Source organism: Psychrobacter pygoscelis (assembly GCF_004335015.1).
Lineage (GTDB): Bacteria > Pseudomonadota > Gammaproteobacteria > Pseudomonadales > Moraxellaceae > Psychrobacter > Psychrobacter pygoscelis.
The window spans coordinates 346,029-398,084 of the sequence record NZ_RQRU01000003.1; the positions used below are offsets into that span (position 1 = coordinate 346,029).

At 43.6% G+C, this 52,056-nt stretch carries 33 protein-coding genes (1 of these 33 cut by a window edge); 14 read left to right on the forward strand and 19 right to left on the reverse strand.

The features are described from left to right. Positions 1-326, forward strand: the 3' portion of a protein-coding gene (gene ilvD, locus EGV92_RS09675) for a dihydroxy-acid dehydratase (protein ID WP_131669045.1). 1,597 nt of this gene lie to the left of the window's left edge; only the last 326 of its 1,923 coding nucleotides appear in the window; its start codon lies beyond the left edge, outside the window; it ends in the stop codon at positions 324-326. 321 nt (positions 327-647) lie between these two features. Then, on the forward strand, positions 648-1,889 hold the full coding sequence (locus EGV92_RS09680; protein ID WP_131669046.1) for a cation:proton antiporter: 1,242 nt from the start codon (positions 648-650) through the stop codon (positions 1,887-1,889). A gap of 198 nt (positions 1,890-2,087) precedes the next feature. Here EGV92_RS09680 and EGV92_RS09685 read toward each other — a convergent pair whose 3' ends face one another. The 4 genes from EGV92_RS09685 to EGV92_RS09700 all read right to left on the reverse strand — a co-directional run bounded on the left by EGV92_RS09685 (position 2,088) and on the right by EGV92_RS09700 (position 7,826). Further along, complete coding sequence (locus tag EGV92_RS09685; RefSeq protein ID WP_131669047.1) at positions 2,088-3,551, reverse strand: serine hydrolase domain-containing protein; 1,464 nt, start codon at positions 3,549-3,551, stop codon at positions 2,088-2,090. Between the two features lie 236 nt (positions 3,552-3,787). Next, a complete protein-coding gene (locus EGV92_RS09690; RefSeq protein WP_131669048.1) occupies positions 3,788-4,297 on the reverse strand; it encodes a protein tyrosine phosphatase family protein in 510 nt (169 codons plus the stop codon). Positions 4,298-4,604: 307 nt separating this feature from the next. Next, entirely contained in the window at positions 4,605-5,540 is a 936-nt protein-coding gene (locus tag EGV92_RS09695; RefSeq protein WP_131669049.1) for a MaoC/PaaZ C-terminal domain-containing protein, read from the reverse strand. Positions 5,541-6,425: 885 nt separating this feature from the next. Then, the gene (locus EGV92_RS09700; protein WP_131669050.1) at positions 6,426-7,826 is read right to left on the reverse strand and encodes a 3-oxoacyl-ACP reductase; all 1,401 of its coding nucleotides are present in this window, start codon (positions 7,824-7,826) and stop codon (positions 6,426-6,428) included. Positions 7,827-8,105: 279 nt separating this feature from the next. Here EGV92_RS09700 and EGV92_RS13935 point away from each other — a divergent pair, with 279 nt between their 5' ends. The 3 genes from EGV92_RS13935 (at position 8,106) to ppk2 (ending at position 11,889) form a co-directional block, all read left to right on the forward strand. Continuing rightward, positions 8,106-8,243, forward strand: a complete 138-nt coding sequence (locus EGV92_RS13935; RefSeq protein ID WP_165525604.1) for a hypothetical protein — start codon at positions 8,106-8,108, stop codon at positions 8,241-8,243. 509 nt (positions 8,244-8,752) lie between these two features. After that, positions 8,753-10,603, forward strand: a complete 1,851-nt coding sequence (locus tag EGV92_RS09705; protein WP_278248254.1) for an acetyl-CoA C-acetyltransferase — start codon at positions 8,753-8,755, stop codon at positions 10,601-10,603. Positions 10,604-10,875: 272 nt separating this feature from the next. Beyond that, positions 10,876-11,889, forward strand: coding sequence for a polyphosphate kinase 2 (gene ppk2, locus EGV92_RS09710; RefSeq protein ID WP_207401778.1), 1,014 nt, complete (start codon positions 10,876-10,878; stop codon positions 11,887-11,889). Between the two features lie 223 nt (positions 11,890-12,112). Here ppk2 and EGV92_RS09715 read toward each other — a convergent pair whose 3' ends face one another. The 10 genes from EGV92_RS09715 to rsmG all read right to left on the reverse strand — a co-directional run bounded on the left by EGV92_RS09715 (position 12,113) and on the right by rsmG (position 22,577). Next, positions 12,113-12,454: a PilZ domain-containing protein gene (locus EGV92_RS09715; RefSeq protein WP_242678687.1), complete on the reverse strand. Its 342-nt coding sequence runs from the start codon at positions 12,452-12,454 to the stop codon at positions 12,113-12,115. A gap of 108 nt (positions 12,455-12,562) precedes the next feature. Further along, positions 12,563-13,795, reverse strand: a complete 1,233-nt coding sequence (locus EGV92_RS09720; protein ID WP_131669052.1) for a DNA polymerase III subunit delta' — start codon at positions 13,793-13,795, stop codon at positions 12,563-12,565. Positions 13,796-14,089: 294 nt separating this feature from the next. Beyond that, positions 14,090-14,908 (reverse strand): 3-deoxy-manno-octulosonate cytidylyltransferase, encoded by an 819-nt coding sequence (gene kdsB, locus EGV92_RS09725; protein WP_131669053.1) that lies wholly within the window; start codon positions 14,906-14,908, stop codon positions 14,090-14,092. A gap of 31 nt (positions 14,909-14,939) precedes the next feature. Continuing rightward, entirely contained in the window at positions 14,940-16,148 is a 1,209-nt protein-coding gene (lpxK, locus tag EGV92_RS09730; RefSeq protein WP_131669054.1) for a tetraacyldisaccharide 4'-kinase, read from the reverse strand. Beyond that, positions 16,145-17,920 carry a lipid A export permease/ATP-binding protein MsbA gene (gene msbA, locus EGV92_RS09735; RefSeq protein WP_131669097.1) on the reverse strand — a complete coding sequence of 592 codons (1,776 nt, stop codon included), beginning with the start codon at positions 17,918-17,920 and terminating at the stop codon, positions 16,145-16,147. The genes lpxK and msbA overlap by 4 nt, the downstream gene beginning before the upstream one ends. Positions 17,921-18,147: 227 nt before the next feature. Beyond that, entirely contained in the window at positions 18,148-18,597 is a 450-nt protein-coding gene (locus EGV92_RS09740; protein ID WP_131669055.1) for an ExbD/TolR family protein, read from the reverse strand. A gap of 90 nt (positions 18,598-18,687) precedes the next feature. Then, complete coding sequence (locus EGV92_RS09745; RefSeq protein WP_131669056.1) at positions 18,688-19,461, reverse strand: MotA/TolQ/ExbB proton channel family protein; 774 nt, start codon at positions 19,459-19,461, stop codon at positions 18,688-18,690. Positions 19,462-19,636: 175 nt separating this feature from the next. Continuing rightward, a complete protein-coding gene (locus tag EGV92_RS09750) occupies positions 19,637-20,767 on the reverse strand; it encodes a ParB/RepB/Spo0J family partition protein (protein WP_131669057.1) in 1,131 nt (376 codons plus the stop codon). A gap of 102 nt (positions 20,768-20,869) precedes the next feature. Continuing rightward, complete coding sequence (locus EGV92_RS09755; protein ID WP_131669058.1) at positions 20,870-21,658, reverse strand: ParA family protein; 789 nt, start codon at positions 21,656-21,658, stop codon at positions 20,870-20,872. Positions 21,659-21,887: 229 nt separating this feature from the next. After that, complete coding sequence (gene rsmG, locus EGV92_RS09760; RefSeq protein WP_131669059.1) at positions 21,888-22,577, reverse strand: 16S rRNA (guanine(527)-N(7))-methyltransferase RsmG; 690 nt, start codon at positions 22,575-22,577, stop codon at positions 21,888-21,890. A gap of 634 nt (positions 22,578-23,211) precedes the next feature. Here rsmG and EGV92_RS09765 point away from each other — a divergent pair. The 3 genes from EGV92_RS09765 (at position 23,212) to EGV92_RS09775 (ending at position 28,497) form a co-directional block, all read left to right on the forward strand. Further along, a complete protein-coding gene (locus EGV92_RS09765; RefSeq protein ID WP_131669060.1) occupies positions 23,212-25,962 on the forward strand; it encodes an ATP-binding protein in 2,751 nt (916 codons plus the stop codon). Positions 25,963-26,616: 654 nt separating this feature from the next. Next, positions 26,617-27,633: a helix-turn-helix transcriptional regulator gene (locus EGV92_RS09770; protein WP_131669061.1), complete on the forward strand. Its 1,017-nt coding sequence runs from the start codon at positions 26,617-26,619 to the stop codon at positions 27,631-27,633. 180 nt (positions 27,634-27,813) lie between these two features. Then, positions 27,814-28,497, forward strand: coding sequence for a TerD family protein (locus EGV92_RS09775; protein ID WP_242678681.1), 684 nt, complete (start codon positions 27,814-27,816; stop codon positions 28,495-28,497). A gap of 188 nt (positions 28,498-28,685) precedes the next feature. On the opposite strand, the gene EGV92_RS09780 is transcribed toward EGV92_RS09775, so the two are convergent. The 3 genes from EGV92_RS09780 to aceE form a co-directional block, all read right to left on the reverse strand. After that, a complete protein-coding gene (locus tag EGV92_RS09780) occupies positions 28,686-29,666 on the reverse strand; it encodes an ion transporter (protein ID WP_131669062.1) in 981 nt (326 codons plus the stop codon). A gap of 821 nt (positions 29,667-30,487) precedes the next feature. After that, a complete protein-coding gene (locus EGV92_RS09785; RefSeq protein ID WP_131669063.1) occupies positions 30,488-32,203 on the reverse strand; it encodes a 2-oxo acid dehydrogenase subunit E2 in 1,716 nt (571 codons plus the stop codon). 39 nt (positions 32,204-32,242) lie between these two features. Beyond that, positions 32,243-35,068 (reverse strand): pyruvate dehydrogenase (acetyl-transferring), homodimeric type, encoded by a 2,826-nt coding sequence (gene aceE, locus EGV92_RS09790; protein WP_131669064.1) that lies wholly within the window; start codon positions 35,066-35,068, stop codon positions 32,243-32,245. An 878-nt stretch (positions 35,069-35,946) separates the two neighbouring features. Between aceE and EGV92_RS09795 the strand changes: the two genes are divergently transcribed. The 5 genes from EGV92_RS09795 to EGV92_RS09815 all read left to right on the forward strand — a co-directional run bounded on the left by EGV92_RS09795 (position 35,947) and on the right by EGV92_RS09815 (position 48,258). Further along, a complete protein-coding gene (locus EGV92_RS09795) occupies positions 35,947-39,147 on the forward strand; it encodes a prealbumin-like fold domain-containing protein (protein WP_131669065.1) in 3,201 nt (1,066 codons plus the stop codon). A gap of 345 nt (positions 39,148-39,492) precedes the next feature. Beyond that, positions 39,493-39,975, forward strand: a complete 483-nt coding sequence (locus EGV92_RS09800) for a hypothetical protein (RefSeq protein WP_131669066.1) — start codon at positions 39,493-39,495, stop codon at positions 39,973-39,975. A 78-nt stretch (positions 39,976-40,053) separates the two neighbouring features. Beyond that, complete coding sequence (locus EGV92_RS09805; RefSeq protein WP_131669067.1) at positions 40,054-41,889, forward strand: autotransporter outer membrane beta-barrel domain-containing protein; 1,836 nt, start codon at positions 40,054-40,056, stop codon at positions 41,887-41,889. 207 nt (positions 41,890-42,096) lie between these two features. Next, positions 42,097-47,442, forward strand: coding sequence for an SdrD B-like domain-containing protein (locus EGV92_RS09810; protein WP_242678682.1), 5,346 nt, complete (start codon positions 42,097-42,099; stop codon positions 47,440-47,442). Positions 47,443-47,454: 12 nt separating this feature from the next. After that, positions 47,455-48,258 (forward strand): hypothetical protein, encoded by an 804-nt coding sequence (locus tag EGV92_RS09815; protein WP_131669069.1) that lies wholly within the window; start codon positions 47,455-47,457, stop codon positions 48,256-48,258. Between the two features lie 120 nt (positions 48,259-48,378). Here EGV92_RS09815 and EGV92_RS09820 read toward each other — a convergent pair whose 3' ends face one another. Both EGV92_RS09820 and EGV92_RS09830 read right to left on the reverse strand, forming a co-directional pair. Continuing rightward, positions 48,379-49,074: a TetR/AcrR family transcriptional regulator gene (locus tag EGV92_RS09820; RefSeq protein ID WP_131669070.1), complete on the reverse strand. Its 696-nt coding sequence runs from the start codon at positions 49,072-49,074 to the stop codon at positions 48,379-48,381. A 317-nt stretch (positions 49,075-49,391) separates the two neighbouring features. Continuing rightward, entirely contained in the window at positions 49,392-50,396 is a 1,005-nt protein-coding gene (locus tag EGV92_RS09830; RefSeq protein ID WP_131669072.1) for an endonuclease/exonuclease/phosphatase family protein, read from the reverse strand. Positions 50,397-51,573: 1,177 nt separating this feature from the next. Here EGV92_RS09830 and EGV92_RS09835 point away from each other — a divergent pair. Further along, positions 51,574-52,050, forward strand: coding sequence for a histone H1-like repetitive region-containing protein (locus EGV92_RS09835; protein WP_165525605.1), 477 nt, complete (start codon positions 51,574-51,576; stop codon positions 52,048-52,050). The last annotated feature ends 6 nt before the right edge of the window (positions 52,051-52,056 follow it).

Genomic DNA, 52,056 nt, shown 5'->3' on the forward strand with positions numbered 1-52,056 from the left:
CCCTATTGACTGACGGTCGCTTCTCTGGGGGCACTTCTGGCCTATCGATAGGTCATGCCAGTCCAGAAGCTGCTGAAGGCGGGGCGATTGGTCTGGTCTGTGAAGGCGATACTATCCATATTGATATCCCTAATCGCAGTATCAATTTAGAGGTCAGTGACGAGGAGCTCGCCCGTCGCCATACCGAAATGCTAGCTCGTGGCTCAAAAGCATGGAAACCAGTCAATCGTCAGCGTCATGTCTCACAAGCATTACGCGCTTATGCGGCCATGACCACCAGCGCTGATACGGGTGCAGTTCGAGATGTCAGCCAAGTTGAGCGCTAGTAGCTCATGTGAATGATTAATGGGAATAGCTCAGCCACTTAGTGCTTAGCTATCACTTAATTTAACAAAGTCAGCCTTGTGCTGGCTTTTTTGTAAATTAAGATAATGATTTATATAGATAGTTTATTGTTAACATTTCACTATATCAAATTTTTCTAACTTTTTGTAGACTACAGAGTATATTATCAATCCCGCAATTGTCCTCAGTACATTATAAATCATCCTCGGTAGAGCGTTGTGACTATCAACACAGGTAGGCTCAATGCATAGTATTACGCGATTCCCATAACATTCATACTGTAAGGTGGCAGCTAACGACCTATGATTGACAACTATAATTTATTTTTATTGGTTTGCGGTGTTGCGTTCTTATTCGGCACTTTTTTCCCGTTGGTGTTTAAGCGCACTCCCATATCCTTACCTATGCTACAAGTTGGCTTCGGTATTGCTATGGGCTATTGGTGGTTATCATTGCCTTTTTTGGACCCAATCGAAAACGGCATAATCATCGAAAAGCTTACTGAGTTTGTGGTTCTGGTCTCTTTAGTTGGTGCTGGTATAAAGCTCGATACACCGCTCAACTGGAAGCTCTGGCGGCCTACGGTACGGCTGCTACTTATCACTATGCCGATTGGTATATTTTTGATGGGTACGCTCGGCTACTACGCATTTGGCCTCAGTTTAGGTGCTGCTATCTTACTAGGGGCAGTATTAGCACCAACCGATCCCGTGTTGGCTTCGAGTATCCAAGTGGGGCCGCCCAATACTGGTAACGAGGACAATACTCGCTTTTCTTTAACCTCAGAGGCTGGTCTCAATGACGGCTTGGCATTTCCCTTTGTCTACTTGGCAATCAAGATAGCTGAAGCTGCCAGCCATGGTGAAGGGATTACCTCATCCTTACTGCTCGAATGGTTTACAGTTGACGTGCTTTGGAAGATTATCGCTGGTTTACTAGCAGGTATCTTTGTCGGAAAAATCGTCGCTAAGATAGTGTTCTCGGATAAAGCAAGGGATACGACATTATCTCAAGGTTATACTGTCATAGCGTTGACCTTATTATCGTACGGTTTGGCTGAAATCATTCACAGCTATGGCTTTATCGCCGTATTTATCGCTGCCGTTACCTTTCGCCGCTCTGAGCATAATCATGATTATCATCATAAGTTACATGACTTTGCTGAGCAGTCTGAAGGACTATTTATGTCCTTAGTACTGGTAAGTTTTGGAATTTTGGTGGGTCAGGCCTTAATGTCGGGGATGGAGCTGACATGGCGCGTATATATAGTTAGCTTTATCTTTTTATTCTTAATCCGCCCCCTCGGTGGTATGGTGGCGATGACTGGATTGGATCTGCATCGTAACGAAAAATACGTCATCTCAGCGCTTGGTATTCGCGGCATAGGGACATTATATTATCTGTCTTACGCGTTAAATCAAGGCTACTTTGATGAAGGAGATGCGCTGAAGCTTTGGATTGTATGCATTATCGTAATTCTAACTTCAATCATCATCCATGGTATGAGTGCGCCCAGATTGCTCAAATTAACCCCTGAAAAATAATTTCGCACTGACTATTTTAAGTTAGGCATGGACTATATATTACAGTCACTCCAGTTTAGACTTGTCACAAAGTCGCTAGAATAAATTTAAGCTCGCCTCAGTCAGCCTATGACTTCTAGCCAGTAAGTTTATTCCAGCGACGCTTTTACGTATCAGTTTTAGATAGAATTAACGATACGCTGACGGTATCATGCCCGTTTAAAGTGCAAGTACGGTCTCACTAATAATAAACTGGCGAATATCCGTAAACATCGTGGTATCAAAGTTGTGCACATAGGCCACTGCAAGATTGCGCGAAGGGTCACACCATGCCACTGACCCATTGTAGCCCATATGCCCAAATACATTGGCAGCTTTATGACATGCGCTAGGAATTCGGTGGTAGCCAAGCCGCCAGTTCATACTCGCTAGCTTGTTAGCCGCCGCGCCGTTATTTTTACTTTGTGCAGACGCTAGAGCAGGTATAACAGCATCCATCCCCGTGACATGGATTTTAGACAATTCAGCAAAAGTCGCTGCATCAATCAGTGTTCTACCTTGCCATTTGCCGCCATTTGCCAGCATGGCATAAATAGTGGCTAGCGCTTTTGCCGAAGCCACACCATTGGCTGCAGGGATACAAGCTTGCAGTGTCTCCACACTGTGATAGTCGATTGGGTCCTTACCGGGTGAGCTTAGGGCTGACTTATAAGCGTTTAACTCCATAAGCCGCGTATCAAAATATAAGCGATTAATCTTGTCAGAGTTCAGCTTATCCTTATACTTTATCCCTAAGGTATCTGCCCTCTGTAGCCAGCAGTCATAAATCGCTAACTGCTGATAGAAGGCTTGGTTATTTTGACTGGTATCTTGATTGGTATTCTGACCAGAGCCAGCTTCAGAATACTTATCCTCACTGACGCCTTTATCCTTTGCTTCGGTTTGGTTATTACTTTGCCCTTCAAAGTCTTTGGCCAAGCGCGCTACTTGACTCAGCTGCGCCTCTGGCACTCCGAAGTAACAGGCGTTCTCAATTCCCAGTGGTTCGGTCAAGTACTGGCGTAAAACCTGCGCTAGACTAACCTTGGTCACTGTCTCTATCAAGCCGCCTATAATCCAGCCGTAGACTAGCGCGCTATAGACGCTTTGATAACTTGTTGGCTTGCCCGACGCTTGATCACTACCCTGCTCTTGAGCCGGTTGCTGGATCTGATTGTATTGACGTCTAGCGGCAGAGCTAAGCGGTACTGGCGGGGCAATAGGCATTGCTGCTACTTGAGCCAACATCGCTTGCCAGTCGAGCATAGATAAGCCTTGGGCAGTGAGAGATCTACAATCGTATAGTCCAGCTTGATGACTCATAACGGCGCGTAGGGTAACCTCTTGCTTACCATTGGCAGCAAACTCTGGCCAATAATGAGCAATGGGCTTGTCATATTCTAAGAGCCCTGCAGACACTAGTACATGCACTAACGTCGCTAGCACACCTTTGCCCGTGGAGAAGTTAAGCGACAAAGTATCTGCAGTCCATGGCGTAGCAGATTGCGCCAATCCCGTACTCAACTCAGCAACACACTCACCCTCTTTAAAGACGACTACAGCGCCGCCAGCTGGTGCACCTTCTAGCTGCATGTGATTGAGCAATGATTGTAAAGATTCACTAAGATTATTAGAGTTATTCATTATCGGCTTCTTAATTTATGGGATAAATGACCAGTGGACATAGATAGCGTTGGCTAGTGTTAGGGTAGGACCAACATGACCAAAAAATATTTTGCAGACTGTATTTTGTAGACCGTGTTTTGTAGACATTAGTTACTTTGGTCATCCAATGAGCTAGAGCAATCCTAGCAGCTGCACCATCAGATCGGCAGTCGATACTATTTTTAGCTAACTAAGCTATAGCTACTATTGACTACCTAGCGCGGAACCAATAGGCGATTGTGCACCTCTTCTTCTAGCGTCGTAAGACCATGCGCGCGACCTCGCTCTAGTGCGGTCTCCATTTTACGACCTCGCAGCCACCCAGCTCGCAGCGCCACTGCCGCACCGACTCGATTTCCTGACTGGCAGTGCATGGCTATCTTTTTGCCATGATGCTCGCGTAGGATGCGATCAAAAGCAAGAAGGTTGACTTGTTTTAAATCGTCAGCACCGCTGATGGGTAAGTGGCTATAGGTCATCCCAAAGCGTTCAGCCGCTGCCGCTTCATCGAAATCTAACTCGTCATCAGGTTGCAGATTAATAATATGCTGCACCCCAGCTTCGGCTAGTGCTTTAACTTTTTCTTCATCAAGAGCGCCGCAGACGATAGTATTGTCATTAGGCTGCAACAACGTATCAAAATTCGCACTTAACCCCTCTGTACTCTCTTGTTGGCTAGTCTCAGTCGACACTTGATCCACTAGCTGTTGTTCAAGGTTACTCATAGTCTCTCTTCTTAAGCTCTCTATACTTAATCTATTTACTAACGATATCTACTGTAATTGTACCGATTTTTATCATAAAAAAGGTTAGCGAAGCTCTGTTTTCGCTAACCCTTGCCTTGATAAGTCATTATCTTCTAATACATCCAAGCTCTAATAGTGACTCATCAATAATTAAATTAACATTATCAAATGCTCTAACTTGTAGAGCTTGACCTAATAGCAATAGCGACTACTAAAGTGTTGCTATGTTGGCTAAGTCATACTATGTCCTGTTGAGCTATTAATTTATAATTTACCCAGTATTTTCTCAGTCTTCGTCGTCGCTATCCTGTTGGGCATTATAAATATAACCTGCTAGATGTGGTTTATCATTTTTGGCATTGTACAACGCAAAATGACAGCTGCTATCGCTATCTTCTTCATCTAAGACACTCACTGGCTCAGCAAGCAACTCGACTTCAGCAGGTAGTAAGATCGGCAGCTTAAAGGCCACCTCGACTCGGCAAGCATCTGGGAGGTCTGAAATCAAGGCCAGACATTTGGCTTTTGACCACATACCATGGGCAATGGCTTTAGGGAAGCCAAAGGCTCGGGCAGATAGAGGGTGCAGATGAATTAGATTAAAGTCTCCAGAGACAAAGGCGTAGCGACGACCGATATCTTCAGGCACTTCGAATACAGAGTGAGTTCCCCCATCTTTGTACAATGGTTTGACATTGGTAGGTTTTTCTCTCTTAACACCTTTAACTCTTTTCTCTGACTTACGGCTACGGGCAAGATAGGTAGAGCTGCCTTCCCAAACGACTTCTTCTCCTGACTTCACAGTCGTCACAAAGTCAAACTGCTGTCCTTTATCATGGTCACGTAGATTATCAAATTTAACGGCCATCTGAACCGTCTCTCGCTCACCTATAGGTCGATATTGGGTGACGCTATTTTCCACATGAACCAGCCCCAACAGAGCAAATGGAAAAGGCTCTTTGACCATCATGTTCATCTGCAGTGCTTGTGACAGTACTGAAAAATAGGTAATGGGCACTTTACCATTATCAATAAAACCACATATCTCGCGGTAGTCGTCTAAGTTCTCTTGGTCAATATGTAGATTATCGACGTAATATGTGGCGTTAGGCAGTTCATCTCGGCTGGCTTTGGGATTGTCCCCAATTGGTAGCAGGCTTTTAATGATATTGGCATAAGTCTTATGCACTTTTGGCAGTGAGTCATAATGTTTGTCTGACATAGTGTCGTCCTGATAGTCTATTCTAAATTAATAAGTTTTGTCGTTAAGTCCTTCATTTGTTAGCATCTAAACGAGCTCAGTTTTGCTTATCTTACCTGATTGCTTTGCTGTGTCAAAGCCTGTAAAGTCAGTGAACTAGAATAGTTTACAGCAATAAGCTAGAGCGAGGTCTCCTGTACGATTATAGAAAGACTGTGATTTAATTTGTACAATTGCAGTTAAGCGTAGACTTTTATCTAGATTATGGCTGCGACTCTCAACTTACATTGATAATTATCATAGCCAATCTTGCAAACTGCAGCCTTATCTCTAACTCTTTTTTACACCTTTTTTTATTTCACTCATTCTTAATCTTATAAGCTAAGCCTTATCAAGTTAGCAAAGCATCACATTGAGCAATAGTGACTCGTTAGTATAAACGTCTTAAGATGACACTTGTAAACTGATTTTATACGAATTTTGCCATTTTAAATAGTTTTAAGTTGATTGCTGATTGTTAAATATATAGTGTTAAGTTTAAACACAATAGAGTCATCATAATATATTGCGCAGCTGGTATAAATTTTTCTGGCTTGCTGTGGGCATGCCGCTAGAGACTGTGAAAAATTCATCCCAGTACCGCTGTATCATTTTTATGATGAACTTACTACAGTGCTTACTACTTTATGTAACCTATTGATTAAACATAGATTAATTTGATTTATAAACTCCTATTACGTTTAGATTCTTTACTAGAGTTACTAGTCAGTTAGTATCTATAAATAAAAGGAAGATAAAAGATAGCTAACAAAAAGCCGCCCAAAGGCGGCTCTTTTATTGATAGCAGAATATGTTATTTTCGCGGCTTAGTTACCACTTTGCCCATTCGTGTCATGGTAGTGCAGGCTATGCGCCTAACAGGCTCTGACCACAGACGCGAACGATATTGCCATTGAGACCACCTGAAGCAGGTGATGCTAACCAAGCGATGGTCTCAGCCACATCGATAGGTAGACCACCTTGACTCATAGAGTTCATTCGGCGTCCTGCTTCACGAATTGCAAATGGAATGGCCTCTGTCATTTGTGTCTCGATGAAGCCCGGCGCTACAGCATTGATCGTCATACCACGATTGGTGTCTTGGAACTGCTTGGCAGTTGCGTGTACTAAGCCAATAACCCCAGCTTTTGAAGTGGCGTAGTTGGTCTGACCTAGGTTGCCTGCGATACCAGAGATTGAAGATACACAGACCACTCGAGCATCATCGTTAAGGGCTTTATGCTCAATCAAGTAACGGTTGAGCTTAGCGATGCTGGCAAGGTTAATATTGATGACCATATCCCACTTTTTCTCATCCATATTCGCTAAGGTCTTATCGCGCGTTACCCCAGCGTTATGAATGATAGCGTCAAGACCGCCACGCTTCTCAGCGGCCTCAGCTATCTGCTGACCTGCATCATCTGCTGTGATATCGACAGTCAACGTGGAGCCGCTGATCTCGCCTGCGACTCGCTGTAGATCCGCTTGCTGCTGCGGGACATCCAAACAGATGACATGCGCGCCATCACGAGCAAGGACGCGTGAGATTGCCTCACCGATACCGCGGCTAGCGCCAGTGACTAGCATTGTTTTGCCTGCTAGTGGCTGAGTCCAATCGACATCAAGTGCTTCGCCAGCTGAGACACGGATCACTTGACCTGAAACATAAGCTGAGCGCGCTGAAGTAAAGAAACGCAGTGTGGAGTCAAGATTTTTCTCATCACCCTCGCTCACATAGATAAGCTGAGCAGTAATACCGCGCTTGAACTCTTTACCGACAGATTTTACAAAGCCCTCTAATGAGCGCTGAGCTAATGCGGTATCAATGTCAGAGATATCCTCTGGAGGACGACCAATGATAATGACTCGACCTGACTTCTCAACGCGGCGCGCCACCGGATGAAAGAAGTCATACATCTGCTTTAGCTCATCCGCATTACTGATATTGCTGGCGTCAAATACTAAAACTTTGAACTTCTGCTGCTCATCGGTGATAACTTTTGCATCGACACCGACCTCATTGAGGGCTTCAGTATCTGCCGCATCATCACTAACGAATACCTCAGCATGAAGGTCTGCTAACACATGAGCGACTGCTTCACGGACTCGCTTATCATCACCTTTAGCACTACCTGTCAGTACACTACCACGAACCAATCGTTGACCACTCTCAAAACGATCTAACGCCACAGGCATAGGTAGCCCTAAGTTTTTAGCGACCTTCTTACCTATGGGTGATTGAATAAAATTGCCATAACGATCTGACATAAAAACTCCTTAAAGATTATTATTAAACAGTAAAAATGACTATTAAATTGATTAAAATCAAGACTGAATAGAGTGTAAGACGAGTATAGCGCATCTTATCGAATAGTGGAGAGCCTACGCAACACCGTCATTGGCACCTTTATCTATCCTCTACTCTTAGCGCTATTATACGGGCTTGAGAATAGCCAACCAACCGTACAACAGCACATTAAAAGAGCAGCTTACATCATCTATAAGCCCTGACACGCCAAAGCTTAGCACTTCAATGGATATTAACTGATGATAGAGTCACATACCCTTAACGCCGCCCACTCAAAGGTAATGTTGAGTAATACAGCGAAGAGTAAGGCCCACGGTATCAAGAACTCTGTATTAGGTGACGCCTATCTTAAGCCCAAACCTTATCAAATCGCCTAAAAAGCCTGTAGATATAGTTACCAAGCGATAATTGTCATTTACAAAACTTGTGCTAGAATCAAACTCCTAGTTTTTTAGAATTTTATCATTAATAACTTTATATTATTTGACTTAAAAGTTACCGTTTGTTTTAGGTACTAGTGATAAGCTGCTTTTTAGTTGATTTTTGACTACTTTGCAGTGATTGTCATTCCTCTGTAGATATAGAGCCTATTTAGTGCCTGTACTCTAGTAGCTTTCAGTACCTTTATAATCTGTATAATCTGTATACTAATCAGGTATTTATGACGCCTTACCGAATTGTATTACGAGATAATAATGGCTCAAAGCCTGTATGTTATTTAAACTATAAGTCATCTTATTGAGCAGTTAAATTCACTATAGAATTAAGTAGAATCGTATTTCGTTATTTCAATTGGACTCCGCTATATGGGTGTCGCTAACTGTCTATATAGATTGTTAAACCATCGCCGCCTTTGCATTTTTATCAACTATATTAAGGATTAATCATGAGTAATAAAAAAGACAGCCCAGTAATCGAATCAACCGTTGTTAAGAAAAGTGCCGCCTCAAAAGATGAAGTGAGCTTTTCATCTGAGCAGACGCAAAAGGATTCGAAAACCAAAACTCATTTTGACTCTATTGAGGCGCTTAAAGAAGCCGCCCATATTGCTGATCATGACTCAAGCAGTAATCAGGACAAGACTCAACAAGACCCGTCTGACGAGCCAACTAGTGATGCTGCTAAAAAAGAAGCAGCGACTGCTACTGACAAGCAAGATAGCCGTCAGCAAACCACTGAGACACAAAGTGAGTCAGCTAAACAGTCTACTGTAGATAGCAAAAAAGAAGATTCGAAGACCGATAAAACAGAGTCTGCTGAGTCTAAGCCTACTGCTGACACCGCTAAAAAAGAAGCCAGCAATGACAATGACACTGACAACGACACTGACAAGAAAGATGCGGCTAACAATGAGCAAAAGGATGAGCAAAAAGACAGCAGTAATGCTAATGACCCTGCCACTGTAAGCGCGCCAGCTAAAAAGTCTGAGCAAAAAGCCAATACAAAACCACAAGGTGATAAAGTCCGTGTCGCCATTTTAGGCGGCAACCGAATCCCATTTGCTCGCTCTAATGGCCCTTACGCCAATGCCAGCAACATCGATATGCTTAGCGCAGCGTTAAATGGCTTGGTAGAGCGCTTTGATCTACAAGGTCAGCGCGTAGGCGAAGTCGTCGCCGGTGCTGTATTGAAGCTTAGCCGCGATCTTAACCTAACTCGTGAGTCAGCACTAAATACCGCCCTTGATCCGCACACCCCCGCTTACGATATCTCGCAAGCTTGCGGTACTGGACTACAAGCGACTTTTGCCGCTGCCAACAAGATTGCTTTAGGCATCATCGATTCAGCGATTACTGGTGGTGTAGATACCACTTCCGACGCACCAATTGCCGTTGGTGATGGGCTTCGTAAAGCCTTAATTCAGTTAGGCGCTGCAAAAAATAACAAACAACGCCTAAAAGCGCTCTTAAATATCAACCCAAAAGAGCTTATTGATGCACCGCAAAATGGTGAGCCGCGTACTGGCCTATCTATGGGCGAGCATCAAGCCATCACCGCACTTGAGTGGAATATCAGCCGCGAAGACCAAGATGACCTAGCATTTAACAGTCACAAAAACCTAGCCCGAGCTTATGATGAAGGCTTCTTTGACGATCTAATGACCCCTTATAAAGGTCTAACTCGCGATAACAACTTGCGCCCTGATACGACCAAAGACAAGCTTGCTAAATTAAAGCCAGTGTTCGGTAAAAAGAATGCCAATCCAACGATGACTGCAGCGAACTCTACGCCGCTCACTGACGGAGCCTCTTGTGTACTACTGGCTAACGACGAGTGGGCCGAAGCACATGGCTTTAAACCGCTAGCTTATATTGTCCATCAAGAGACAGCGGCTGTTGACTTTATCGGCAAAACTGGCGAAAAAGAAGGCCTATTAATGGCACCTGCCTATGCTGTACCGCGCATGCTAGAGCGTGCAGGACTAAGCCTACAAGACTTCGATTATTATGAGATTCATGAAGCCTTTGCCTCTCAAGTCCTTGCCACGTTAGCAGCTTGGGAAGATGAGACTTTCTGTAAAGAGCGTCTAGGCCTTGATGCGCCACTTGGTTCAATCGACCGTAGTAAGCTCAATGTCAATGGCTCATCTTTAGCAGCTGGTCACCCATTTGCTGCTACTGGTGGTCGAATCTTAGCCACTGCTGCTAAGCTGTTAGATCAAAAAGGCTCAGGCCGAGCTTTAATTTCGATCTGCGCGGCAGGCGGTCAAGGCGTGACTTGCATTTTAGAAAAATAGCTTTAGCGTCTATTAGAGCCATTACTATGGGCTAATCTAATAGTCCTTATCTAATGCTTTACGATAAGTTGCTCAAAACCCTTCAAGGCTCTCTTGGAGGGTTTTTTCGTATGCATCACACAAGCCTCTATTAGTCATCCTATCATTTGACCAGAATAAACTTAAACGACGTCAATAAACCGTCACTAAGTCATGCTATTATTTAATAAATACAACACCTGTTACAGCCGCATTACAGCTATATACTAACGACGTTGAACTAAGGATTTATAATGTCTAAGATCCCCTCCGCTATTGACCCCAGCTCCCTCACTACGCAAGAAGACATCGAGCTTAGCTCTCCTGAAAAAGACAACTTTATTGAGCGCATGGACAAAGAAGTCTATAACGATCAGCTGCGCCGGAAGATGCACCAAGACCTTATCGATGCCTACGATGAAGAGCTTGAAAATGAGGTCGATGACTACGTTCGTGATTATCGATTTGACGGTCACGAGCTGAGTGAGCAAGAAAAGCTGGACCGACAGACTTACTTTAAGGAGTTGGTACGTCTTCAACGTGAGCTTATCAAGCTGCAAGACTGGGTGGTTGACCGCGGTGAGAAAATCGTCGTGATATTTGAAGGTCGTGACTCAGCTGGTAAAGGCGGCGCTATCAAGCGCATTACCCAGCGCTTAAACCCTCGCGTCTGCCGAGTGGCTGCTTTACCTGCACCTACTGAACGTGAGCAAAGTCAATGGTATTTTCAGCGTTATGTCGCCCACCTGCCAGCAGCTGGTGAGATTGTCTTGTTTGATCGTAGCTGGTACAACCGTGCAGGTGTGGAAAAGGTTATGGGATTCTGTAATGATGAACAGTACGAAGAGTTCTTCCAGTCGGTACCAGAATTCGAGCGCATGTTGGTAAGATCGGGAATTCGCTTGATTAAATACTGGTTTTCAATCACTGACGAAGAGCAGCACTCACGCTTTTTGAGCCGTATCCATGACCCACTAAAGCAATGGAAGCTGTCACCAATGGACCTTGAATCGCGCCGCCGCTGGGAAGACTATACTAAGGCCAAAGAGACCATGTTTGAGCGCACCCATATCCCTGAAGCGCCGTGGTGGGTTGTCGAAGGTGATACCAAAAAACGCGCTAGACTCAATTGTATCGCTCACTTGCTTGAGCAAGTCCCATACGAAGAAGTGCCACGTGATGAGGTGCAGTTGCCTGAGCGCAATCGTAATGAGGAATACTACCGTGAGCCTATTCCGAACGATATGTATGTGCCCTCACGCTACTAATCTCTGTTTTTAAACTAATCAGACGCTAAAACGCCCCGTCATCTATGCGGGGCGTTTTTTAATTACCATCGCCTTAAATATGGATGAAGCTATAACTACTTAGACGACATAAGTTACTTAGACGATATAGCACAAGGAAACAGATAAAGTTATCAAAAATCAACGAATAAAAAAGTTACATAAAAAATAAGTTACATGGCAACCAAACTGCATAGCAAATAAGCTACATGGTAAAAGTAGCCTGCGTCGAGTCGACCTTACCTGCCAATAGACGCTCTACTTCATTCTTAACTTTTAAGCCCACTGCATCTTGACCAAACTGAACTGCAAATCCAGCTGGACGCCCTGATTGAGACTTATAGTTAATCCAGACAACTTTACCATTTAGAGGCATGCGCTCACTTGAGCCTGGCAACGTTATGGCCACGAACACCTCATCGCCTAACTTCTGTGGTCGATCACTGGGCACAAATATTGCCCCATTATTCACAAAAGGCAGGTAGCTGGCGTACAGGGTCGCCTCGTCTTCAATATTGCAGGTGAGAATCCCACCTATTCCTGGCATTGCCACGATAGACTCCTAAAGATAATGGGTAAAAGTCATTGGATAAACACGTGGTGAATATTCAACACGCCCTAATTTAAAGAATATTTAAAACAGACCTATATTAATTTAAGTCAGCGCGATATGCTGCAGTAGCTTATCATAGGCTAATTTTTCTTGCACGTTTTGTTGGATAGCCCGCTTACTATCCGCAATCACTTCAGCAAGCTTATTAAGCGCGGTGGTAGAGGGCATAAATTCGCTCGGTACGGCAGCGTTAATATCACAGTCTCGCTGCAAACTGCTCAGTCCCAGTGCGACGCGGCTAATATCGATAAGCATCAATTCAGTTAACTGCGTGAAGTCCTTAAGGCAGAGCTGCTGCTGCCAGTAGTCACTAGCAGCCAAGGCACTACGCTTGCCTGCTCTAAGAGCCAACCAAGTCGTTAGCCAAAGCTGACGCTTGTCATACCAAGGCGCTGTTGCCATTGCTACCGCTGCCAATGGTGCACCATTGGCCAGTGCCAGCAGCTGATTAATCTGCGTACTATCTGTGATTGCCTCTGTGGTGCTTCCGTGCTCTGGCGTTATATTAGTAGCCTCCTCAGCATTCTCAAAAGTAGTAGCCATAAAACCTAACTGACTACTAATATACGCCTTTGCCATTGGTGCAGGAATAGTATTCAGGGGCAGTTGCTGAACCCGACTTTTGATAGTTGGCAGCAGCTGAGCTGGCGAGTCTGTGATTAAGATAAGATGTACTTGAGGTTGTGGCTCTTCCAAGGTCTTTAGTAGCGCATTAGCAGCGCCGATGGTCATCTGCTCGGCATGGTCAAACACGCAGACCCGAATACCTTGGCTGCCTTGATGGACAAATGAGATAAGCTGCCGGATATCATCGATTTTAATCGTTCGACTGGGCGCTGCTGAGTTGTCTTTGTTTGCTGATTTATTGGTAGACTTACTGACAGACTGATCACTATCTTGCTGCTCAGCTGATATAAGACTCAGTGCAGGCAATACTTGCAGGTTAGGATGAGTGCCCGAGCGCAGCCACTCACAGCTCTCACATTTACCGCATGCCCCCTGTGGATGCAAGTTACGCTGATGACATAGCAGCCATGCGACCAGCCGCCAGACGAATCGCCGCTTGCCCATCCCTTTGATACCGGCAGCTAACATAGCGTGGGGTAAGGTTGAGTCGCCTTTAGCAGCACGAACTGTCAATTGAGACCATGCCTGCTGTTGCCACGGCAATAATGGCTTAAAGTAATCTAGAGACTCAGACGATGCCGCATCATACACTGCAGCTGATACTTCGCCTAACTGCGATGCTGGGCCAGATTGCAAGCTTGCCGTCATAATATCTCTCTGATGGTTACGAGTTTAACGATGTTATAGTTAAGCCTATTTAAAACTGACAGGTAAAAGAGTAGCTGGTATAAATTTACTGGCTAGAAGTCAGGAGATGACTGAAGCGAGCGTAAATCTATTCCAGCCACTTTGTGTCAAACCTAAAGTGGCTTAACTATGTATTAATAGCATTAATCGACAGCAATAAATGTAATCAATCCATTAGACCTATAGATCTAGCCACTTACTAATCCATCCTACAATAAACTTTGACTTATTCGACTAGAAGTCAGACACGTTAGTCTATTGGCTGAATACGCTTAGTGGCATAGCATTTAGTCGATCTAAATCTACTTGAGTATCTACGCCCGGTGGCAGTAGCAGCCGAGCTTTTGCTACTGCAATCTTACCACCATTTTCGAGTACTCGAAGCTGCTCTAGACACTCTAGCGTTTCAAGGGTACTTTGTGGCCAAGTGACAAATTGCTTCAGTAAGCGCACTCGGTAGGCATATAAGCCCAGATGCCGATAAGCATTTTTGGGTACAGCCAGACTATTATTGTCTACTAGCCCATCGTGATTGGCCAATGCCAAGGCATGATCGCGGTCGCAAGGAATCGGTGCGCGGCTAAAGTATAAGGCACGGTCTTGATTATCCGTCACCACTTTGACGACTGAGGGCCGCATAAAGGTCTCATGGTCTTCAATAGGCTCACAAAGGGTTGCCATAACGCTCTGTTCATCTTGCTCTAGCAGCTGCTGACATTGCTGCAACAGTTCAGGGGGCACTAATGGCTCATCCCCTTGCATATTGACAATAATATCGTCATCTGACCAGCCTTTAATCTGCGCTACCTCTGCTAGTCTATCTGTACCAGAAGCATGCTCTTCTGAGGTCATCACCACCTCATAGCCTGCTTGCTCACAAAGCTGTGCTATCTCCTCGTTATCAGTCGCGATACAGACATCATCGGCGAAGCTTGCCGCACTAGCCTTTTGTGCGACCCATAGAATCATTGGCTTACCATGAATAGCTAATAAGGGCTTACCTGGCAACCTAGTGCTCTTAAATCGAGCAGGAATGACAATATGAGTTTGATAAGAGGTATTATTATTAGCCATAGTATTATCCTAAACTTTGATGCAAATGAAATTAAACCGATATGCCAAAGTACTCAAGCTGAGTATGCAAAGCTTGATAGCAGTCTGCTGATAGCTCAGCTGTGACCGGCAGTACCCAAAGGCGATTAAGAAGATTAACCAGTGCCTCTATAGGCTGATAAGTGTTATTAGTATCGGTGTTATCAGCTACTAATTGCTCAGTAGCTTGCTCAATTTGCTGCTGTGCCAAGACACGAAACTTTACGGCATCCTTACTGGTCATAACAATAGGGTGATCTGAATACTGCTCTAACACCTGCCAAGTAAAGGCATAATGATCAGGATACGGATGCTCAATAACCTGCAAACCCAACTCAGCCAGTGTCACGAAAAAACGTTTTGGATAACCGATACCACTGATCGCATGGACCGTCATTCCAGCCTGAGGCTGGTACGCAGTCGATGCTACATTTTGCTCACTAGTTGTAGAGTTAGACGATGCTACAAGGTGCTCATAAGCTGGTCGGTCTATAAGCGGGCATAGCGCATCAGCTTTTAAGTGCATCGTCATACGAGCAGAGTCAGCTGTGACACCAGAAGAGCCTATCGGTGTCTCATCCAAGGCAGCTTTATGAGCTTCGATTTGATGCGGCCTACAGTGCCGAATAACGGTCGCTTCCGCCAGTCGCTGAATCGGCTCGCGCAAGAACCCAGTCGGCAGTAGTTGCTGATTGCCAAAACCTCGACTCTCGTCTACGACGATCCATTCTAAGTCACGTGCTAACCCATAATGCTGAAGACCATCATCTGCAATGATAAATTGAATATCAGAATGCGCGGTCAGTAGCGTCTCTATTGCTTGCTGACGATTAGGACAGACCGCCATCGGCACACCCGTTTGCGCTACGATTAAGCAAGGCTCATCACCTACGTGCTGCGGTTGACTGTGATGAGTTACTAACAATGGCATCAACGCTTCATTACCACCATAGCCGCGACTAATGACACCGACCTTTACCCCGTGCCGCTGCAAATACTGCACCAGCGAGATAATTAGTGGGGTTTTGCCACTCCCCCCCACAGTGATATTGCCAATAATCATGACCGGAACAGGCGCATGATACTGCGTAAGCCAACCTCGATGATAAGCCTGTCGTCTTATGCGGCTAATAAGGCCATAGAGCACGCTGATTGGTAGTAATAGCCAAAGCCACCATGCTTGTTGCTGCCATGCACGGGTAATGCGTGTCTCTAGGCTCATCGCGGCGTTATACCCTCATCGGGTAAGTCAAAGTTGCGTGCATACATCTGTGAATAGTGACCATTAGCGGCCATTAACTCATTATGTGTACCGATCTCTAGTAACTGACCACCATCAAGTACTGCGATTCGATCTGCCGATTCAATCGTTGTCAAGCGATGGGCGATAACGATCGTAGTACGATCTTTCATGACATTATCTAGAGCTTGCTGGATGTAATACTCAGATTCATTATCAAGCGCGCTTGTGGCTTCATCAAGAATCAAAATAGGCGCATCTTTAAGTAAAGCTCTAGCGATGGATAGCCGCTGACGCTGACCACCAGATAGCTGTAAACCCTCAGCACCAACATGACTGTCATAGCCTTGCGGTAGCTTGCTAATAAACTCATCAGCAAAAGCCGTTTTGGCCGCCTCAACGACCTCTTCACGTGATTTGCTCGCCAAGCTTCCATAGGCGATATTTTGTGTTACTGAAGCATTAAACAGGACAATCTGCTGATTGACCATCGCTATCTGTGAGCGCAGGCTCTCAAGCTTGATATCTTCAATGGGGATATCGTCTATCAGAATCTGACCGCCACTAGGCTGTAGTGCGCGGGTTAAGAGATTCACAAGTGTCGATTTACCTGCACCACTGCGACCGACTAACGCTATCGTCTCACCCGCTTTAATATCCAGGGTAAAATTCGTTAATGCCGCTGTACCGTCAGGATAAACGAGACTGACATCTCGTAAAGCAATCTTACCTGCTAAGCTCGGTGCTAAGGTGCCACTGTCTTGCTCTTCAGGCTCGTCCAATAGTGCGAATATAGACTCACCAGCAGCAATACCTTTTTGCAGCTTTTGATTGACATCCGTTAAAGATCGAACAGGCTTACTCAGTAATCCAGCAGCGGCGATATAGGAGATAAACTCACCCGCGGTAATACCACTGATGACTGCGGGGCGTAGAGCCAACCACACCACCACAGACATCGCCATCGCCATTAATAACTGAATCGCGGGAGTATTTATACTGTTGGTCACGACGACCTTCATACCTTGCTTCAGATTCTTTTTAGAGGTGGTGTCAAAGCGCTTGGACTCATAGGCCTGGCCGCCATAGTTCTTAACCACTTGATAGCCAGTGATGACTTCATTGGTGATATGACTCACATCGCCCATTGTCTGCTGAATACCTTTTGACAGATGCAGATAACGCTTAGAGGCCACTCGGATCAGCCATAATATCGGCGGCAATACGACGAATAAAATAAGCGTCAAACGCCAATTACTGTATAACAAAAACCCTATCAAGGCGATCACGGTAAGACCATCGCGCAAGACAGTTTTCATAGAGTCTGTGCTGGCCGCTGTCACCTGTTCCACATCAAAAATAAGCTTTGATGATATCGTGCCTGCTGGATTGGCAAGGTAAAACGCTGTCGGTAAGCGCAGTAGTTTATTGAACACCTCAACGCGAAGCTCATAAACCAGATTGCGTGAGATTAAAGCGGAGAAATAGTTGCCTAAGAAGCTACCGATGCCTCGGACTAAGAATAGTCCAATAATAAGCACTGGAAACCAATTTTGCCGAGATCGATCGCCTTGGTTAATAGCATCCGTAATGTACTGCAATAGCTTAGCGATCCAAATCTCAGTCGCGGAATTAATCGCAAACCCTAATATGGTCAGTAACAAAGCCCACCAATATGGCTTTAAATAGCTGAGCAAGCGCAGCAATGTTTTTCTTTTTTTAGGTGGCTGGTAAGGCGCTTTTCTAATGGGCATTGTTTGAGACGGGATAATTTTTTTAGAGTTTGAGGAAGAGGTTTCTTGAGACGGCTGATTATCTACTTGAGACTGAGACGGTGATCTAGCACTCACAGAGGTATCTGTCGGCGGAACTTGTGACATAATGACCTCAAAAGCAAAAATTTAATAAATGAATGGATATCTAAATAAAATAGATAATAAATATTGATGGTATTTTAAAGATTAGCACCCATCATTACTCGCTAATTTGCTGTGACAGGCTGCATGGCCAGTGCACCCTCTTTAGGCGTCACTGTACTGATATTTAGGTTCACAAACCCTAGCTTTCCTGCCACATCCATAACTCGAACGACAGATTGATGACTGGCATTACCATCGGCTGCAATAACAAATAGCATATTACGATCATCGCCTGCTCGCTGCTTTATCATATTGATCAAAGCGGCTTCATTATTAGCACCCAAGGCAGTACCATTGACCAGATAGCTGCCATCTTCTTGCACAGCGACCTCTATTTTTTTGGGGTCTTCGGTAGTGGTCACTCCATCTGCTTCTGGTAGGACGATATTGAGCCGACTATAATGATCAAAGGAGGTCGCTAATAATAAAAATATAATCAAAAAAAGCAAGCAGTCAATCATGGGTGTCAGATTAATTTCTAATGGCTCGACACTAGGCTTACGAAATCGCATACGCTAACCTTACTAAATAATAACTTGATAGACTATCTTAAGGGTGCTGAGCATCACAATAAGTCAGTCATGCACTAACTGACAATACACTTAGACGTGCGACACCTTATCTTTTTTGACGACTTCTTGTACTCTAGCCTCGATTTGCTCGTTTAGAGGTACTGCCTTAGCATTACTACTTGTTATCCCAGCGTCCTGTAGCGTCTTCTTATCATCTGCTGTTTTTACCGAGTAAGCAGTACTTTGACTGCCAAGCAAGTTTTCGTCATAAAGCTCTTGAATGATAAGCCCAGCCTCGGTCTCAAAGCGAGCATTAATATCCACCACTCGGCGCTGGAAATAGCGATACGCTACTAGCGCGGGAATAGCGACTATCATACCTGCTGCCGTGGTAATAAGGGCTTGGGAGACACCTGCTGCTAACAATGTCGGATCTTGCATGGCCCCGTCAGTAATGGCTAGAAAAGAAGAGATAATCCCTAAGACGGTCCCCAGTAGGCCCAATAATGGGGCAATAGCACCAATAGTGCCAAGCATATTGATGTTTTTTTCAAGCTGATGGACTTGAACGCTGGCTCGATTTTGCATATGCAAGGTCATAGAATCTAGACCATATTGGCGATTAAGCAGTCCTGTGGCTAGGATATCTCCTAACGGCGACCTCTCCTTAACTTTCATCAGCGTCGCTCGACTGATATCACCGTCTTTACGCAGCAGATTAATTAGCTGCTTACGCAGCTGTACTGGCGCCACTTTACTATAGCGCAATCTTCCTGCTCGCTCGATAGTAATTACCAAGGCAATCACCGAACAGACGATGATTGGCGTCATCAGCCAACCACCTGCCTTAACCAGCTCCCACATACGTCTACTCTCTTATTCAAGTCTACAACCACAGCAATTCTAAAAACTTTAACTCATGGATTATTATTGTAAGTCTTGTTTCCACTGGTTGTTATGGTTTTTATAGTTGCTTTATTTACTTGGCATTTATTTCATCTGCCTGAGTATTATTTAGCGACTGCTAGATCAACTTCTATTAGGCTTTTAAATGGTTAATTAAGGCTTCAAGCTCATCTTCACTATGGAAGAATATCTCCACACTCCCCTTTCCACCTTTTTTCTGCTTGAGCTTAACGGTAGCTCCTAAAGCATCAGACAAGCGCTTATTCAGTCGCTCAATCTCGTGACTGACATTCTGTGACTTTTTATCCTCTTTACTTTCAGGCTTTAATATAGATTTGACCAGTCTTTCTGCATCACGAACCGTGAGTCCACCATCAATAATTTTTTGAGCGATAATAGGCTGCTGCGCTTGGGATAGTGGTAGCAGTGTGCGAGCGTGACCCATATCTAAAGCGTTATTGGCCAAGTGGTCTTTAACAGAGTCGTGAAGCTGATTTAATCGCAGCAAATTTGAGACCGTGGTACGAGCTTTACCCACGACATCAGCGATCATCGCGTGACTCATGCCAAATTCTGTATGAAAGCGCTGCAAGGCAGCAGCTTGCTCAATCACAGACAGGTCCTCACGCTGGATATTTTCAATCAGTGCTAGGGCAATAGCCAGCTCATCTGATAAGGCACGCTCAATAGCAGGAATAACCGTCATTCCTGCTATTTTTGCAGCGCGCCAACGCCGCTCGCCAGCGATAATCTCGTGAGTGACTTGATCGTCGACTTTATCTTCTTTCGCCAATAGCGGACGAATAACGATAGGCTGCATGATGCCATGCTGCTCAATCGACGCAGCCAGCTCAGCCAAAGCCGATTCGCTCATATCTCGGCGCGGCTGATATTTACCCGCTTGCAATCGGGTCAAGTCAATCTGTACCAAGCTAATCTGATCCTCTGCCGACTGCATTGTCGATGCTTGAGCAGTCTTAGCACTTGCGGCAGCAGGCTTTCGGCTTGTCTTATTGGACTTAATAGCACCTCTTCTCGCTGTAACGGCGCTACCATTCACTTGATCGGTATGGCTGTGTGAAGGGGTATCGCTAGCGGCATTATTGCGCGCAGTATCATCACCCTTAGCTAGCGACTGAGAATTGTCATTAGCAGTCAGGCTATCATCTTGCAAAGCCGCGGCAGTAATCTGCTTCTCTTTTTTGATGGAGCCTAATAATGCATCTAGACCCCGATTGGCAGCCAATCCCCGTTTTTTTGCCATGATTACCTGTCCTCTAATACTATCGTCTAAAACTAATGTATAAATATAAATACCGTTATTGACTTATCAAATCTCGTCAGTATCTGACGCAAGTGACTAATCTTACGGCCTATTCAGGGCTAACGACAACTGCCTTGATTGTGAGATGACTTCATTGGCCAAGCGCTGATACGCTCTAGCCCCCTTCGATGATTTTTCGTAGGCTAAGACAGGCATACCATGAGCTGGTGCCTCGGCCAAACGCACATTTCGCGGGATAACCGTGCGGTACATAATATCACCAAAATGACTGTCTAACTCATCAGAGACATCATTGGCCAGCGTATTTCGAGCATCAAATAAGGTGCGCACCACACCTCGGATATGCAGTCTATCATTAAGCTCTTTTAAGCGATCAATAGTTTGCGATAGATCCGCAAGACCTTCAAGCGCATAGTACTCGCACTGCATCGGGATAATTACCCCATCAGTAGCGACTAAAGCATTTACTGTCAATAAGTTTAAGCTCGGCGCACAGTCGATCAGTATGTAATCATAGGCTGACGTAAAATCAGCGCTCTCAATCGCTACTTTGAGCAGCTCGTGACTATTGGTCTGACCCATCAAAGTGATGTCCATACCAGACAGCTCACGGTTAGCACCAATGACATCGAAGCCAGCTGGGCTTTTGACAATAGCTTCTTTTAGGGCAACACCATCTAGCAGCACGTCAGCCATCGTCAAGGCCAAATCGTTTTTATCGACGCCAGTCCCCGTTGTGGCATTACCTTGTGGGTCTAAATCTATCAATAAAACTCGCTTACGCTTAGCGGCCAAACAGGCGGATAAATTTACCGCTGTGGTCGTTTTCCCCACCCCACCTTTTTGATTTGCAATTGCTAAAATTTCCATACACTCACTCAGTAGAAGCTTTGACTCTCGTCTTTATATCATTAATTTGAAATACATTGTCAAGACATCAACCCAAACCATGTCGATGGGTTTATAGGCTACTAAGTAAGGGTAGCCCATAAAGTAACTGGTCATTTGAATTTTACTCATACCACACGATGACTTAAATCCAATCACGTAACAGTCGTTACGCTAAAATCTTAAGCCGGCTCAAATAATAGACATCATCTTAAAGGTTATTAAGACGTAAATTAACCAGATTTCGTGATTCGTTTAGTTTAGGTACCATTAGTGGTAGAACCTCTATTTGCCACCGAGCTTGCAACTGCGCCAGCTCATCAGGCTCAGGTGGCCGACCTTTCATGGCGCACAGCTGACCTTGAGACTGCATTCGTGGTTCTGCTAATGTCACAAAATCTGTCAGACTGGCAAAAGCTCGCGAAGTAACCACCTCATAAGTCTCGTTATGCGCCTCAATCCGTGACGCTATAGGGCGGACATTGGCTAGTTTCAGCTCAGAGACCACTTGACGGATAAAGCGAATCTTCTTTTGATTACTATCAAGGGCGCTACACTGACGCTCAGGTTGGCAGATAGCAATGATGACGGCCGGTAAGCCTGCCCCTGTACCGATATCTAATAATGAGCCACTGGGCAAATGTGGCAAAACTGCTAGACAATCCACTATGTGCTTGGTCAGCGCTTCGACAGGCTGAGTAATGGCTGTCAGATTGTACGCCTTATTCCACAACAGCAGCTTATCTAGATATAGCAGTAAGGCTCGCAGCTGCGCCTCAGATAATGCCAATCCTAATTCATCGACGGCATGGTTAAGCTGGTCTGCCAGCTTGGGTAGCACGTTATTAATTTTTACTATACCAGTGGGGTCAGTCAAATCCACAATATTCTCAGTACTCATATCAATATTAATCTTGGTATTCGCTGTATACCATAGCCGACAATGAACTTAACTAAAGTTGACAACGGCCGCCTAAGCGAACCATTTTATCATGTGCAGCATTTGATGGATAGGTTAAGATAGTTCTGCTCCGTCAATGAATACCTTTTATTGATGGTAGCAGCTCACGGTTCAATCAGCTGCGGATAGCTATAATAATAGCATTATAGCTCTTATATTAATGCTCAATGTTGACAGACGAAGTGAGTAGTGCTGAATCTATTATTGACAGTACTGTTCAGTCATGGCTTGACCATTACCATGATAATGATAATGATAGGTCAGCGACGCTCTTAGACGCAGGTCGTAGCAACCGTAGTAGAGAAGATATCAAGTCAGCATCATTTAACGTTATAATACCTTAACAAAATTGACTACTTAATGACTATTAAATTAATATTTAACTTCGTTTAAATATCTTTAATAGGTTAGCTTAGCATTTCAACTGTAATTGCCTGACTTAGAATTTGATACAAGTGATTGAACATAGTATCGACACCACCACAGCTTTTAGTGTCAAAGTTACCCCAGTCACCTAAAGCGTATCAATTTTACAGTGCATTGACCATATGACCACGACCATTAAGATAAATATATGCCAAACAATAACGCAAATGGCCATCGCAGGCTGAATAAGCCACAAAAAAAGCAAAAACACCCTATAAATAAGACCAACAAGTGCGCTTCCATTATCAGTGCGGATTTAGAGAATTGCACTCCAGAACAAGTGGTCAGTCGATGTCTATTGACAGCCAAGCAGTTAAAACGCCGAAGTGATCCTACCAGTCTACCTGCTACGACAGACCAAGCAGCAGCCATAGACATTGAATATGGTCAAGCTCGAGCCATTAAAGCCATCAGAACGGCACTCGGTATTAAAGCCAGTGGCTATCATATTTTTGCCGCCGGTGAAAATGGTTTGGGCAAGCGTACGCTAATTATGCGTCTGCTAAAGCAAATTGCTGCCAGTCAAGCGACGCCAAACGACTGGGTATATGTGCATAATTTTACCGATCCGCGCACGCCGACTGCTATTACCCTGCCCTCTGGTAGAGGGTCTCAACTAAAGCAAGCCGTAGACGACTTGTGGCTCAGTGCAAAAAAACGCCTTAATCAACGCTTTCGCAGCGATAGCTATCAGAGTCAAATCGAAGCCATCAAAAACCAGACACATCAGCAAGAGACTGAGGCCTATGACGCCCTAGATGCTGAAGGCAAACAGTATGACTTAATGCTCAGCTTTCGCGAATATGATAACAAAGCAATATTTGTACCTACGGACTCTACAGCGGTAAAAGAAGCTAGTAATCATTCAGCAAATACGGCTATTGAGGATGAGACGAATAAAGAGGAGGCTCAGATTGCTACTGACGTCACCAGCTCTAATGACGTCACTAGCAGTTTAGAAAATCAGGCTACTAATAGCGCGTATTCTGAGCTTGCAGTATCCAGTAAAAAAGGGATGCTCACGCCTAACACTCAGCAAAACCATATGCAAAAGCGCCTCAATCAACTGACGATAGCTTTAGAACAACTAGAAGATGCCGCAAACACAAAGATTGAGCGCTTAAATCGCACTACCGCTACCCGAGCACTAACGCCATTATTTGCCAAAGCCAAAGCGCAATTTTCGGCATTACCCTTAGTCATTGACTATCTCGATACCATCATGGCAGATATGGTTACTCATGCCGAAAACATCGTTAATGGAGATGATGAGGCGTTTAAGGCTCCGCCTCTTAGTGAGACACCCAGCCGCTATTGCGTCAATGTCTTAGTATCCAGAGCAGCTAATAGCGGCGCGCCGATTATCTTTGAAGACTTGCCGACGCATCTTAACTTGCTGGGTCATGTCGAGCAAGTCACTCAGCTAGGTACGGTGATGACCGATGTCAGTATGATTCGTGCTGGCTCCTTACACCGAGCCAATGGTGGCTATCTATTGCTCGAAGCCAGTCACTTATTAGAGCATCCCTACGCTTGGCAAGGGTTAAAGCGGGCGCTACAATCTAGACAGATCAAGCTATCTAGCCTTGAACAAATGCTAACCTTAACCGGTAGCCTATCACTAGCACCTGAGGCGATAGACTTAGATGTCAAAGTCGTACTCATTGGCGAGCCGGACCTTTATTACGAGCTTTTAGAGCTTGAACCCGAATTTAATGCGGTTTTCAAGATTCGAGCCGACTTCCATGATGAGGTTGGTCGCAGTATTGACTCTGAGCTTGCCTTGGTCGCTAAGATGGCAGATATGATTCAGGGATACGGCCTACTGCCTTTTGATAATTACGCTCAAGCCGCTATTCTTGATCATCTAAGCCTACAAGCTGAAGACCAAAACAAACTTAGCCTACATAGCGACCGACTCATTCAATTGTTACATGAGTCTAATCGGCATGCGTTATTGCGTCAGCAACAGTCAAGCTCTGAGCTGGGCACTAACTCGGCACTGCTTTGCTCCGCTACCTCAGACTCAGCAGCTAAATCAATTGCCAATACCGTCACGGAGATTGACGTCAAAAGCGCTATTATGGACATGGTTGAGCGTTCAAGCTACTTAAAAGAGCTTTACTGGCAAGAGCTTAAAGAGGGTCAGCAATTAATTGATACTCAGGGCTATGCTGTTGGTCAACTAAACGCGCTGACTGTTATCAGCTATGCTGATAGTGAGTTTGGTATGCCAGCAAGGTTGACAGCACTTATTCAGCCCAACATCGGTGCCGGTGAGATTTTAGATATTGAGCGAGATGTCGAGCTGGGCGGTAGCCTACATGCCAAAGGTATGCTGATCATGACCAGCTATTTACGAGCTTTATTTAGCCAACATCATGCTCTTAATTTTAGTGCCTCCCTGGCCTTTGAGCAAAGCTATGCTCATATCGATGGCGATAGTGCTACTCTCAGCGAAGCTTGCGCCCTACTCTCAGCTTTAGCCGATGTGCCGATAAAGCAGTCATTAGCCATCACCGGCTCCATGAACCAGTTGGGGGAAGTTCAAGCGGTAGGCGGTATCAATGCCAAGATTGCAGGATTCTATGATGCGTGCCGTGAGCAAGGTTTTACTGGTGATCAAGGAGTCATTATTCCTGCGGCTAATATTGCCCAGCTTATGCTACGAGAAGATATTATCGAGGCGGTCACAGCGGGCCAGTTTCATATTTATGCTGTATCGACTCTATACGAGGCGCTGATGCTACTCACTGGTATTACAGTGAACTCAAGGACGAAAAAAGGGAATTATAAAAAGAAGAGTCTATTTGGCAAGATCGTTCAGCGCTTATGTTCTTGGGAGGACGAAGATGAGCCAATTGCGCTCATGGATAATTCTACAAAAAATAAAACATGATGATTACTGATCGTATTTAAAAGCTTTCATGATAAAAATATTATTTTAACCAGCTCGGGTAATCGACCTAAGCCACGAAAAATGAGTGCTATTGCTAGCATTGACGGAGTTTTTATTATAATCACTCTGTAATTATTGTATAGTTTTGTCCGCAAGGCATGCCAGCCTATAGTCGGCCTGCACTAGTTGAGCAAACTTGACTTATACTATCTACTGTATTTCTAATGGGCTGACTTTCTAATAGCCTATATAGTCGATTCTAAATACAATAGCGTTGTTGCATTATGAGTCGGTACTGGTATAGATTTTTTGGCTTACTATAGTCACGTTAAGAGAGACTGCAACTGCAAAAGTTTATTCCACTACCGCTGTAGCGTTATTATAATAAAGTTAGTATAGCTAAGCTTGAAGCTGAGCAGTGATAAGTATCCCGAATCGCTAGCTGTCAGTTACAATTGCCCACTTCTAACCTTGACTTGCAGCAATGGCAAGATTCGTATACTAGACAAATCTCAGACTTACTATAAAATTCAGCTATAATACCCCTTTAAGTGATACGGTGCTTGATGATCTAATAACCTAATTCAAGACACCTAGAAACATGCTTTACTTGACCTCATTAACCTCAATACTATTCACTAAAATAAGTAAAATATGGATAAATCATCGACGACGCATGGCGCTGCCACCACTGCTCGGCAATGGCAAGTGCTCTCTCAATTAGAGCGAGGCCGCTGGGTGGGTACTGCACATATCTATGAGCAGCTTAATATGGCAGGGTTTGAGGTCAGCCTTCGAACAGTGCAGCGTGACTTGAATGCTTTGGCCAAACGCTTTCCCATCGAGAAAAACAATGCCAACCCTCAAGGTTGGCGCTGGCGTGAAGATGCGCCATTACAAAGCCTGCCGCATATGAACTTATCGCAGGCTGTGGCGTTCAATATGGTAGAGGCCAATCTCACCCAACTCTTACCACCAGCAATCCTAGATGAGTTATTCCCTTGGTTTGATTTGGCCCGTCGACAATTAAAAGACAGTAAAGTCACTCACTCGTGGTTAGATAGGGTTCGTATTGAGCCGGCAACTCAGCCTCTTATCCCGCCGCATATCGAACCGCAATGCAAAGACAACATCTACCATGCACTCTTTAACCAGCGCCAGATTCAAGCAGCGTATACTAGGCGCTCTCAGCCCGAACCTAGTCAATACTTGCTCAATCCATTAGCCATTGTCCAGCGCGGCGTGGTCATTTATCTTCTGGCCTCTCGGGTGGATGATCCCAAAGCTATCGTTCGTACTTTTGCCCTGCATAGATTTGAGAATGTCGAGGTCTTAGAGCAATCAGCTATTACCCCTGCTGACTTTGATCTTAATAGTTACTTGGATGATGGTGGTATGGGATTTGCTCATCCCTTATTTAGCCAACTGCCTGATCGCGGCAAACAAACAGCTGTCAGCCTACGCTTTAAGACTGCCGCTGGCAAAAGCTTGACAGAAAGTCAGTTAAGCTCAGACCAAGAGGTAATCATGCATGACGACGACACTATGACCGTCAATGCTACCATCAATCTCACATCACAGCTGGTATGGTGGCTTCGCGGTTTTGGTGAAGGCTTAATCGATGCCAAACCTGAAATATTGTTTGCCGCGGTCAATCAGGAGCCATTGTGAGGCGCGTGGAGTGGCAATTTAGGGGTTAATAGATTAGCGCTGTAGCTTAGTAGTTTTTATTACCTAGCTGTAAGATTTAACCACGTTAGCTAAATTTAGCTGACACCACACTGGCCTTAATCCATAACATACTAATCTATCGCTATTTACAACTGTCCAATATCAAATAAAAGGATAACTATGTCAGAGTCAATGACCAACCATATTGCCGCTCCGCTATCGTTGGTATCCGATACCCTGAGCGCACTAGGATTAAGACTAGAAGCTCTCCATTATGGGTTAAACTTCAAAGCGACCGAGGCCACTTTACCGGGACTAATGAACAAAATTCGCAAGAATCAAGGTGAGATGGACTTAGATATATCTTGTATGCTCTATGATGCCAAAAGCAATCTGCTAGATACGGTTTGGTTTAAAGAGCTGCGTGATAGCTCTGAGACTGTCCGTCATCAGGGTGATAGCTTAAATGGCAAAGATCGCGGCAAGCAAGCTGAATATGAAGGTTCGGTAGATCCTGAACAAATCGTCATTCGGCTAGCTAGCGTACCGAGTCATGTGGCTCATATCGCTCTGGTCTTAAGCTCTTACTACGGTCAGCCTATTCGCTCAATAGAGGCCGGCAGCTTACACCTTAGCGATGATGAAGGCAATGTGGCTTTTAACGTCGACTTAACGACTCTGCCGCCAGACTGTAATGCTTTATGGGTTGCTCATCTACGCCGCGAGATTGATGATTGGCATTTAACCGTTCAGAATCTCCCTACAGACAGCAATAATATACCCAAAATGGCTAAGTTTATTAGCCATGAGTTGAGACGCTCATTACCCGTCGAAGCCAAGTTAATGAAATCACCAATAAACTAAGCGCTTCTCTTATTCTTATACCCTCTTAATAGCTAGTCGTTATAGAATCGATAGCTTTAAAGTTAATAGCCACAAAATCAATAGTAATAAAGCTAGCCTAAGACATATAGTGACTTTATGTCTTGGGCTAAAGCTAACTGACACTAGCTTATTTTAGCTATTGCTCTATCATCAATTCCTATAATCATCTAGTCGAGTCGCTCACCGCAGTGCGGACAGAAATTCTTTTTGATAAAGGCTTGCTCTCGTTGCTCTATACTTTGCTCACGTAGAACTTGCAGCACAATATCTTGAGCTTGCTCCTTATCCAAGCCCAGCTCTTTACGGATATTCTCAATTTTCATCTGATTGCGCACCAGATCTAGATCACCTTCTAGCAATAGTTCTCGAAAGCGCTGCTCAAGCTCCTCTCGGCGCTGCGATAGCTCGTTGGCCAGACCTGTCGCTAAGATACCTGCAGGAAGCGCCGCTAGACCTACCCCTAGAATGGTTATAATCGCACCCAATATTTTACCGGCCATGGTGATCGGAATGACATCGCCATAACCAACGGTAGTTAAGGTCACTACCGCCCACCACATAGACTTAGGAATTGACTCAAATTCATCAGGTTGAGCCTGATTTTCTACCAAGTAAATACCACTAGAGGCGGTCACGATCAATATCACTAATATAAATAAAACGGCTTGAAAGGAGCCACGCTCTTTGTTCAACACCACCAATAAAATACGCATCGAAGCAAAGTAGCGTGTCAACTTTAATAGTCTAATGAGCCGCAGTATCCGTAAGAATCGCAGGTCGATATTGACATAGAAATTTAAGTAAGCGGGGCCGATAGCGATAAGGTCGATTAGAGCGCCTGGGCTTTTGATCCACTGCCAGCGCTGCTCCCAATTATTCCTTTCGGGATCTTGCTCAACGATAGACCATAGTCTTAAGAGGTATTCAATGGTAAAAACGACAATTGAGAAGTTCTCAAACCATATAAACAGCTGTTGGTTGGGGTAATACCAAACGTCAACCGACTCAGCAATCATGGCAGTGACATTCGTTAAGATAAGTAATATTAAAAAATAATCTACGTACCGGCTAAGCCTTGAGTAGTGATGCTTATTTTGTAAATTGTTATAAACGAAAAGACGTAAGCGATGGATGAGGTGGGAAGGCATACCATTCCTAAGCTTTGGTAAAAGTTAGTAAGAATTAGACGATTGTAAAATTAGGATTATAACCGCTATTATTACACAACGATTAAAGATGACACGCTATTTTTTAATATGCGCCAAAATAGATCCGCGAGCAACTGATAGTTAATACCAATACCGACTAAGCGTTGGTCTAAATTTGGATACTAACTTCAGGACTGATTACTTAACTATCTACAAGCTTCCCCTTTATCAGATCAGCTACGTAAAGGAATAGTTAAATATAATAGGTTAGATATGATAGGTTAAATATATCGCCGATAAACTAACTAATAACACACAGACCAAGCCAATGTGAAATATTCTCTGCTCTAGCCTACCATCGGCCTTATCTTCTAAGCCAAATACCAGTGCAGAGCCACATTTTGGACAGCAATCATTATTACTGATAATGAGTATCAGGCTTTTAGCACACTCACAGCGTGACGGTGAGTTGCTACAATAGCCTCTAATTAACATAAATTATCACTAAAAACCTCTCCTCTCATACAAGCACACTTGTAAATTGAGCATTTAAACAATTTATCACTATCCATAACTTTAGGGTTATCCCTAAGAGCAAAGTTGATTAAATTTAATCCTATAGGCACTCAGTATCTATACAATAACTATCAGTGATTTTATCATTACCGTTATTTAGCATAACTTATTTTTTGCACAGATATCAGTAAATTATTAATTTGGCTTAATACTTAAAGCAATTATTCAATATTTTCTAACCAGTAAAGTTAAGGTAAAAAAAGACCATCAATTGATGGTCTTTTTTTTTGCTTATATAGCCTAAATTAAAGCAAGATACGTCTTGGGTCAGCGAGTAGCTTAGCGATGTAACGAGTGAATACCGCTGCATCAGCACCGTTAATGACTCTATGATCATATGACAGTGACAATGGCAACATAAGTCGTGGCTCAAACGTCTGCTTCTCTTCATTCCAGCGCGGCTGCTTGGTCGCTTCGGAGATACCTAAGATACCAACCTGTGGCCAGTTGACCAGCGGCGTGAAGTAAGTACCACCGAGATTGCCCTGACTGGAGATGGTAAAGCTAGCACCTTGAAGATCCTTAGTGCCAAGCTTTTTGTCCCGAGCCTTAGCAGCCAACTCACCAATCTCAATGGCGAGCTGCTTGATACCCTTCGCTTGTGCATCCTTGATAACAGGAACAATCAGGCCATCATCAGTCGCTACTGCAATACCCATATTGACTGATTTTCGCACGATAATTTGTGTATTATCATCACTAAGATGGCTATTGAACTTAGGATGCTGAGTAAGGGCATATGCTGTCGCCTTGACAATAAAGGCCAAAATAGTCAGACCAATACCTTGCTTCTTAAAGTCACCTTTAAGCTCACCGCGCAGTGCCTCTGTATCAGTAATGTCAGCAAGATCAAACTGAGTAACCTGCGGCAAAAGGGTATTGTAGTTTAGCTGAGGGATAGAGACTTTTTGCAGTCTTGACAAGTCAACTGTCTCGGTCTCGCCCCAAATCTCTGTCTTACTCATGTCTGGTAAGTTTGGTAAGCCGCGACTGGCTGTACCAGTCGCTACCGAAGCGCTTGCCGCAGTGCCGCTGATACGCGATTTGACATAAGCAAACAAGTCTTCTTTAACAATACGCTCATTGACGGCTGAGCCTGAGACTTGAGTGATATCGATACCTAGCTGACGCGCAAGCTTACGTACTGCAGGGCCAGCATAAACCTCTGTTAGCTTATCATTAACTTCAGATTCACTTAGCTTTTTACTGCTAGCTTGACTTGGCGCAGGCTTAGCAGGTGGCGATTGCTTTTTAGCTTTTGTTTCAGCTGCCTTGTCTGCTGCATCAGCTTTTGCAGACTCGCCATCAGACTCAGAAGATTGCGCAGCGGCAGGTTTACTAGCGGATTGCCCACCGACAATCACAATAAAGTCTTGACCATTAGTAACCGTGTCACCTGCATTAACCAAGATCTTCTCAATAGTACCTGACACCGGAGCTGGTACTTCAACTGACGCCTTATCAGACTCAATAAGTAGGATAGACTGCTCGGCTTCTACCTTATCGCCTACGGCTACCATCACTTCTGCCACTTGAGCTTCTTCAACCCCAAGGTCTGGAAGCGCATAAGTTGTTGGCTCTGCTGCGCCTGAGTCAGCGGATGTCGCAGAACTTTCAGCATCAGTCTCACTCGCTTTATCTTTTTGACTGTCACTGGCAGCGTGTTCATTAGCAGGCGCTGCTTGCTCTTCAGCATCATCTTTAGAGTCAGAATCAGACTCTACCTCTTCACTATCCGCAGCTTCAAGCTCAAGCAACACCGAGCCTTCACTAACCTGATCACCGACGCTGATAGCAATACTAGTGACTTTACCTGCTGCACTACTTGGCACCTCTACCGATGCCTTATCCGACTCTAGCAATACAATATTGTCATCTTTGGCGATGACATCACCAACGCTGACCATGATTTCACTGACTTCGGCACTTTCTACACCTAAATCTGGTGCTTTGATTTCCATGATATTTCTCCAATTCCGTATTATTAGCTTCTGCCGTTATTATTCTTTGATGTCGTCATCATCTAATAGTGCGGCATCAGCTTGATCTTCAGCGCGACCTTCACTGCTAATTTCATCATCATCCTCTTCAATCAATTCAGGAACTGGATGTGGTTTAACATTGTCTGGACCGGGCGCATCAGGGAAATGATCAAAGTGTGGCTGCGGCTGCCAAGCTGGCGGCTGATCGACATCAATATCAAAGCTGGCAATCGCATCTTTGACCAGTCGCATCTCAACCTCGCCCTCATCCGCCAAGCGTTTTAGCGTAGCGACAACAATATGCTCAGCATTGACGTTAAAGAAGCTACGTAGCTTTTCACGACTATCTGAGCGGCCAAAGCCATCAGTACCTAGTGTGGTATAAGGACGATTGTCTGGCAACCAACCACGGATCTGCTCAGCGTACGTACGCATATAGTCAGTCGCTGCTACCACAATACCATCATGCGGAGCTAACTGCTCAGTGACCCAAGGCACTTTCTCTTCGTCTAATGGATGTAGACGATTATAGTCATCACAAGCCATACCATCTCGCGTCAGCTCATTAAAGCTGGTAACGCTCCAAACATTAGCTTTGATATTGAACTCTTCACTCAATATACGGGCCGCTTTTTGGACTTCACGTAATATTACCCCAGAGCCGAGCAGCTGAACTTGGATACTGCCTTCTTTATCAGAATTATCTTCTAACAGATACATACCACGTTTGATGCCTTCTTCAACGCCTTCAGGCATCGCAGGATGCTCATAGTTTTCATTCATCAAGGTGATGTAATAGTAGACACGCTCACCTTCGCCATACATACGGCGCAGACCATCGTGCATAATGACGGCTAACTCGTAGCCATAGCAAGGATCATAGCTGACACAGTTTGGCACTGTACCAAAGAGTACTTGTGAATGACCATCTTGATGCTGTAGGCCTTCACCGTTTAGCGTAGTTCGACCTGCGGTAGCACCGAGTAAGAAACCTTGAGCTTGGCAATCTCCTGCTGCCCATGCAAGATCGCCTACACGCTGGAAACCAAACATAGAATAATAGATATATAGTGGGATCATCGGCAAAGCATTGACCGAGTAGCTGGTCGCTAAAGCAATCCAAGCGCTCATTGCCCCCGCTTCATTGATGCCTTCCTCAAGCATGTGGCCATCTTTGGCTTCTTTATAGCCCATTAGCGCATCGCTATCTTCTGGCGTATAAGTCTGACCGGCTGCTGAGTAAATCCCTAGCTGACGGAACATACCTTCTAGACCAAAAGTTCGCGCCTCATCAGGGACAATAGGCACGACGCGGTCTTGAATGTCCTTGTTTTTTAGCATTGCTGAGAGCAAGCGTACAAATACCATTGTGGTAGACTGCTCTTTACCTTTACTGCCTTGTAATACCCGATCAAACATCGATAGTTCAGGGATTTCAAGTGGGATATGACCACTACGACGGTTAGGCAGATGGCCTCCTAACGCCTCTCTGCGTCCTTTTAGATAACGCATCTCTGCTGAGTCTTCAGCTGGACGATAAAATGGCAGATTCTGTAGCTCATCATCAGTAAATGGCAGATCAAAACGATCGCGGAAGTATAGCAGCGCGTCTTCGTCAAGCTTCTTAATCTGGTGAGTCTTGTTGACTGATTGAGCCTGCGAGGATAGACCATAACCTTTGACTGTCTTCACTAGTACAACAGTAGGCTGCCCTTTAGACTTCATCGCCTCACTAAATGCGGTATAGACTTTTACTGGGTCATGACCACCACGATTAAGCCTAGCGATATCCTCGTTAGTGAGCGCGTCGGCCATCTCTTTTAGCTCAGGGTACTTTCCAAAGAACTCTTCACGGATAAATTGTGGATCACGGGCCTCATAAAGTTGATACTCACCATCAACGACCTCTTCCATACGCTGTTTTAAAGCGCCGCTCTCATCATTGGCCAGTAATGGGTCCCAGTTGCCGCCCCAGATAAGTTTAATCACGCGCCAGCCAGCACCGCGGAAGACAGACTCAAGCTCTTGAATGATTTTACCGTTACCACGAACTGGGCCATCTAAGCGTTGTAAATTACAGTTGACCACCCAGATAAGATTGTCCAGCTTCTCACGGCCAGCTAAGGAGATTGCGCCTAAGCTTTCTGGCTCATCCGTTTCACCATCACCCAAGAACGCCCAAATCTTGCGGCCTTCATCTTCTAGTAGACCACGATTGACCATGTAATTTTGCACATGAGCGTGATAGATAGACATGATCGGGCCAAGACCCATTGAGACCGTTGGGAACTGCCAATAGTCAGGCATTAAATAAGGATGTGGGTAGCTCGACAGACCTTTACCCCCGACTTCACGGCGGAAGTTCTCTAGCTGCTCTTCAGTCAAACGGCCTTCTAGGAATGAGCGGGCGTAGATACCAGGTGCAGAATGGCCTTGGTAATAAATCATATCGCCACCAAAGTGATCGCTGGCAGCACGGAAGATATGGTTAAACCCAGTCTCATAAAGTGTCGCACTGGAGGCGAATGTCGCCAAATGCCCACCAAGATCGTCGTCATTCTGGTTGGCACGCATCACCATAGCTAAGGCGTTATAACGAACTAAAGCGCGGATTTTGCGCTCTATATGGAGGTCACCAGGATATGCTGGCTCGTCTTCTGCAGGGATTGTATTGATATAAGCGGTGTCAAGACGGTTAAATGGTAAACCCTCTTGCACTGCCATGTTATACAAGGCTTTTAACAAAAACTGAGCTCGATCTTTGTCAGCATGTTTTATGACCGACTCAAAGGCATCTAGCCACTCTTGGGTTTCTAGCCTGTCGGCATCCTTGTAATAATTCATAGTTTCTGTCCTTATTGTAAATAGTCATAGTATATCGCTGCCTACCAATTTATTGGCGGCCATAGTACTTAATTAATCAGTTTGGAAGGTGGTACTAAGGTCATATGAAGCAACTGAAGATTCTAGTAACTATATTATTGAAGATTATTGAAGTGTGCAGTGGTTAATTTTGCAGTGCTCATATTATAACGGCTTTACTAAAACCTTATCTATCTCTCCAACTAAATGATAACGAAACTGACATTTCGTTATTAAATATCACTTATTTAAATGCTACTTAGTTAATGTCGCTTATTAAAATACCACTTAGTCAAATGCACCTTTTGTACTAGTATGCCACACTGTTACAGCAAGCATATGTTATGTTAATAATTTATAACGCTATGACAGTCGTAACCATAAATCTTAACTTCGTCTTATTTCTGTTTGTCGTTACTCAACTTTATATTACAATTCGCAGTCAAAACCTGCTCTTGATACTCGATTTAAGTTTAATTTAGCTATGGGTGTATAGCTTCTCCTAGTATCAGTATCGATTGCTCTATAGATTAACCCTATAACTAGTTAGAAGTACTCCTAGTACGCCTTTTATCTTTGCTTTAGACATCCCTCGTCTTTATGGTCTCTATCCAATCCATCTATTATCTCCTTATAGGCTGCGTTCATATCCATTGCTGTGATGATCCTAAAAACCGCTCAATAGATAATGATAGAGTTTCATAGATGTCAATAAGTGATGTATGAATAGTGAAAAGATCAGCAAGTATTGCTAAATGCAAGTCGATATATTTACTAGCTCGTAGTCTTTACCAGTCACTTGAGCTGATTGTCGTTTTGCTATTGCTTTGATAATTCCTTTTACCACCGAGAAGATCTGTATGACATTGCTCCATCGTTTACAATCCCTTATTTATCCATTGATTTATTGCTCTAGACCTGTGCATGGTGCAGATACTACAGGGCAGCATAGTGTCAAACCTTTGGTAGATAAGCTAAATACTAACTCTAAAGTAACGAGTGGCTACTTTTATACGATGAGCTTGCAGGTAATCGTAGCATTAGTGTTGTTGATCATGGGCAGCGCTAGTAATGTAGCATTCGCAGCCACTTGTAACAGCAGTGGCCTAACTAAAAGCGAATACCAGCAGTGGCCCTTTAGTGAAATCAGGTCAGGCAACAGCAGCACAGTACGTTCAACAATTCCAGTTAATGCCTCCACTGCAACTAAGGATGACGATTTTACAATCAATGGGGCGTTTACTAACAGTAGAAAGGCTAGTAGCTCTATAAAGGGTACTGGAATTAACATTACTAACGGGTCTTTTCAAGTTGATCAGAGTGCAGTAGGAAGCAATAATTTCTCTACGATAGAGTTTGAATTTACCAAGCCATTGACTGATTTAAATATTAGTATTTATGATATTGATAATGGGAGTGGCTATGTTGATAAACTCCAATTCACCGGCGTAACACAATTTAATCAAAATATTGATCCAGCTACTATTACTACCTACAGTACTAAAGTAACCAAGAGCTCAAATAATACAGTGGTGGCGGCAACTGATGCGAAGACGGATGGTCAATATAATGATGAACGACGTGCGAGTGCTAAATTTGATCAGCCGGTAAAAAAAATTATCATAAAATATTATAATAGCGACAGTAGGGGAAATGGCTTTCAAACCATTGATGTTCGTTTTGATAGTTTTTGTCTACTACCGCCTTTGTCAATCACGAAGGATAATAATGAAAATGGTAAGGAAGTTAACCTAGTACGTGCACAATCACTCACAACTTATTCAGTACAAGTAAAAAACACCTCAACGAAGACGTTAACCCTTCCAAGGCTCATTGATCCAGCCGTCACTGGACTATCGAAGCAATCTAATATTACCTGCGATAGCTCAGTCACTAATAATGTTTGTAACAGTAACAGTCTGCCCTCAGTAACCCAATTAGAGTCAGGCTATGTGATACCTAATCTAGCTGCTGGACAAGTATACGCCATTAAGGTCCCTACTTTAGTCACCGCTACTTCAGGCAGGGTTACTAATACAGCAACTGTCAGCCAAGCTTCCATCCCCTCTCAATCTGCTAGTGACACTGATACGGTCATTAGTATTTTTGATACCGGTAGCACTATTAAACCCGCCGCTTGTCCAGCAGGGCATAGGCGTTTTGAGATAAATAATACCTCCTCTAGCTTGCCATCTCTAACAGAATGGCGGACCGCTACTACCAGTCGTACATTTCAGTTTAGGGATACAAAAGACACCATTGAATTTAATATTAGTTTTTCTAATATTATGGATAAGAACAATGCTAATTCACCCTATTATGGTAGCGATAGGGGGGGTATTACTAATGCGCTATATATGGATCATAAATCTACTGCTAACAAAGTTAACCACATAATAGATATCACTATTAATAAGCCAGTATCACAAGCTGGATTTGTCATTCAAGATTTAGACGCTCAATATTCAAACAAAGGTGCGTCTTATATCGAACAAGCTGACGTATCAACATCTAATGGTATCCTTACTTATAATCCCAATTACCATAACATCAATAGTGAAAATAATATTGTTACCGCCAAAGAAGATAAAAACTGTGGTCGTCAAGGTTGTAACATTAATGCCTATTGGAGATACAAATCTGCCAATACTCCTATGAGACTTACCCATAGTAATGAGGCTGGTAGAAATGCTGGAAACGGCACTGCTCACCAAGTAGGATATTCAGATTTTTATTTTTGCTTAGCCCCTCCTAAGCTTATCGTAAAAAAGGTACTGACTGGCGATCGTTTTGACACAAAAGATCAATTCAAAATTGACATCAAAAAAGGTAACAGCAGCACTCCTTTGAAGAGCTTTACTACTGAAGGTACAAATGACACCTTCGTCACTGGTAAAGACCGTTCAGAGTTACTACAGCTAGAGTCAGGTACTACCTACAATATCTCTGAATCGGTAGTTCAAGGCGGGACTAATAGTAATTACACGTCAAGCTATTCTTGCAACAACTCAACTGCAAGTAGCTCTTCTACAATGCCAAGAGGTACTGGAAGCTCATTCTCCCTCTCCAATCTAAGCTATGGAGATGAGATTGTCTGTACCTTTACCAACACGCCTAAAGAGCTGCATATCAAAGGCATTGTCTTTAATGATATCGGTGCCGCACAGCCGCACCCAGACTCTAGCATTACCTCTAAAGGCATCACTTTTGCTAATGTCAATCTGTCTAGTATAGACACCAATCGTCCGACAGTGACGAATACTGACTACTTCAATGGTCAGTTCGATGACTCTTATCCTGAGCCTGGTATTGCTAATTCACAGATTCGATTATACGCCGGTAGCTGCTCGTCAGATTACTCTGCTAACCCCATTAACATAGCTGGCAACGCTACTGTTGTGAATACTGGCAATAATGGCCGCTATAATATTGAAGTAAGCAGTGCCATCCGTCAGCAAGCCGCTCGCTTTAACGGTCAGCTATGCTTGGAACAAACCAATGCTAAAGGTTATACCGTTGATACTACTGAAAATAAGGTGACAGTAGATCTACACCAACTAACAGCAGACAGTAGTTTCAATTTTGGCGATGTTACGCCCCAATATCAGCCCTTAGTTCTACGTAAATATCAGTATGTGCATGATTGTAGCAATGTCAGTGCCTCACTGTACGATACGCCCAAGTCTCGCGACTCAAAGACAGGATTTACTATCAATCCTATCCTGGAGGCTGACCCTAAACAATGCATCGCTTATTACATTTTAGCCTTTAATAGAGGAAATCTACCCTTAACGGATATTATAATTACTGATGATGGTATTGTTAGCTCTGGCTCCTCTTCTTACCTGTATGCGCCTGCTCCCTTAGCAAAGCATGGGAATGATCAGCTGAAGACTAATAAAAGTAACAATAACGTCATTGGCACCGCCCAAAGAGACAATCCTGATATCTATAACTCAACCCATCAAGCCAGTAATATCTCGACTACTAGGTTGGCTATTTTGGATAAACACGAGTCATTAAAACTTTGGTTTAATACAGTATTTAATAAAACTTCATAAACTAATCGTTAAAAGATTATCGACTAATTAAGCGACTTTTAACTTTCAATCTATTTTTACCACTGACACTATTTTATTCGACGATTATCATGTTTTGTTTAAAAAGTTCTGCGGTCAGTGGTAATCTCTCCCCAACATTAATTCTAGCAATACCCATGAAATAAAGCTGCTAAGCCGTAATTAAAATTTTGGAACTATTCGCAATTGTTAATGTTTCTCAAATATTGCTTTTTATTACTGAAATATTGCTGATACTTAGCGTAATCCAAAGTGGCTTCAAAATGACATCTCAACGACGTTGTCTAATATGTAGTAGCTAGAATTAAACTTTATTGGAGAGTTCCTATGATTATTAATTCAACTAAAACACTCTTAAGCGGATTAGTAGTGGCGACAGCATTATCAGCTGCGCAACTTTCTATGGCCGCTACTGATCCTATTTCGGTCAATCTTACAGCTCATCAAGTCGTAAAAGACAGCAAAGGTGCCGAGCAGCTAAAAGCAGTTACTCAACTAAATGGTGCTGAGGTCATTCGCTATACTGCTACTTATACCAATCATTTAGATAAAGCGGTAAACAACATCGCAGTGACGCTTCCGATTCCTGCAAATATGAGCTTCACTGGTAGTGCTTATCCAAGTAGCGCCCTAGCTTCGACCGATGGAGTCACCTTCAAGCCCATGCCACTCACTCAAGTGATTAATGGCAAGACTGTCAAAGTTCCTTTTTCACAATATAAATCTCTGCGCTGGACCATCAAGCTTTTACCTGCTGGTAAATCTGCTGCTGTCAGTGCCGACACCAAACTTGACTTAAGCAAATCTTAGTCAATCTCACAAACTTTTTAGTTTTATCAATCAGACTACATAATGATTATGTAGTCTAGCTTCTGTAGAGGTCTATTAATGAAAATAAATGCTCAACTTACTACTCTCGCCAGTGCCTTAGCTATTGGCCTAGTAGGTATTACGCCTGCAACTGCTGAAGCTCCTGCTTCTGGCACGCAGATCACTAACTTTGCATCCGCAACTTATGAGGTGGGTGGTCAAACCATTACAACTCAGTCTAACACCGTTCAGATTACCGTTGGTGATGCGCCAAGCTTTGAGATAACTCAAAACCAAGAGCAGACCATCAATAAAAATACTGGTGAAGTTACCTTTACCCATACCATCAAAAACACGGGTAATACCAATGATACTTACACCATTGAAGCTACGAACGATACTGGTGATCAGCTAGAGTATGAAGAGTTCACTATCTATCCAGAAGACTCTGCTAACCCAGGTCAGCCAGACAAAAGCAACCCTATCAGTAATAATCAAATTACGGTAGAGGCAGGTAGCAGCAAGAAATTCTTCGTAGTCGCCAAAGACAATGATACTAGCAGCTTTAAAGACGGTAATACCGGTAAAGTAACAGTGACGGCGACTAACGAAACCAGTATCAGCAAAACCAATAAAGATACGGGTGTCGTTAAAGTATCAAATCTAGTCATTGCAAAATCTGCAACGATTAGCCTTGATAATGCCTCACGTGGATCGGCTGAGAACAACGACGAGATCACCTATACCATCAAGTTTGGTAATAGCAGCGCTTCAACACCTGCTAATGATGTCATTATCGTTGATACCCTTCCTAATGGTGTGGAATACATCGTAGACTCAGCCCAGATTGATGGTAGCCCTGTAAACTCCTCTAACTTCACCGTCACTGGTCAAAAAATCGTCTATAAGGCGGGCACAGTTGCAGTTAATACCAACGCCGCCGATAACGCAGCTGGTACATTGACCTTTAAAGTTAGAGTAGTTGACGAATCACAAGACATCCAAAACGTGGCTTCAGTCGGTACGGACTCTGATGGTGATGGTAATATCGATGAAAATACCCCACCTACCAGTACGATAAACACACCAAACGGCCAAACAAATATCTCAGGTAGCATCAACGAAAGTGAAACTGATGATTACGCTGATAATGAAACTGTACCAGGTAACGCCAGTAAAGATAACCAAATCATCAAAGAAGTTATCATTACCAATGCCACCTCAAACAGTGCAACCTCAGGTACTGGCAATGGTCAGTTAAATGAGCAGGTCGTTACTTTTGAGACTTACGTTCATAACACAGGTAACGTAGCTAAAGACTTTAATCTGTCAATTGATGACTCAGCAACTCAAGCTGGTCAATTAACTGACATTACTTTCTCAAACACAACAGGTGTTATCCAACCAGGTGAGAAGAAAAAAGTTACTGTTACGGCCAAAGTACCTGCAGGCACTATCTTGCAAGACGGTCACAACTATCCAGTAACGATCAAGGCTTCACCTGAAGGCTCGTCAAGCTCTGACAATATCAAGCTGGTTGTTAAAGCCCAAAAAGCTCTAGAGCTTATCAAAAAACAAGCGCTTGTTACTCCAGGTGCGGGCAAAACTTGTAGCAGCGTAGCCAGCCAAGCTGAAGGCAAATACAGCGATATCGCGCTAACTGAAGCTAGACCTGGTGATTGTATCTTCTATCAAATCACTGCGACAAACTTCTATCCTAGTGAAATCACTAATGTGGTGATCAGCGATACTTTAGAAAGTAGCGTATTGGATAACTCTACAATGGCAATCGATCCTAGCGCTACCAAAGGTACAGCATCTTTTGAAACCCCTAGAGTGTTGACTACTGCATTTACGTTGGCTAATAACGAAAAAGCAGTATTGACATTTGCTCGTCAGATCAATGCTAACTAGTCGGTAACTAGACTAACTGTTGTTTAGATATATTTAGCGCTATGGGTATGACGATACTCATAGCGACTTTATCTCAGATATTCAAATATTAAGTAAGGTTGATTCACAAATATGCGTCTGAACTCAAGACCTGAATTAGTAACATTCAATTCAAAGGACAGCGACTCTAGCTGTTCTTCTTGTCTTGCACGCTTATCAGGCCTAAGCTTGGCTATTCTGTTGGTTAATATTCAGCCCACATTGGCAGCTGATATGGCCTCTAGCACTGCTAAATCGACTGCACAGCCCTCTCAACCCAATGCTTTAGACAAGATTTTATTGGCCAATACGGCTACTGCAAAATTCAATCGTAATAATGAAGACCTATCAGCTTTATCCAATACCGTAACGATAGAATTAGAAAAACCAACACCTCGCTATGCTATTGATCTTACTAGACCACCCATTAAAACCATAAATGGCAATGGTCAATCTCAGCGAATTGAATGGAATAATACCTTAACCAATAATAGCAACTCGATTGCTTCTATTATTCTTAATCATACTCAGCCTGATACACTGTCAGACTTCAAGATTTATCAAGATATTAATAAAAACGGTGTCCTCGACGACAACGATGTCCTTGTTCCTGATATGATTACTCTCAAGCGTGGCGAGAGTATCGATCTCATCGTTCAAGCTAACACCAGCCCAACATTTGAGGATGGAGACTCAGCACAGGTTATTATCGATGCTGTGGTATTAGAGGATAAATCAGTATCAGCCAGTGCAAATGATGAACTGGTAGTAATCGCCCCTAAGATACAATTTACTAATTCTAAGTTTGATACCCCAGAGACCACGAATCAAGTGGGCGATAATGTCTACGTTGAAACCAAATTCGCTCAATGTAATCAGCAAGCCGATCAACGCGATCAGGTCTGGGTAACCATTAGCTCGTCGTTAACGGATGATAAACTATCACTCAAAGGAATAGAGACGGGTAACAATACCGGGAAGTTCCATCTGGCTGCGCCCACACAGAACAATGCCAACGCCGTAGACGACGACATTATTCAAACGCTTGATAATGATAAGCTGACTGCGTTATTAGAGGCTTGTATCGCACCAAGTGTCGGCCTAGATCAAACCCCGTCTAGCTCAGAGCTTGGTGCTATCGATGGCAAGCTATTCACTAATATAGATATTGTAGATAGCGCGCCTAGTCTACAAGTGACCAAAGTCGGCGATGTCAAATCTGCCGAATTAGGCGACTATGTCAACTATACTATTAATGTCAAAAACAACGGTGAGGCGACGGCTTATAATGTCGAACTAAAAGACACCCTGCCCCAAGGTTTTGACATTACAAAAAACTCAGTTCGCATCAGTACTGGTAAAGATAGTACTGGTAAAAACAGTGCAGCCAATCAAATAAGCGCCACTAACTTCTCAGCGCAAGGTAAATACCAAGTCTTAGGACTAGGTAGCTTAGCAGGTGGTGAAACAAAAACCATCACTTATCAAGTGCTGGTTGGCGCTAGTGCACTTCGAGGTGATGGTATCAACCGTGCTTTTGCCAGTGCAAAAGATACCAATAATAATGACTTTCGCTCTCTTGAAGCGCAGTGGCAAGTCAAGGTTAATCGCGGCGTGATGAATTCCGACGGTATCATTATAGGTAAGGTCTACAATGATATTAACCGAGATGGTATCCAGCAAAAACAAATGGGCGAGCTTGGTGTCGCTGGGGTCCGTCTTTATATGGAAGACGGTAACTTTGCAGTTACTGATGCCGAAGGTAAGTATAATTTTTATGGCGTCAGCGCCAAAACTCATGTCGTAAAAGTTGATCGTACTACGCTGCCTGCCAATGTTGAGCTGGTTGAGCAAGGCAATCGTAACACCGGTGATCCAAGCAGCCGCTTCGTAGATTTAAAGTATGGCGAACTGCATCGTGCGGACTTTGCCATTACTGATGGCTTAGCCGATAGCTCAACCCAGCTTAATACTGAACTTATTGCGCGCCGTGATAAGGTTCAAAGCGATCTTAACGCATTAGAGCAAGCGGTCAAAGCTAACCTTAGTATTCATGATGTCGTCTCAAGCTCGGCTGACAGTGACAAGGCTGAAGGCTGTAAGCTAAACGGCGCAAGTGATACTAGTAAAGATTGTGAACAAGCTATCGTCTACCGCTCAGATAATAGTAACAGTGCCAGCTTAATCACAGCAACTGCTATCACAGCACCTGAAATGGTCGATCTAGAAAGCTACATCCAGTCTAGCACTGATAACAGCTCTCGATTTATCAATCTAACTCCCAATCAAATACTGCCTATTCGCCAAGTAAACGCTCAGCTACTATCTAACTTAAACCATGATATAAAGCTGTTCGTAAATGGCGACTTAGTACCAGAGAGTCGAATTGGTAAAACTGGCCGATTAGAAAGTCAGCAAATCATTGGCTTTGACTACTTTGGTATCCCATTAAAAGTTGGTAAAAACACTTTAACCATTAAAGCTTATGACCAAGATCATAAAGTCGTTGATACCCAGTCAATCAGCTTAATTGCGCCTGGCGATATCACCGCTATAAAATCTCAGCTCGATAAGAGCTTGGTTGAGGCAAATGGCAGTAATAAAATTCAGGCCCTGATTACTCTACAAGACAGTAATGGCACACCTGTAGCCAGTGACGCTCTTATTACTGTCGATACCAATATCGGTACTATCCTGAACAAGGATCTTGACCCTAATCTTCCTGGTACCCAAATTATGGTATCAGGCTCGCAGAGCGTGGTAGACATCCAATCTCCTAAAGTACCTGGCAAAGGCACTTTGCAGATTAGTGCTAACGGTATTGAGAGCCGCAGAGAGATTCAATTTGTCCCTAACCTCCGACCGCTAATCGCTGTGGGCATCGTTGAAGGCGCGATATCGCTAAAAGACTTCGACCCTGACCATATCTCTAATGCTCAAGGTGCCTTTGAAAAAGAGCTGCATGAGTTTGCTGGTAATGATGATTACTCGGCGACTGGTCGAGCTGCTATGTTCCTAAAAGGTAAGGTTCGCGGTGACTATCTACTAACCTTATCTTACGATAGCGATAAGAAGGGCGAGCGACTATTCCGTGATATTCAACCGGATGAGTATTATCCAGTATATGGCGATGCCTCAGCCAAAGGCTTCGACGCGCAGTCCAGTAGCAAGCTTTATGTGCGACTTGATAAAGGCCGCTCTTTCGCTATGTTTGGTGATATCAAAACGCAAATAACTGACGATGAAGGCATTAAGCTTGGCAGTTATAACAGAACCCTTACTGGATTCAAAGCCCGCTACGAAGACGACAATACTCGTGTTACTAGCTTCGCTGCTGAGACCAGCACCTCACAGCAGGTTAATGAGACACGGGGCTTAGGCGTCTCAGGGCCTTACCCTATTAACACCAACTTTAATGCAGTGTTAGAGAACTCTGAAAATGTAGAAGTAATCGTCCGAAATGCAGATAACCCTGGTGTTGTCATCTCACGCACCGCCCTAACTCGCTTTGCTGACTACGAAATCGATCCAGTCAGCCACAGCTTATACCTTAAAACGCCGATTCCAAGCCAAGACCTTGATGGCAATCCAGTCTACTTACGAGTGACTGTAGAAGTTGACAAAGGCGGCGATAAATACTGGGTTGGCGGTATCAGCGCCAAGCGTCAGTTAACACATAAAATTGCTATCGGCGGTAGCTATATCAATAGTGACAATCCCCTAAATAAAGAAGAGCTAGCCAGTATCAATACAGTGGTGCAACTCAATAAACGCACTAAGCTGATCGCCGAATATGCGAAGAACGAAGCGCAAAACCCTAACTATCAGTCAGCCAATCAGATTAATAGTACTAATCTAGATCAGTTAGAGGCTAAGGGTGATGCATTAAGAGTTGAGCTTAGCTACAAAGACGATCGTCGTACCAGTGCTAAGGCTTATTATAATACAGCGGATAAAGGCTTCGTTACGGGCAGCTCACCACTGACGGCTGGTCGCTCAGAGTCTGGTGTCGATGTTGATTATCGACTGGGCACTGACAATAAGACTAAACTAAAGGTGGCTGGTGTTCAGACTAAAGACAATGTCACTAAAGCCTCGCAGCAAGGTATCAAAGCAGGTATTGAGCATCAGCTTACTGATAATATTACAGGCGAGCTTGGCGTTCGTTACTACAAGCAAGATGCGGCAGCAGCTTCACGCAATATTCAAGAAGCCACCAGTACTACCCGTATCACCGACGACACGATATTTAATGACCGTATTACCAATCAGTCTGCCACTCCAAGCTTAAGTAATGCTAGCTCTGATATCGAGGGTACCACAGTACGGGCTAAAATAAGCGCACGCTTACCTAAGCTCAATACCTCTTTACTCAATAGCACTCAAGTATTTGCAGAATATGAGCAAGACATCGAACACAGTAACCGTAACGCTACGGCTATCGGTGGAGAGACTGCACTAGGTAGCTTAGGTCGACTGTATGCACGTCATGACTTGATTAATAGCTTGACGGGCAGCTATGGACTTGATGATAGTAATGAGCGTCAACGCACAGTTATCGGTTTTGATGCCAACTACATGAAAGATGGTAAGGTGTATAGTGAGTACCGCATGCGTGACTCACTCAGCGCTCGTGAAGCAGAAGCTGCTATTGGTCTGAATAATAAGTGGTATATCCGTGACGGCCTAACCGTTAATACCTTGTTTGAGCGCATTGAATCACTCTCTGGCAACAGTGACCAGACCTCTACCGCTGCTAGCATTGGTGCTGAGTATCTTGCTCACGACGATTACAAGCTGTCTGGCCGCTTTGAAAAGCGTTGGGGCGGGACTAGCGATACGCTATTGGCTACTGCCGGTGCCGCTTATCGATATAACGATGATATTACCTTATTAGCTAAAGATATCTATTCAAACGTCACGTATGCCGATGGTCATCGAATGGTAAACCGCTTCCAAGTAGGCGCTGCTTATCGTGACTATGATAGCAATCAGCTTGATATGCTCAGTAAGCTTGAGTATCGCATTGATGATAATCTTACGGGCGAGGCTCCTTATCAAAAAGATGCGCTAGTGTGGTCTTTGCATGGTAACTACCACCCTACTCGTCCCTTGACGCTATCAGGACACTATGCTGGCAAATACACTCAATATAATGCCAGTGGCTTAGATAGTGACAATACAGCACACGCAGCTTACATCCGTGGTCTCTATGACATTAATGAGCGCTGGGACGCTGGGCTACAAGCCGGCTCGTACTGGAATGATGAAGCCCATGATACGGTATATATGCTAGGGGCTGAAGTTGGCTATAGTCCTATGAGCAATCTTTGGCTATCACTCGGCTATAACTTTATGGGCTTTAGTGACGAGGATATCACGAGCGATGATAGTACGCAGCAAGGGGCTTATTTTAAAATGCGCTTTAAGTTTGATGAGGATTTATTTAAGCGACAAGATCCAAGTAAGAATAAAAGTATAGCGGTTAATAAGTTTGAGCCGAAAGAGCCCGCTCAATCGCAAGTCAACAATTAGGAGTCATTTTGCATGCGATCTATTGTTAATAGTACTCTGCTAACCGTTATTCCTTTGGCAATTGCTGGACTACTCTTTAGTCCAGCACTCAATGCGCAAGTGACTCATCAATCAAAACCACCTCAATCAAGCTTACCCGCTACATCAAACCTTTACTCAGCTGGTAGCTATTGTCAGGGTGATATGCAAAACGATACGCACCATGCTCAGTATACCTCGGGGCTTCGCTACGATATAGACTGTATGATGACGCAGCTTAAGGACTATCAGCATAATGAGCAAAGCCCGAACACTCGCTACTATGCTTATAAAGCACAGGCATGGCTCAATTACGCTTATAGTGAGGACAGTGAAGGTAGCCTCACAACGGCAGGAACAGATGCCCTATACCAAGGACTAACCCTTTATTATGCCTTACAACAGAATCAGCTCGACCAGTTAGATTTAACTTTAGCTATTCCTAAATCCTCAAGCTTAATGCGCCCTGACTTGTGGGCCACTCTACAAAGCCTGAAACATCAAGGTGGTATTGAGGCTAATCCTAGAGAGTTAGCATTTGCTGAGGTCAAACTTATCTGGGCAGCGGCTGAATATTGCGAGTTTGGTTGGCGTCACGCTCGTGAGCATTTTGCAGCAGCAGAGCGCTGGATCAACCAGTCTAAAGTTAACTATCTCAATGGCAATAGCAGCACCAATATTGATAGTTTTACCACCGATGAGTTAATGTGGTATAACCAGCTTCAGCCATTAGCCACTCGAGGTCAGTGTCAAGGCGTATCACTGATAAAACAATTGCCGTCGTCGATAACAGCGTAAAAACCCCCAGCTTTTAGATCGATAAGCAAATAATACTGCTAATCAATCCTATAAACTGAGGGCTTTAAAGTGACGGTACTAATTTATTGCCTAGTTACTTTATTTACTAATAACGGTAAACTAGCTATCTTTTTTAAGAGGGAGCTTTTCAGGAAGATAACAACGCAGATAAGCGATCGCCGCAGTTATTGCTTCTTGTAAATAGTGCTCATTAACACTACCTTCTAAGCGATAAGACATCATAAATACACCATTGGCGATACTATAACCGACCAGTAGCACGTCCTTAATATCTTTAAACTCTGGCATGACGTATCTAGCAGCCAATTTACTATAGAATAGTTCAATGATTTGATCGTCGATTTGGGTGCCGAAGCCATCACCTTCAAAATCAGGGGTGTTGGTCTCGTAGATAAGCTTTGCTTTAACATTATCTTCACGGAAGATACTAGCGCCTTTTTCGATCAGCGCTGTAAGGTAACCTTGCCAGCGGTTAAAGTCAGCAGCCTCTACAGAATTAAGCGCTTCGAACATCTCGATCGCATTTAAAAAGCGTAATGCCAAAAAGATAGCTTCTACATTAGGAAAGAAATGATAAGCCGAGGCGCGTGGAATACCAGCTTCTTCACAAACATCAGCCAGGCTAATATCTTTAACGGCGCGGGTCTCACTCAAAGTTCGGGCACCGACCAATAATTTTTGACGGCGAACGCGACCTTGCTGGCTAGTAAATTTAAACTTATTGGGTACTAATTTCTTAGCTAGCTCGGAATCAACTAGTACATCTTCAATTTTATCTTCAAACTGCTTACTCATTATCGTCACCTTTGGTAAATATCTAAATCAATTCGTAATACTATGGATCGCCGGAGACAATCCAAATACTTGATACTGTTTTTAACATAGCTTGCACTGGTAATAGATACAAAACTATTTTTTAATAGCCACTTTCGCTCTTATCGAATAAATGTTAGATAAAAGCAACCAGTGAATTATTTGATAACTAAATATTAAGGCATAAAGTTATAAAGTAACAATGTTTGTGCGAATGCATAATAATCACTTATGCTATATCTGACAAGGCGAATATAATATTAATTCCCTATCAGCTCGATTAATTTTACTCATCTATGCTATAAAAGATTAATTTTGGCCCTAACAATACCGTGATCGGTAACTCTATCTTCATAGTCCCACTTTAGATGATCATTAAAATAATCTACCCTTTCCACTTCGGCAAGTGCGTATTTGCTATCTGCTAAAAACTCTTCTGAGACAAATAACTGGTCAATCACCTCCGGAACTCCCTGATGAATATGGGTGTAGGCCACATCTTTCATCCAGCCATATCGGGTTTGGATACGCGCTGCATCAAAAAGGGCGACATCACGCATGCCTTTATCGTAGTTCACTTCACCCGTCTCCGCCATTAGTTGAGTAGTAACACTGTCCGTAACGTCATTCATATCACCAAGCAAAATGACTGGCTCTCGAGTATGCTTCATATGCTCAATCAACACCATTCGAATAGAAGCTGCTTCAGCGGCACGCATACATAGACTGCGTAGCTTGGCTCTAACTCTAATATTTGGATCATCGATATCTTCAAGCAATTGACCATTATCATCGCGGAGGTGGTAGGCACGCTTGCTTTTAAGGTGGGCAGTTAAGACAGTAATAGGCTGACCATGAACGTCATACCTCACCAAAAGCGGTGGTCTATTGAATTGTCGATACAGCCCTAAATCTGGAATATCAATAACTGCCTGAGGCTTGATATCGATCAGTGAGTTGGTCGATAAACATCCAAATCGACTAATCAAACCTACTGCTGGTGTGCCCTGCGCCCCCAGCCCATGAGTTATGGGATCATTTGGTCTATTGCTGGCCTGCGGTATAATGACCTGCTGCTTCTCAAACCCTAGCGACACGGCTAATGCCTCTAGCGCGTCACTGTCCCAGACTTCTTGGACTGCTAAAATATCGGCATGGGTCTGAGCTAAAAGCTGGCTTAAACCTTTAAGTTTGCGCTGATAAGACGCTTGATCATATTCTGGCGCATTCTCATAATAGGTTCGAGCTGGATTGGCAAAGTTCAAGAGATTGGCTGTAGCGACATAAAAGTTCTGTTTTTTCATAAGTTATATCAAACTGTTGTACGATAACATGACCTCAAAGTTAACTTTATTATTAAGTTAAGTTAAAAAGCGAATTATCGATTTATTTATTTAAAATGCTGCTGAAGTTATAAGACAAGGTTTTACGGATAAAACGATGATGAATATGCCATAATTTTATTTTCACTTCTTTACTCTCTTTATATTAAATTGTCCAGATAGTTAACCGATTACTACCTCAATCCTGCGACGTACTTTTATCAACCGTTTAATTGTCTGCCTGAGACGGCCATCACTTATATTAAGCCTACAGCAAGACCCTCACTTGGAAACACAATAGCGAAACTAAGCATCTACTTTACAGACGCCATATTGATTGACACGTGTGTACTTACTGACAGGGATAAGGAAGCCATCAATAGAACAAACACTGGCTAGAAGTTATGAGATGAATGAGGCGGGTATAAACTCATTCCAGCGACTTTGTGTCAAATCTAAAATGGATTGACTATCGACTGCTTACCTACTCTTGAACATGTTGTTTAGCACAGTTAGCGCAAGAGCCAATAGTTAGCAACCAGCCAAGCCCATTGCGCCTATATTAACAACTTTTTTATAACAATAGTCTATTAATATAAGCATGCTAACGATAAAACCTTCGACAAATATCTTATTATTCCTTTATTTTCTGGCTTAAATAAATAGCGTAATAGGATACTCTTCTTTGTTCATTCCCTCTTAAAAAATTAACGTTGGTGTACACCTAACCTATTTGTAGTTACCAATCTTGTGATACAGCTATCAAAGTTTGAGTACCTACTAATTTGAGCACCTATGAAATATAGTTAATCCTACTTAACGCTGATACGTAAAAGATTAGCTAGTATAAATTACTGGCTAGCAGTCATGAAATGACTGAGGCGGACGTCAATTTATTCCAGCGGCTTTGTATCAAATCTAAAATGGAATGACTATATCTACACTTCCCCCAAAGTGTCTTTCATCAAAGAAAATATTAATCTTTCGTTTTATGATATATAAACAATGTAATATAATGTTGCTGTTTAATATCACCCACTAATTCAACTGTTTGCTATATTCAGTGGCATCTAGTCTCTCAGCTTGTTCCTACAAATCTAGAGCCTTAATATCTTATGTTAAAGAGTTATATTAGCAACGCATCTCAATGGCAAAATAAATGAAATTATCTAAAATTAAGTTACTCCTTATTAGCATTACCACTATATCTAGCTTCCTAGTCTCTGCATGTGGTAGTGACTCAGATGGTTCTAAGGCCACTAATAACAGTATGACCGTCAGCGGTGATAAGCCTAGTGCTAAAGAACCGGCTGTTAAAGAACCAACTGCCAAAAAACCGGCTGTTAAAGAACCAACTGCTAAAGAACCGGCTGCTAAAAAACCGGCTGTTAAAGAACCAACTGCTAAAGAACCGGCTGCTAAAGAACCGGCTGCTAAAGAACCGGCTGCTAAAGAACCGGCTGCTAAAGAACCGGCTGCTAAAGAACCGGCTGCTAAAGAACCGGCTGCTAAAGAACCAACTGCTAAAGAACCGGCTGTTAAAGAACCGGCTGTTAAAGAACCCATCTCAAACGTACTGTTGAATATACTTTACACGCTCCTACTACTCGTCTTCTTTTCCCTTAGAGTCTTTTAATCCTAA

Excerpts from the sequence above, each read along its gene's own strand:
- EGV92_RS09680 (WP_131669046.1), top strand. The coding sequence starts at position 648 with ATGATTGACAACTATAATTTATTTTTATTGGTTTGCGGTGTTGCGTTC.
- EGV92_RS09685 (WP_131669047.1), bottom strand. The coding sequence starts at position 3,551 with ATGAATAACTCTAATAATCTTAGTGAATCTTTACAATCATTGCTCAAT.
- EGV92_RS09690 (WP_131669048.1), bottom strand. The coding sequence starts at position 4,297 with ATGAGTAACCTTGAACAACAGCTAGTGGATCAAGTGTCGACTGAGACT.
- EGV92_RS09695 (WP_131669049.1), bottom strand. The coding sequence starts at position 5,540 with ATGTCAGACAAACATTATGACTCACTGCCAAAAGTGCATAAGACTTAT.
- EGV92_RS09700 (WP_131669050.1), bottom strand. The coding sequence starts at position 7,826 with ATGTCAGATCGTTATGGCAATTTTATTCAATCACCCATAGGTAAGAAG.
- EGV92_RS13935 (WP_165525604.1), top strand. The coding sequence starts at position 8,106 with ATGATAGAGTCACATACCCTTAACGCCGCCCACTCAAAGGTAATGTTG.
- EGV92_RS09705 (WP_278248254.1), top strand. The coding sequence starts at position 8,753 with ATGAGTAATAAAAAAGACAGCCCAGTAATCGAATCAACCGTTGTTAAG.
- ppk2 (WP_207401778.1), top strand. The coding sequence starts at position 10,876 with ATGTCTAAGATCCCCTCCGCTATTGACCCCAGCTCCCTCACTACGCAA.
- EGV92_RS09715 (WP_242678687.1), bottom strand. The coding sequence starts at position 12,454 with ATGCCAGGAATAGGTGGGATTCTCACCTGCAATATTGAAGACGAGGCG.
- EGV92_RS09720 (WP_131669052.1), bottom strand. The coding sequence starts at position 13,795 with ATGACGGCAAGCTTGCAATCTGGCCCAGCATCGCAGTTAGGCGAAGTA.
- kdsB (WP_131669053.1), bottom strand. The coding sequence starts at position 14,908 with ATGGCTAATAATAATACCTCTTATCAAACTCATATTGTCATTCCTGCT.
- lpxK (WP_131669054.1), bottom strand. The coding sequence starts at position 16,148 with ATGAGCCTAGAGACACGCATTACCCGTGCATGGCAGCAACAAGCATGG.
- msbA (WP_131669097.1), bottom strand. The coding sequence starts at position 17,920 with ATGCCCATTAGAAAAGCGCCTTACCAGCCACCTAAAAAAAGAAAAACA.
- EGV92_RS09740 (WP_131669055.1), bottom strand. The coding sequence starts at position 18,597 with ATGCGATTTCGTAAGCCTAGTGTCGAGCCATTAGAAATTAATCTGACA.
- EGV92_RS09745 (WP_131669056.1), bottom strand. The coding sequence starts at position 19,461 with ATGTGGGAGCTGGTTAAGGCAGGTGGTTGGCTGATGACGCCAATCATC.
- EGV92_RS09750 (WP_131669057.1), bottom strand. The coding sequence starts at position 20,767 with ATGGCAAAAAAACGGGGATTGGCTGCCAATCGGGGTCTAGATGCATTA.
- EGV92_RS09755 (WP_131669058.1), bottom strand. The coding sequence starts at position 21,658 with ATGGAAATTTTAGCAATTGCAAATCAAAAAGGTGGGGTGGGGAAAACG.
- rsmG (WP_131669059.1), bottom strand. The coding sequence starts at position 22,577 with ATGAGTACTGAGAATATTGTGGATTTGACTGACCCCACTGGTATAGTA.
- EGV92_RS09765 (WP_131669060.1), top strand. The coding sequence starts at position 23,212 with ATGCCAAACAATAACGCAAATGGCCATCGCAGGCTGAATAAGCCACAA.
- EGV92_RS09770 (WP_131669061.1), top strand. The coding sequence starts at position 26,617 with ATGGATAAATCATCGACGACGCATGGCGCTGCCACCACTGCTCGGCAA.
- EGV92_RS09775 (WP_242678681.1), top strand. The coding sequence starts at position 27,814 with ATGTCAGAGTCAATGACCAACCATATTGCCGCTCCGCTATCGTTGGTA.
- EGV92_RS09780 (WP_131669062.1), bottom strand. The coding sequence starts at position 29,666 with ATGCCTTCCCACCTCATCCATCGCTTACGTCTTTTCGTTTATAACAAT.
- EGV92_RS09785 (WP_131669063.1), bottom strand. The coding sequence starts at position 32,203 with ATGGAAATCAAAGCACCAGATTTAGGTGTAGAAAGTGCCGAAGTCAGT.
- aceE (WP_131669064.1), bottom strand. The coding sequence starts at position 35,068 with ATGAATTATTACAAGGATGCCGACAGGCTAGAAACCCAAGAGTGGCTA.
- EGV92_RS09795 (WP_131669065.1), top strand. The coding sequence starts at position 35,947 with ATGACATTGCTCCATCGTTTACAATCCCTTATTTATCCATTGATTTAT.
- EGV92_RS09800 (WP_131669066.1), top strand. The coding sequence starts at position 39,493 with ATGATTATTAATTCAACTAAAACACTCTTAAGCGGATTAGTAGTGGCG.
- EGV92_RS09805 (WP_131669067.1), top strand. The coding sequence starts at position 40,054 with ATGAAAATAAATGCTCAACTTACTACTCTCGCCAGTGCCTTAGCTATT.
- EGV92_RS09815 (WP_131669069.1), top strand. The coding sequence starts at position 47,455 with ATGCGATCTATTGTTAATAGTACTCTGCTAACCGTTATTCCTTTGGCA.
- EGV92_RS09820 (WP_131669070.1), bottom strand. The coding sequence starts at position 49,074 with ATGAGTAAGCAGTTTGAAGATAAAATTGAAGATGTACTAGTTGATTCC.
- EGV92_RS09830 (WP_131669072.1), bottom strand. The coding sequence starts at position 50,396 with ATGAAAAAACAGAACTTTTATGTCGCTACAGCCAATCTCTTGAACTTT.
- EGV92_RS09835 (WP_165525605.1), top strand. The coding sequence starts at position 51,574 with ATGAAATTATCTAAAATTAAGTTACTCCTTATTAGCATTACCACTATA.